This window comes from Sphingosinicella sp., assembly GCF_041916975.1.
Lineage (GTDB): Bacteria > Pseudomonadota > Alphaproteobacteria > Sphingomonadales > Sphingomonadaceae > Sphingosinicella.
Window position 1 is genome coordinate 1181936 of record NZ_JAYRYK010000001.1, and the last position, 55600, is coordinate 1237535.

The 55600-nt window shown below is 65.5% G+C and carries 54 protein-coding genes (2 of these 54 cut by a window edge); 26 read left to right on the forward strand and 28 right to left on the reverse strand.

Annotated features, from left to right (window positions below):
- Both thiD and glmM read right to left on the reverse strand, forming a co-directional pair.
- Positions 1-149, reverse strand: partial view of a bifunctional hydroxymethylpyrimidine kinase/phosphomethylpyrimidine kinase gene (thiD, locus tag ACE3TJ_RS05575; protein WP_374594681.1) — the 5' portion only. It extends 652 nt beyond the left edge of the window; only the first 149 of its 801 coding nucleotides appear in the window; it begins with the start codon at positions 147-149; its stop codon lies beyond the left edge, outside the window.
- Positions 146-1483, reverse strand: coding sequence for a phosphoglucosamine mutase (gene glmM, locus ACE3TJ_RS05580; protein ID WP_374594684.1), 1338 nt, complete (start codon positions 1481-1483; stop codon positions 146-148). Before glmM ends, thiD begins: the two co-directional genes overlap by 4 nt.
- Before the next feature lie 95 nt (positions 1484-1578).
- On the opposite strand from glmM, the gene ACE3TJ_RS05585 reads away from it, so the two are divergent.
- The gene (locus tag ACE3TJ_RS05585; protein WP_374594686.1) at positions 1579-3018 is read left to right on the forward strand and encodes an alanine/glycine:cation symporter family protein; all 1440 of its coding nucleotides are present in this window, start codon (positions 1579-1581) and stop codon (positions 3016-3018) included.
- A complete protein-coding gene (locus tag ACE3TJ_RS05590; RefSeq protein WP_374594688.1) occupies positions 2990-3988 on the forward strand; it encodes an aldo/keto reductase in 999 nt (332 codons plus the stop codon). Before ACE3TJ_RS05585 ends, ACE3TJ_RS05590 begins: the two co-directional genes overlap by 29 nt.
- Here the strand turns inward: ACE3TJ_RS05590 and ACE3TJ_RS05595 are convergent.
- The 5 genes from ACE3TJ_RS05595 to ACE3TJ_RS05615 are packed head-to-tail and all read right to left on the reverse strand — an operon-like array spanning position 3985 to position 9752.
- Positions 3985-4776: an SDR family oxidoreductase gene (locus ACE3TJ_RS05595; protein ID WP_374594690.1), complete on the reverse strand. Its 792-nt coding sequence runs from the start codon at positions 4774-4776 to the stop codon at positions 3985-3987. The two genes, ACE3TJ_RS05590 and ACE3TJ_RS05595, sit on opposite strands and share 4 nt — an antisense overlap.
- Complete coding sequence (locus tag ACE3TJ_RS05600) at positions 4767-5456, reverse strand: NnrU family protein (protein ID WP_374594692.1); 690 nt, start codon at positions 5454-5456, stop codon at positions 4767-4769. The genes ACE3TJ_RS05595 and ACE3TJ_RS05600 overlap by 10 nt, the downstream gene beginning before the upstream one ends.
- A 20-nt stretch (positions 5457-5476) precedes the next feature.
- Positions 5477-6775 carry an amidohydrolase family protein gene (locus tag ACE3TJ_RS05605; RefSeq protein WP_374594694.1) on the reverse strand — a complete coding sequence of 433 codons (1299 nt, stop codon included), beginning with the start codon at positions 6773-6775 and terminating at the stop codon, positions 5477-5479.
- On the reverse strand, positions 6772-8190 hold the full coding sequence (locus ACE3TJ_RS05610) for an amidohydrolase (protein WP_374594696.1): 1419 nt from the start codon (positions 8188-8190) through the stop codon (positions 6772-6774). Before ACE3TJ_RS05610 ends, ACE3TJ_RS05605 begins: the two co-directional genes overlap by 4 nt.
- Positions 8187-9752, reverse strand: a complete 1566-nt coding sequence (locus ACE3TJ_RS05615; RefSeq protein WP_374594698.1) for a peptide MFS transporter — start codon at positions 9750-9752, stop codon at positions 8187-8189. The genes ACE3TJ_RS05610 and ACE3TJ_RS05615 overlap by 4 nt, the downstream gene beginning before the upstream one ends.
- 304 nt (positions 9753-10056) lie before the next feature.
- On the opposite strand from ACE3TJ_RS05615, the gene ACE3TJ_RS05620 reads away from it, so the two are divergent.
- On the forward strand, positions 10057-10554 hold the full coding sequence (locus ACE3TJ_RS05620; RefSeq protein ID WP_374594700.1) for a DUF6265 family protein: 498 nt from the start codon (positions 10057-10059) through the stop codon (positions 10552-10554).
- Between the two features lie 35 nt (positions 10555-10589).
- On the opposite strand, the gene ACE3TJ_RS05625 is transcribed toward ACE3TJ_RS05620, so the two are convergent.
- On the reverse strand, positions 10590-12554 hold the full coding sequence (locus ACE3TJ_RS05625; protein WP_374594702.1) for a TonB-dependent receptor: 1965 nt from the start codon (positions 12552-12554) through the stop codon (positions 10590-10592).
- Between the two features lie 177 nt (positions 12555-12731).
- Between ACE3TJ_RS05625 and ACE3TJ_RS05630 the strand changes: the two genes are divergently transcribed.
- The 3 genes from ACE3TJ_RS05630 to cysQ are packed head-to-tail and all read left to right on the forward strand — an operon-like array spanning position 12732 to position 14492.
- The gene (locus ACE3TJ_RS05630; protein WP_374599323.1) at positions 12732-13313 is read left to right on the forward strand and encodes a nitroreductase family protein; all 582 of its coding nucleotides are present in this window, start codon (positions 12732-12734) and stop codon (positions 13311-13313) included.
- A gap of 49 nt (positions 13314-13362) precedes the next feature.
- Positions 13363-13710 (forward strand): GntR family transcriptional regulator, encoded by a 348-nt coding sequence (locus ACE3TJ_RS05635; protein WP_374594704.1) that lies wholly within the window; start codon positions 13363-13365, stop codon positions 13708-13710.
- The gene (cysQ, locus tag ACE3TJ_RS05640; protein WP_374594706.1) at positions 13707-14492 is read left to right on the forward strand and encodes a 3'(2'),5'-bisphosphate nucleotidase CysQ; all 786 of its coding nucleotides are present in this window, start codon (positions 13707-13709) and stop codon (positions 14490-14492) included. Before ACE3TJ_RS05635 ends, cysQ begins: the two co-directional genes overlap by 4 nt.
- Here cysQ and ACE3TJ_RS05645 read toward each other — a convergent pair.
- From ACE3TJ_RS05645 to dksA, 4 genes are all read right to left on the reverse strand, one after another.
- Positions 14462-16069, reverse strand: a complete 1608-nt coding sequence (locus tag ACE3TJ_RS05645) for a hypothetical protein (protein WP_374594708.1) — start codon at positions 16067-16069, stop codon at positions 14462-14464. The genes cysQ and ACE3TJ_RS05645 overlap by 31 nt on opposite strands.
- 4 nt (positions 16070-16073) lie before the next feature.
- Entirely contained in the window at positions 16074-17141 is a 1068-nt protein-coding gene (gene fliM / locus ACE3TJ_RS05650; protein WP_374594710.1) for a flagellar motor switch protein FliM, read from the reverse strand.
- Entirely contained in the window at positions 17138-17617 is a 480-nt protein-coding gene (locus ACE3TJ_RS05655; protein WP_374594712.1) for a flagellar basal body-associated FliL family protein, read from the reverse strand. Before ACE3TJ_RS05655 ends, fliM begins: the two co-directional genes overlap by 4 nt.
- Before the next feature lie 179 nt (positions 17618-17796).
- Entirely contained in the window at positions 17797-18261 is a 465-nt protein-coding gene (gene dksA, locus ACE3TJ_RS05660; protein ID WP_374599325.1) for an RNA polymerase-binding protein DksA, read from the reverse strand.
- A 387-nt stretch (positions 18262-18648) separates the two neighbouring features.
- Here dksA and ACE3TJ_RS05665 point away from each other — a divergent pair, with 387 nt between their 5' ends.
- The 6 genes from ACE3TJ_RS05665 to ACE3TJ_RS05690 all read left to right on the forward strand — a co-directional run bounded on the left by ACE3TJ_RS05665 (position 18649) and on the right by ACE3TJ_RS05690 (position 22959).
- Entirely contained in the window at positions 18649-18849 is a 201-nt protein-coding gene (locus ACE3TJ_RS05665; protein ID WP_374594714.1) for a zinc-finger domain-containing protein, read from the forward strand.
- A 24-nt stretch (positions 18850-18873) separates the two neighbouring features.
- On the forward strand, positions 18874-20292 hold the full coding sequence (gene tldD / locus ACE3TJ_RS05670) for a metalloprotease TldD (protein ID WP_374594716.1): 1419 nt from the start codon (positions 18874-18876) through the stop codon (positions 20290-20292).
- A gap of 19 nt (positions 20293-20311) precedes the next feature.
- Positions 20312-20878, forward strand: a complete 567-nt coding sequence (locus ACE3TJ_RS05675) for a pyridoxamine 5'-phosphate oxidase family protein (protein ID WP_374594718.1) — start codon at positions 20312-20314, stop codon at positions 20876-20878.
- Positions 20878-21084 carry a putative signal transducing protein gene (locus ACE3TJ_RS05680; protein ID WP_374594720.1) on the forward strand — a complete coding sequence of 69 codons (207 nt, stop codon included), beginning with the start codon at positions 20878-20880 and terminating at the stop codon, positions 21082-21084. Before ACE3TJ_RS05675 ends, ACE3TJ_RS05680 begins: the two co-directional genes overlap by 1 nt.
- Before the next feature lie 171 nt (positions 21085-21255).
- On the forward strand, positions 21256-21594 hold the full coding sequence (locus ACE3TJ_RS05685; protein WP_374594722.1) for a P-II family nitrogen regulator: 339 nt from the start codon (positions 21256-21258) through the stop codon (positions 21592-21594).
- Between the two features lie 15 nt (positions 21595-21609).
- Entirely contained in the window at positions 21610-22959 is a 1350-nt protein-coding gene (locus ACE3TJ_RS05690; RefSeq protein ID WP_374594724.1) for an ammonium transporter, read from the forward strand.
- Between the two features lie 67 nt (positions 22960-23026).
- Here ACE3TJ_RS05690 and arfB read toward each other — a convergent pair whose 3' ends face one another.
- Genes arfB through ACE3TJ_RS05710 form a run of 4 tightly spaced genes read right to left on the reverse strand, consistent with a single transcriptional unit; the run spans position 23027 to position 25169 of the window.
- Positions 23027-23446 (reverse strand): alternative ribosome rescue aminoacyl-tRNA hydrolase ArfB, encoded by a 420-nt coding sequence (gene arfB / locus ACE3TJ_RS05695; RefSeq protein ID WP_374594726.1) that lies wholly within the window; start codon positions 23444-23446, stop codon positions 23027-23029.
- Positions 23443-24348 (reverse strand): sterol desaturase family protein, encoded by a 906-nt coding sequence (locus tag ACE3TJ_RS05700; RefSeq protein ID WP_374594728.1) that lies wholly within the window; start codon positions 24346-24348, stop codon positions 23443-23445. Before ACE3TJ_RS05700 ends, arfB begins: the two co-directional genes overlap by 4 nt.
- Positions 24345-24746, reverse strand: coding sequence for a hypothetical protein (locus ACE3TJ_RS05705; protein WP_374594730.1), 402 nt, complete (start codon positions 24744-24746; stop codon positions 24345-24347). The genes ACE3TJ_RS05700 and ACE3TJ_RS05705 overlap by 4 nt, the downstream gene beginning before the upstream one ends.
- Before the next feature lie 3 nt (positions 24747-24749).
- The gene (locus tag ACE3TJ_RS05710; protein ID WP_374594731.1) at positions 24750-25169 is read right to left on the reverse strand and encodes a TIGR01244 family sulfur transferase; all 420 of its coding nucleotides are present in this window, start codon (positions 25167-25169) and stop codon (positions 24750-24752) included.
- A gap of 113 nt (positions 25170-25282) precedes the next feature.
- Here ACE3TJ_RS05710 and ACE3TJ_RS05715 point away from each other — a divergent pair, with 113 nt between their 5' ends.
- Positions 25283-25807, forward strand: a complete 525-nt coding sequence (locus ACE3TJ_RS05715) for a CDP-alcohol phosphatidyltransferase family protein (RefSeq protein ID WP_374599327.1) — start codon at positions 25283-25285, stop codon at positions 25805-25807.
- A 115-nt stretch (positions 25808-25922) separates the two neighbouring features.
- On the forward strand, positions 25923-27041 hold the full coding sequence (locus ACE3TJ_RS05720) for a right-handed parallel beta-helix repeat-containing protein (RefSeq protein ID WP_374594733.1): 1119 nt from the start codon (positions 25923-25925) through the stop codon (positions 27039-27041).
- Between the two features lie 37 nt (positions 27042-27078).
- Here ACE3TJ_RS05720 and ACE3TJ_RS05725 read toward each other — a convergent pair whose 3' ends face one another.
- The 4 genes from ACE3TJ_RS05725 to chrA form a co-directional block, all read right to left on the reverse strand.
- Positions 27079-27519, reverse strand: coding sequence for a hypothetical protein (locus ACE3TJ_RS05725; protein WP_374594735.1), 441 nt, complete (start codon positions 27517-27519; stop codon positions 27079-27081).
- A gap of 83 nt (positions 27520-27602) precedes the next feature.
- Positions 27603-29759 (reverse strand): methylmalonyl-CoA mutase, encoded by a 2157-nt coding sequence (gene scpA / locus ACE3TJ_RS05730; protein ID WP_374594737.1) that lies wholly within the window; start codon positions 29757-29759, stop codon positions 27603-27605.
- 24 nt (positions 29760-29783) lie between these two features.
- The gene (locus ACE3TJ_RS05735; protein ID WP_374594739.1) at positions 29784-30482 is read right to left on the reverse strand and encodes a hypothetical protein; all 699 of its coding nucleotides are present in this window, start codon (positions 30480-30482) and stop codon (positions 29784-29786) included.
- A gap of 39 nt (positions 30483-30521) precedes the next feature.
- Positions 30522-31856 carry a chromate efflux transporter gene (chrA, locus tag ACE3TJ_RS05740; RefSeq protein ID WP_374594741.1) on the reverse strand — a complete coding sequence of 445 codons (1335 nt, stop codon included), beginning with the start codon at positions 31854-31856 and terminating at the stop codon, positions 30522-30524.
- 29 nt (positions 31857-31885) lie between these two features.
- On the opposite strand from chrA, the gene ACE3TJ_RS05745 reads away from it, so the two are divergent.
- The gene (locus tag ACE3TJ_RS05745) at positions 31886-32956 is read left to right on the forward strand and encodes a beta-N-acetylglucosaminidase domain-containing protein (protein WP_374594743.1); all 1071 of its coding nucleotides are present in this window, start codon (positions 31886-31888) and stop codon (positions 32954-32956) included.
- Here the strand turns inward: ACE3TJ_RS05745 and ACE3TJ_RS05750 are convergent.
- On the reverse strand, positions 32928-33893 hold the full coding sequence (locus tag ACE3TJ_RS05750) for a GlxA family transcriptional regulator (RefSeq protein ID WP_374594745.1): 966 nt from the start codon (positions 33891-33893) through the stop codon (positions 32928-32930). The two genes, ACE3TJ_RS05745 and ACE3TJ_RS05750, sit on opposite strands and share 29 nt — an antisense overlap.
- Before the next feature lie 80 nt (positions 33894-33973).
- Between ACE3TJ_RS05750 and ACE3TJ_RS05755 the strand changes: the two genes are divergently transcribed.
- Positions 33974-34657, forward strand: coding sequence for a DJ-1/PfpI family protein (locus tag ACE3TJ_RS05755; RefSeq protein ID WP_374594747.1), 684 nt, complete (start codon positions 33974-33976; stop codon positions 34655-34657).
- Positions 34658-34711: 54 nt separating this feature from the next.
- On the opposite strand, the gene ACE3TJ_RS05760 is transcribed toward ACE3TJ_RS05755, so the two are convergent.
- On the reverse strand, positions 34712-35539 hold the full coding sequence (locus ACE3TJ_RS05760; RefSeq protein WP_374594749.1) for an alpha/beta fold hydrolase: 828 nt from the start codon (positions 35537-35539) through the stop codon (positions 34712-34714).
- A 113-nt stretch (positions 35540-35652) separates the two neighbouring features.
- Between ACE3TJ_RS05760 and ACE3TJ_RS05765 the strand changes: the two genes are divergently transcribed.
- Positions 35653-36624 carry a GlxA family transcriptional regulator gene (locus ACE3TJ_RS05765; protein WP_374594751.1) on the forward strand — a complete coding sequence of 324 codons (972 nt, stop codon included), beginning with the start codon at positions 35653-35655 and terminating at the stop codon, positions 36622-36624.
- On the opposite strand, the gene ACE3TJ_RS05770 is transcribed toward ACE3TJ_RS05765, so the two are convergent.
- Positions 36621-37958, reverse strand: coding sequence for a peptide MFS transporter (locus tag ACE3TJ_RS05770; RefSeq protein ID WP_374594753.1), 1338 nt, complete (start codon positions 37956-37958; stop codon positions 36621-36623). The genes ACE3TJ_RS05765 and ACE3TJ_RS05770 overlap by 4 nt on opposite strands.
- A gap of 63 nt (positions 37959-38021) precedes the next feature.
- Between ACE3TJ_RS05770 and ACE3TJ_RS05775 the strand changes: the two genes are divergently transcribed.
- Positions 38022-39779 carry a DUF885 family protein gene (locus ACE3TJ_RS05775; RefSeq protein ID WP_374594755.1) on the forward strand — a complete coding sequence of 586 codons (1758 nt, stop codon included), beginning with the start codon at positions 38022-38024 and terminating at the stop codon, positions 39777-39779.
- Between the two features lie 57 nt (positions 39780-39836).
- On the opposite strand, the gene ACE3TJ_RS05780 is transcribed toward ACE3TJ_RS05775, so the two are convergent.
- Positions 39837-41459, reverse strand: a complete 1623-nt coding sequence (locus ACE3TJ_RS05780; protein ID WP_374594757.1) for a hypothetical protein — start codon at positions 41457-41459, stop codon at positions 39837-39839.
- Positions 41460-41918: 459 nt separating this feature from the next.
- Between ACE3TJ_RS05780 and ACE3TJ_RS05785 the strand changes: the two genes are divergently transcribed.
- Positions 41919-42206 (forward strand): PilZ domain-containing protein, encoded by a 288-nt coding sequence (locus ACE3TJ_RS05785; RefSeq protein ID WP_374594759.1) that lies wholly within the window; start codon positions 41919-41921, stop codon positions 42204-42206.
- A gap of 28 nt (positions 42207-42234) precedes the next feature.
- Here the strand turns inward: ACE3TJ_RS05785 and ACE3TJ_RS05790 are convergent, their stop codons facing one another.
- On the reverse strand, positions 42235-43338 hold the full coding sequence (locus ACE3TJ_RS05790) for a TrkA family potassium uptake protein (protein ID WP_374594761.1): 1104 nt from the start codon (positions 43336-43338) through the stop codon (positions 42235-42237).
- On the reverse strand, positions 43335-44486 hold the full coding sequence (locus tag ACE3TJ_RS05795; RefSeq protein WP_374594763.1) for a glycosyltransferase family 4 protein: 1152 nt from the start codon (positions 44484-44486) through the stop codon (positions 43335-43337). The genes ACE3TJ_RS05790 and ACE3TJ_RS05795 overlap by 4 nt, the downstream gene beginning before the upstream one ends.
- A 109-nt stretch (positions 44487-44595) precedes the next feature.
- On the opposite strand from ACE3TJ_RS05795, the gene ACE3TJ_RS05800 reads away from it, so the two are divergent.
- From ACE3TJ_RS05800 to ACE3TJ_RS05830, 7 genes are all read left to right on the forward strand, one after another.
- Positions 44596-46338 carry a hypothetical protein gene (locus ACE3TJ_RS05800; protein ID WP_374594765.1) on the forward strand — a complete coding sequence of 581 codons (1743 nt, stop codon included), beginning with the start codon at positions 44596-44598 and terminating at the stop codon, positions 46336-46338.
- Between the two features lie 71 nt (positions 46339-46409).
- Complete coding sequence (locus ACE3TJ_RS05805; protein ID WP_374594767.1) at positions 46410-47063, forward strand: TetR/AcrR family transcriptional regulator; 654 nt, start codon at positions 46410-46412, stop codon at positions 47061-47063.
- Complete coding sequence (locus ACE3TJ_RS05810; protein ID WP_374594769.1) at positions 47060-48436, forward strand: protein adenylyltransferase SelO family protein; 1377 nt, start codon at positions 47060-47062, stop codon at positions 48434-48436. Before ACE3TJ_RS05805 ends, ACE3TJ_RS05810 begins: the two co-directional genes overlap by 4 nt.
- Positions 48437-48563: 127 nt before the next feature.
- On the forward strand, positions 48564-48977 hold the full coding sequence (locus ACE3TJ_RS05815) for an HIRAN domain-containing protein (RefSeq protein ID WP_374594771.1): 414 nt from the start codon (positions 48564-48566) through the stop codon (positions 48975-48977).
- 14 nt (positions 48978-48991) lie between these two features.
- Complete coding sequence (locus ACE3TJ_RS05820) at positions 48992-49903, forward strand: IS1595 family transposase (RefSeq protein WP_374599329.1); 912 nt, start codon at positions 48992-48994, stop codon at positions 49901-49903.
- Entirely contained in the window at positions 49903-52326 is a 2424-nt protein-coding gene (locus tag ACE3TJ_RS05825; protein ID WP_374594773.1) for an N-6 DNA methylase, read from the forward strand. Before ACE3TJ_RS05820 ends, ACE3TJ_RS05825 begins: the two co-directional genes overlap by 1 nt.
- A 13-nt stretch (positions 52327-52339) precedes the next feature.
- A complete protein-coding gene (locus tag ACE3TJ_RS05830) occupies positions 52340-52765 on the forward strand; it encodes a type II toxin-antitoxin system RelE/ParE family toxin (RefSeq protein WP_374594775.1) in 426 nt (141 codons plus the stop codon).
- A 369-nt stretch (positions 52766-53134) separates the two neighbouring features.
- Here the strand turns inward: ACE3TJ_RS05830 and ACE3TJ_RS05835 are convergent, their stop codons facing one another.
- Positions 53135-54409, reverse strand: a complete 1275-nt coding sequence (locus tag ACE3TJ_RS05835) for an N-succinylarginine dihydrolase (protein ID WP_374594777.1) — start codon at positions 54407-54409, stop codon at positions 53135-53137.
- Positions 54406-55600 carry the 3' portion of a succinylglutamate-semialdehyde dehydrogenase gene (gene astD / locus ACE3TJ_RS05840; protein WP_374594779.1) on the reverse strand. 239 nt of this gene lie beyond the right edge of the window, so 1195 of the gene's 1434 nt are visible here — the last part of the coding sequence; the start codon falls outside the window, past its right edge; it ends in the stop codon at positions 54406-54408. Before astD ends, ACE3TJ_RS05835 begins: the two co-directional genes overlap by 4 nt.

Consider the following 55600-nt stretch of genomic DNA (forward strand, 5'->3'; position numbering starts at 1 on the left):
TTCGTGTCCTGCACCGTGATGGCCGTGATCGCGGTCGCGGCATAGCCGCCGAGCATCGCAATCGTCTTGATATCGGCCTGAATACCGGCGCCGCCTCCGGAATCAGACCCCGCGATGACGAGGACGCGTGCCGGCTGGGGCCTGGTCATGCCGCCTTCGCCACCGCTTCGCAGATTTCATCGACGACGCTTTCGACGAGGCCCATGTCTTCGCCCTCGGCCATCACCCGGATGAGCGGCTCCGTCCCCGACTTGCGGATGACGAGCCGACCCGTGCCGCTGAGACGCGCCTCGGCGGCGGCGATGACGCCCTTCACACTCTCGGTGTCGAGCGGCTGGCCGCCGTTGAAGCGCACGTTCTTCAGCAGCTGCGGCAACGGATCGAACAGCGTGAGCACTTCGGACGCGGGCCGGCCATCTTCCACCAGCACAGCAAGCACCTGCAACGCCGCTACGAGGCCGTCGCCGGTCGTCGAATAGTCCGAAAGGATGATATGGCCCGATTGCTCGCCGCCGACGTTGAAGCCCTTGGCGCGCATCGCTTCGAGCACGTAGCGGTCGCCGACCTTGGCGCGCTCCAGAGCGAGGCCGAGACCGCCGAGATAGCGTTCGAGGCCAAGGTTCGACATCACCGTTGCAACGAGCCCGCCGCCCTTCAGGCGCCCCGCCGCGTGCCAGCTGCGCGTGACGAGCGCCATCAGCTGGTCGCCGTCGACGATCTGGCCGCGCTCATCGACGATGATAAGCCGGTCGGCGTCGCCATCGAGCGCGATGCCGATGTGTGCACCCGTCTCGACGACCTTCTTCTGGAGTGCCGCGGGCTTCGTCGAGCCGACATCGTCGTTGATGTTGAAGCCGTTCGGATTGACGCCGATCACCTCGACATCCGCGCCGAGCTCCCAGAGCGCGCTCGGCGCGACATTGTAAGCGGCGCCGTTCGCGCAATCGACGACGAGCTTCAGCCCATCAAGGCGCAGGTGATCCGGGAAGGTCGACTTCGCGAAATGGATGTAGCGCCCGCGCGCGTCCTCGATCTTCTTGGCGCGGCCGATCTGCGCGGGGTCCGCGAGTTTCGGCTCGGCCTCGAGCAACGCCTCGATCTCAAGCTCGTCCGCATCCGACAGCTTGTAGCCATCCGGGCCGAACAGCTTGATGCCATTGTCCTGATACGCGTTGTGGCTCGCCGAGATCATGACGCCAAGATCGGCGCGCATCGAGCGCGTGAGCATGGCGACCGCCGGCGTCGGCACCGGACCCACCATCACCACGTCCATACCGACGCTGGTGAAACCCGCGATCAGCGCCGATTCCATCATGTAGCCCGAAAGCCGCGTGTCCTTGCCGATGACGACGCGGTGCTTGTGGTCGCCGCGCAGGAACTTCGCACCCGCTGCCTGACCGACACGCATCGCGATCTCCGGCGTCATCGGTACGGTGTTGGTGAGCCCCCTGATTCCATCGGTGCCGAAATAGCGCCGGCCCATAATCGTCCTCTCCAGCCCCCGCGTATCTTGCACACGCGTTCATAACAGGCTCTTTATGCCTCAAAATCGTTAAAATGAAGGGCGGGCTGCACGGAATGATCGAAGCAATGGGTCGTTTTATCGACCAGCTCTCCGCCTTCGTCTTCATGAAGGTGCCGTTTTTCGGCGTGCAGATCGAACTGGTCGTGCTGGCGCTCGGTTCCGCGATGATCTTCTTCACGCTGTGGCTGGGCGTTCCGCAGCTGCGCGGCGTCGGCATCGGCCTTCAGCTCATCCGCGGCCGCCATGCCGACGACAGTGCGCCGGGAACGGTAAGCCAGTTTCAGGCGCTGTCGACCGCGCTTTCCGGCACGATCGGGCTCGGCAACATCGGCGGTGTCGCCATCGCCATTGCGCTAGGCGGGCCGGGCGCGGCGTTCTGGATGTTCGTGATCGGCTTTTTCGCGATGGCGCTGAAGGCGGCCGAAGTGACGCTCGGGCTCATGTACCGTGAGTTCAGCGCGGCGGGCGAAGTGCGCGGCGGGCCGATGTATACGCTGAAAAACGGGCTCGCAAGGATCGGTCTGCCGAACACTGGCCGGAAGCTCGGCGGGCTATACGCCTTCTTCGCGCTTGGCGGCGCGTTGCCGCTGATCCAGGTCAACCAGAGCTTCAGCCAGCTGACGGTGATTACCGGCATTGAGGGCACGCCGGGCAACGGGCTTGTCTACGGTCTCATCCTCACGATTGCCGTTGGCGTCGTGATCATCGGCGGGGTGCGGTCGATCGCAACTGTCGCGGCGCGGCTCGTCCCCGTCATGTGCTTCGTCTATCTGGGCGGCGGCGCGGTCATTCTCGCTGCAAACGCAGGCGCGGTTCCCGGTGCGCTCGCAACGATCGTGAGCGCTGCGTTTTCGCCCGATGCCGTTGCGGGCGGCATACTCGGCAGCTTCGTCGTCGGAATGCGCCGCGCCGTCTTCTCGTGCGAGGCCGGCGTCGGCACAGCCGTCATCGCCCATAGCGCCGCGAAAACACATCACCCGGCATCGGAAGGCATGGTGGCGCTGATCGAACCGCTGCTCGACACCATGATCGTCTGCACGATGACCGCGCTCATCATCGTCGTCACGGGCGTTTACAACGACGGCTACACGGACATCGCCATGACTTCGGCTGCGTTCGGCACCGTAACGGCATGGTTCCCGTATGTGCTCTCGGTTGCCGTTCTACTCTTCGCGTTCTCCACGCTGATTTCGTGGGGATATTACGGCCTTCAGGCATGGGGCTACCTGTTCGGCCACAGCCGTGCGAGCGAACTCGCCTTCAAGCTTTTCTATTGCCTGCTGCAACCGTTGGGTGCCGTCCTTTCTCCGGGAAAGGTGGTGGACCTTATCGACAGCCTGTTCTTCCTGATGGTTCTTCCCAACCTCATCGGGCTTGCCCTGCTGGCCATGCCCGTGAGACGCGAGGTGAGCGGCTTCCTTGCCGGCGTGAAAGCCGGAACGATCTATGGAAAGGGTATCGACGATGAAACGGCGCAACCTCGGCACGACTGACGTTTCCGCCGTCGGGCTCGGCTGCATGGGCATCGCCGGGGTTTCCGGCATGGCGGCGATGTACGGCGAGGTGGACAGGGACGAAGCCGTCCGGACCATCCACCGCGCGCTCGAAATCGGCATCGATTTCCTCGATACCGCCGAAGTCTATGGCCCGTATGCGAACGAGGAATTCCTTGGGGAGGCGCTGAAGGGCAAGCGCGACAAGGCATTCATCGCGACCAAGTTCGGTTTCAAGATCGTCGATGGACGCTCAAAGGGAACCGACAGCCGTCCCGAAAACATCCGCGCCGTTTGCGAGGCGAGTCTCAAGCGCCTGCAGACCGACGTGATCGATCTGTTCTACCAGCACCGCGTCGATCCCGACGTGCCGATCGAGGATGTCGTCGGCACGATGGCGGACCTCCAGGCGCAGGGCAAAATCCGATTCATCGGCCTTTCCGAAGCCGGTGTCGGCACGCTGGAACGCGCTTCCGCGACGCACCACATCGACGCGCTGCAATCCGAATATTCGCTGTGGGAACGGGAGGTGGAAAACGACATTCTGCCCGCCTGCCGCAAACACGGCATCACGCTTGTGCCCTACTCGCCGCTTGGGCGCGGGTTCCTGACCGGCGACGTGAAGCGGGCGGAGGATTATCCCGAAACCGACTATCGCCGGAACGACCCGCGCTATCAGGGCGCGAACTTCGATGCGAACATGGAGCTCGTCGCCACGGTGAAGCGCATCGCGGATGCACGCAGCGCGACGCCCGCGCAGGTCGCGCTTGCATGGCTGCTGGCGCAGGGGCCGGACATCATCCCGATCCCCGGCACCAAGAAGGTGAAACGGCTGGAGGAAAACGCGGGTGCCACCAACCTCGCCCTCACCGCCGCAGACGTTACCGCGCTGGCCGCCGCCGCGCCTGTGGGCGGCACTGCAGGCGAACGCTATGATACGCCGGCCAAGCTCGCAATGCTGCGAATCTAGCGTTTGGGCGCCATCTTCGCGACACGGCTGAACACATAGCGCGGCGCCAGACGCTTCAGCCAGAGGGCGTGCATTTCGAGACCTCTGCCCACGGGCACCTCCGGCTTTCCGGCGCGGAGGCCGGCGAGGATTTCGGCCGCGGCCTCGGCCGAGCTGATGCCGTGACCGACCGGGTCTTCCTTAGGGCCGTAGCGTTTGCCGTGACCGTCGAGCGCGTTCTCGGCGATGTTCGTCTGCACGAAGCCGGGCGTGACCACGGTGACGCCGATGCCGTGCTGGGCGACTTCGGCACGGAGCGCATCCGAAAAACCGACGAGTGCGTGCTTCGCGGCGCAGTAGCCGGTACGCATCGGCACACCGATCTTGCCCGCGACACTCGCGATCTGGATGACATGGCCCTGCCCCCGCGCCACCATCTTGGGCAGCACGAACTGCGTGAGCCGGAGCGGCGCGAAGAAATCGACCTCCATGATCTGCCGGTACACGTCGAAATCCGTGTCGAGTGCGATCGAGCGCTGCGAGATGCCCGCGTTGTTGACGAGGATGTCGATCGCGCCGCGCCACGCCCAAGCCCGGTCGACGATGCCCGGCAGTGCGGCATAGTCGGTCGCCTCGAACGGCAGGACGAACCGATCGCCTTGCAGCCGCCGGGCTATGTCCGCAAGCGCTGTCTCGCGCCGCCCCGAGAGGATGATTTGCGCGCCTGCCTTCCCGAACGCCTCCGCGAGCGCAGCGCCGATCCCCGACGACGCGCCGGTGATCCAGACGGTCTTGCCCGTCAGTTCCACAGCATCGCCCCCGTCGATTTCCCGATCACGAGCGGATGCGCCATGACGAGGATGACGTAGAGCGCAACGCCCATCACGATCGGCAGAATGCCCGGCCAGACCCGCGACCAGCCGAGCCGTCCGGAAAGCTGTGCGCCGAGCGGCCAGTAGCTGGTGTGCGCGGCGTAGGCCGCCCATCCCGCACCGAGTTGCGCAGCTTTCTTGCCATCCTGCAGCCATGCGCCGACGAGCGCCAATATGCCGATGCCGCCCGCGAGGATCAGCGTTTCGAGCCGACCGGTCGAAGCGACATGCACGACAGCCCAAAGCCCGAACGCCCACATCATCGGATGCCGGGTGATGCCCATCACGCCCTTGGGTGCGGTACCCTTGGATAAGAGCTTGCCCGCCTCCACCATCGCTGGATTGGGAGCGAGGAACGATCCGACGAAGAGGATGCAGGCGACGAGCATCAGGAGCCAGCCGACATGCACCACCCAGAGCGGAGGCATCCAAAGCTGCTCGATAGGCGCGGCGCGATAGGCGAGCACCGCCCAGATCAACGTTGCGAAGGCAACGAGCGAATAGAGGCCAAGAAAGCCTCTCTCGCCGAGCTTCGCCACGAGCGGCGCGCGGAGCGGGTGGGACAGGATGAAATGGGTAAGCACAAACGACGCAACGGCGATTGCAAGCTCGGCCATTTCCCGGCCCTCCCCTTCTCCTAGCGGCTGTACTGTTTGGGCAGCGTATCCTGTTTCAGCGGATTGTAACGATCGCGCAGCTTCGTCTGCCGCGATTCGAGCGGCGTGGCACGGCCGTCGATGAACAGCGCGGTGGGTGCCGAGGCAAGCTCGATGGGGTCGCCCGACCAGACGACGACGTCAGCGCGCTTGCCGGGTTCGAGCGTGCCGAGCTCGCCGCCGAGGCCGAAGATTTCGGCGGGGTTCCTCGTCAGCGCCGCGAGCGCCTCGGCGTGGCTCACCTGAACGCCGCCGGGAATGCGGCCCTGCGCCACGAGGTTGCCTGCCTGCTGCGGAATGAGGCGCACCTGATGGTTGAGATCGCGGCCGATCGGCACGATCGCGACCTTCACGCCCGCGCGGATCAGGCGCCCGACGTTCGACTGCGTCGCGGCAAGCACCTCGAAGCTTTCGGGCAGATTGGGCGCAACGGAGGCGAGCACCGGAACGCCCGCTGCGGCGATCTTGTCTGCCACCGTCCAGCCTTCCGCCGCACCGGCGAGGATGAGGCGCAGGCGCGGGTAGGTCTTTTTGAGCGCGAGCACGTTCACGATGTCGCTGGCACGGTTGACGCTGACGACTGCCGGAACCTCGCCGCTGATGACCTTCGCAAGCGCGGCCGCATCAGCCTTTTTGAGCAACGATCCGCGATCGCGGCCGTAGCCGTATCCGGCAGGGTTGCGCGCGTATGCCACCGCCTCGGCAAAGGCATCGGCGAGGCGTGCGAACAGGGCGCCGCGTGAACCGCCGGCGAGCCGCGCCCCGCCCTCGCCCATCACGATGTACTGGAAGGCCTGCTGCCGGATGATGGGCGTACCATCCCCGAGCGACATGACGAGACCCTGCCCGCCGAATATGTCGTTTGCAGCATCGGGCATAACGGCAGCGCGCGTTACGCCTTCGATGCGGGTGACGGCGATCGCTGTAGTGAGCGGGTTCACCGCGGGCGCGATGTCGATCGCTGCGGCATAGGGTGCGGCGCTTGCCTTGATATCGTTGGTGCCCGAGACCGCGTCGACCTCGACGATGCCGACGCGCGAGTAGCCGGCGAAGAGGCCGGGCGTCACCCAACCGCCGGCGGCATCGACGACGCGGGCGTCCGCCGGGACGGCCACGTTCGAACCGACCGAGACGATGCGTCCGTCGCGTATGAGGACAGTGCCGTTCTCGATGGGTTCGGCGCGGGCGATGGTGGCGACCTTGCCGTTTACAATGGCGATGGTTTCCGCGGACGCAGGCGTCGCGATTGCGAGGGCGAGGAGCGAAAGCAGGCGCTTCATTTCGGATCTCCTTCACCGGGCTGGCCAAGCTCGAAATCGCTGACCGGCCGCATCCGCGACAGCGCATCGAACATCAGCGCGCCATCGATCCAGACTTTCTCCGCCTTGGCATAAACCGAGAGCGGATCACCGTTCCAGAGCACGACGTCGGCGCGCTTGCCGGGCGCGAGGCTGCCGATCTCCTTGTCGAGACCGAGCGCCTTCGCGGCGTTGATACCGATCCACGTCCACGCGTCCTCGGGCTTGATGTCGAGCCCGGCGCGGTTGCCGTCCGCGAGGGCCTTCGCGGTTTCCTGATTGAGCCGCTGGATGCCGAGATCATCGTCCGAGTGCGTGATCGCGCAGCCGCCCGCCGCGTGGACGAAGGGCAGGTTCTCGCGAATGCCATCGTAGGATTCCATCTTGAAGCCCCACCAATCCGCCCACATCGCCGCGCAGGTGCCGTTCGCCTTCAGAAGATCGGCGATCTTGTAGGCTTCGACCGCGTGGTGAAAGGTGGTGACCTTGTAGCCGAACTCCTTGGCCATATCGAGCACGAGTGCCATCTCGTCGGCGCGGTAGCAGTGGTTCTGCACGAGGATTTCCCCGTCGAGCACGCCGCGCAGCGTATCCATCGCAATGTCGCGCGCGGGTACATCCTTGAGCGCGGCGGTGCCCGCCTTCACCTTGCCTTCGTATTCATCCCACTTGCGATCATATTCCTGCGCCTTCGCCCACGTCGCGCGGTCGACCGCGATGTTGCCCATGCGGCTGCCCGGCTTCTGGTTGCGGTTGCCGTAGACGCGCTTGGGGTTTTCGCCGCACGCCATCTTGAGCGTGTAGGGTGCGCCCGGAAACTTCATTTCTTGAACCGTGCGGCCCGGCACGTTGCGCAGCGAAACGCCGCGCCCGCCGAACAAATTCGCCGAGCCCGGAAGAATGTGGAGCGTGGTGATGCCGCCCGCGAGCGCACGCGTGAAGCCGGGGTCCTGCGGCCAGACGCCATGCTCGGCCCACACGTCCGCCGTGTTGGCGCCGGTCACTTCATTGCCGTCCTGATGCGCATCTACCGACGGCGTCGCATAGTTGCCGAGGTGGCTGTGCACATCGATGACGCCGGGCGTTACCCACTTGCCGGCGCCGTCAATCACGGTGACGCCTTCGGGTGCTGTGACGCTCTGACCGATGGCGGCAACCTTGCCGTCCACCAGCAGCACCTCGCCGCCAATGATCTTGCCGCCCGCCCCATCATAGATGTTGACGCCGCGGATCAGCGTCGGCTGCGACGCATAGGGCTTGTAGGTCGACGGGAACGGATTCTTGTCGATCATCGGCAGATCGCCGGGCTTGCTGGCGGGGGTTTTCGGCCCTTCCTGCTGACCTGCGCAGGCGGAAAGAAGCGCCGCCGATGCAAGCGCGAAAACCAGACTCTTCATGAACGCGTCTCCGCTGCCGTATTGATCCCTGCCGCCTGCGGCTCCCCGATTTCCCCAGCGCCCGCCAGTGCGCCATCATCCTTCAACGTATCGAGATGCATCAGACGGCGGATGAGCGGCGAAATCACCAGGAAACCGATGCCCACCGCGATCGCCACCCAGCCCACGTTCGAATAGACGCCGAGCACAACCTCCTTCGCCGCGCCCTCGCCACCGCCGTGATCCGCACCGGTTGCCGCCGCGATCAGACCGGCGGCGAAGTTGCCCGCTGCGGACGCGAAAAACCACGTTCCCATGATGAGGCTCGCCATGTGCGTCGGCGCAAGCCTGTTCATGGCGCTGAGCCCGACGGGCGAGAGGCAAAGCTCTCCGGTGGTGTGCAACAGGTAGATGAGGAAGATGTAGATGACCGGCGTCGGCACGCCGAGGCCCGCCGCCTCCGCGCCTGCCACCAGAACGAAGAAGCCAACGCCGAGCTGGATCAGCCCCAGCCCGAACTTCGCCCCGGCGGACGGCTCCAGCCCACGCCGGCCGAGCGCGATCCACAGCCCGGCGAACAGCGGCGCAAGCAGCACAATGTAGATGGCATTCAGGGACTGGAAAATCGCCGCCTTGATCTCGATTCCGAAAATCTCGCGGTTCACGTGGCGGTCGGTAAACAGGTTCAGCGACGACCCCGCCTGTTCGAAGAGCGACCAGAACAGAATCGAACCGAAGATGAGGACCATCACGGCAAAGATGCGGTCACGATCTTCGCGGGAGAGTTTCGCCACCGCCGTGTAGAGCACGTAGCCGACAAGAAGGGCGCCTGAGATACCCAGAAGCGTGCCGACGAGTTCCTGAAACTGGATCATCAGCCACACGAGGCCAACCGCCAGGAAAGAAAGCGCATAGAGCAGCCATTCGAACGAAATGCCGCCAACCCGCTGCGTCAACTTTTCAGGTGCCGGCGACTCGCCGCGGCCGAGGAGGTAGGGCTTGCCCCATACGAACACGAAAAGGCCGAGCAGCATTCCGATGCCCGCCGCGCCGAAGCCGTAGCTCCAGCCATAGGTCTGGCCGAGATAGCCTGCGATGATCGCGCCGAGCGCGGCACCCAGATTGATGCCCATGTAGAAGATCGTATAGGCGCCGTCGCGCCGCACGTCGGTACGTGGATAGAGCTGCCCGACGATGACCGAGATATTGGCCTTGAGGAAACCCGAACCGACGATGATGAAGGCAAGCGCCAGCCAGAAGATGCTGATCGCCGCGCCATCCTGACCACCATCGCCCTCCACGGCCATCAGCAGGTGCCCGAAGCTGAGCAGCACCGCGCCGAACAGGACCGCCTTGCGCTGCCCGAGCCAGCGATCCGCGAGATAGCCGCCGATCACAGGCGTGATGTAAACGAGCGCGCCATACGCACCGTAAATCATCGACGCCGCTTGATCCGAAAACATCCAGTGCTGGACGAGGTAGAAGATGAGCAGCGCGCGCATCCCGTAGTAGGAGAAGCGCTCCCACATTTCGGCGAAGAACAGCACGAACAGCCCCTTGGGGTGCCCGAGGATGGTGCCCATGGAATCGCTTGCTGGAAGGGCGCCGCCGGCAGCCCCCGTCGGTTGAGTCATTGGTCTTGGACCCTCTTCCCTTTTTGGAGCGGCATGGTTCAGGCCGAGCCACTCTCCCATGACGCGAGACTAGCTGTGCGTCCGGCGCATTGAAAGAATGTTTCGGCGGCCTGGCATTGGTTCGTATTCGATCGGCTTTCTTCGCAGAAACAAGCCCAAACTATCGTGGCACCGTGATTCTCCGGGCGTCGGAAACGGATGGACCCCGCATTTGGAACCGCTATTCTGCGCGCAACCACCCGAGGCATACGCCATGATACGCGCTCTGATCGCCGTCACTCTTGCTCTCGCCACCCCCGCCGCCGCGCAGAATACGCGCTCGCTGGATGGAGGGATTTCGCCGCCGGCGTACATCGATCAACTTTCCTGGCTGGTCGGAAGCTGGGCCGGCACGGGAATGGGCGCCGAGGTGGCGGAGACCTATTCCGCTGCGTTCGGCGGCCGAATTACGGGCCACTTCACGATGGCTGACGGCAAGGGCGGCATCAGGTTTACCGAGATCGTCGACTATGTCCCGGTCGGTCAGTCGCTGGCCTTTCGTGTTCGCCACTTCAATCCGGACATGAGCGGTTGGGAAGATCAGACAGGCAAACCCGTGGTGTTCCCGCTGGTTGCCATTGAGAAGGACCGCTGGTTCTTCGACGGCATGACAATAGAACGCACCGGACCGGATACCCTCACCACATGGGTGAGGATCAGCCAGAAGGGCGTTGAAAAAGAGGTGCCCTTCCAGTTGTTCCGCAGGCGCTGACGCCCTCCCCCGAAGGCGATGAGCTTTAAGGACATTCAGCGTCCTGGACGCCAGCGGATGCCGACCCAGAATGTGCGGGGCTGCCCACGATCGACGATGCCGTCGCTGGTGCGTCCGGCTTGAATGTTCGCATCGGCGAGATTTTCGGCGGCGAGGCGCAGCGACACGCCTCTCCCGAGCGGCGCTTCGGCGAAGGCGTCGAGCGCCAGGGCTTCGTCCAGACGGAGCATCTGCAGATCGTCTTCGTAGCGAACGCCGTCGTAGCGCACGGTGACACCCGCGCTCCAGCCGCCCGAGCGCCAGCTTGCGGATGCACTCGCCTGATGCTTCGGGGTCTGCGCGGGGCGCATCCCGTCGAGCGCCGCGGACATGCCGCTCGCCTCGACGGTCGCATCTGTGAACGCGTAGGAGAGCCCGAGCGACCAGCGGCCGAGATCGAGGCCTGCGTTCGCTTCCAGCCCCCACGCCTCGATCGCATCGAGATTGAGGCGCTGGCGATAGGCGCCCGCGACGAAGCCGACGCCGGGGAACGTGCCCGGCCCCTGCGCGAGCGTGACGTTGCCGATAGCGTTCTTCGCGCGGTTGTAGAAGACCGTGGCCGAGAGATGCGCCGTGCTGAGCGGGCGGTAATCGAACCCCGCCTCGATGCCGCGCAGCCGCTCCGGCTTCAACCCGGCGTTGGCGGCGGTCGCGTCCGCACCGACACGGAACGGGCGGTAGAGCTCATTGAGCGTCGGCACGCGGAAGCCGAGATAGCCGGCGGTGCGCAGCGTGAGCGCCGGGGTGGCGGCGAGCGCGAGGCCGAGCCGGGCGCTCGGCTCCGTGCCCGACCGCTTCGCAAAATCGGTGTCGGTGAGCACCGCACCCGTCAACTGGCGCTCGTTGAGATGCCCGTTCGTGAGCGACCAGCGATCAACGCGGACGCCGCCCGTCAGCAGCAGCGCGTCCGTCAGCTGCCAGTCGTCCTCGATGAAAACGCCGTAGACATTGCTGTCGCCGCCCGCCTCGCGCATCCGCGTGTAGACGCCGGCGACCGGCGTATAGAACTCCTTCGTCTCGCCGGTGGCGCCGCGCCAGTCGGCACCGAGGCGCAAGGCGTGGGCGCCGAGCGTGGGGCGCACCTCCACCTTCGCACCGTAGCCGGTAGCGGGGACGGCATATTGATCGAGCGTGGGGAAGGCGGCGCCGCGACCCGCCTCGATGCGGGCGAAGCGCGAGGAGAAGTCGCGTGTCTGCAGATAGGCGATGGCCTCCCACGGCAGCGCGCCGCGCGATACCAGCCGCACGCTCGCATCGGCGCCGCTGTTCGAAGAATCGACAATGTCGATGCCGCGCACGCGGTCGTCCGCGAAGGCTGCGCCGCGCACCTGGAGTTCGGTTTCGTCGCCAACCGGAACGACGAAGCGCACTGAGCCGCCATATTGTTCGTAGGACGCGGGGATATCGACCGCGCCGCGCTGCGAACGCCGGATCAGATGGAAGCCGTCGCCGCGATCATATCCCGCGTCGAGCGCGATGAAGCCGCCGCCGAGCGGCACAGTAACGCCCGCCGACGCTGCGACCGAATCGCGGCTGCCATAATCGATGCCGATAATGGGCGTGCGGTCCCGCCCCGCGCTCGACAGCTCGATGACACCGGTGAGCGCGCCCGCGCCGAACGCCCCTGCCCCGCCGCCCGTGGTGATACGGACCGAGGAGAGGTTTTCCGGGCGGATCGCGGGCCACGGGATCCATCCGGCGAACGGATCGGCGACGGGAACGCCGTCCAGCAGCACCAGCGCGCGGCTGGACGCATTGCCGCCGATGCCGCGAAGCTGCGCGCCCTGACTCGTCGGGTTCGCCGAGCGGCTGTCCGTGCGGCGGAACATCTGGAAGCCGGAGGCAGCCTCCAGCGCCGTCTCCAGCCCGCCCGGCACGTCCTGCAGCGCCGCGCCGTCGATCAGCTGCACGGCGTAGGCCTGCGCGCCGAGCGGCTGTTCAAGCGCATGGCCGGTGACCACGATCGTGTCATCAGCAGCCGCAGGATGCGCAAGGACTGCGCAGGTGAGCAAAAGGCAAAATTGATACCGCACCGTTGCGACCTGACTTTCTTTTCCGCAGGCGCTTCTGCTAGCGAGCGCACTCCCGCCGGGCAACGGCCTATCGGCGAACGGCAAGAAGGCAAACCATTCGTGACCGTGTTCAACGACCGCACCACCCCCATGTCCCTGCTTCTCACGCGCCGTTCCGGCAAGGCGCGCGATATGATCGCACCCGGCCCGGACGAGGCGCAGCTGCGGCGCATCCTGACCGCGGCGGCGCGCGTGCCGGATCATGGCAAGCTCGCACCGTGGCGCTTCGTGGTGGTGCCAGAGAGCGAACGCGGCGCGCTCGCCGAGGCGCTGGAAGCGATCTACGTGACCGAGAAGCCCGAAGCCGGACGCATCGAACGCGAGGCGATCCGCGATTTCGCGCGGCAGGCCCCCACGCTGGTCGTCACGCTCTTTCGCCCCAAACCCGAATCGCACATCCCGCTCGCCGAACAGGCGGCATCAGCCGCCGCCGCGACGATGACGCTTGCGCACGCTGCGCACGCGGAGGGCTTCACGTCCTGCTGGCTGACCGGCTGGGCGGCCTATTCGGAGAGCGTGACGCGGCTCTTCGGCGAGCCCGGTGACAGCATCGTCGGCTTCATGTTCCTCGGCACCCCGGGGAAGCCGCTGGAAGAGCGCCCGCGCCCGGACCTCGACGATGTTGTGAGCGTGTGGCGCGAGGCCTAGCCGCGTCCTGCGGCTTGACCGTGCTACTGTCTTATGGTCTTATGACACCATGTGGCAGACGACGCGCCCGATCTATGTGCAGATTCGCGACCTGATCGCGGCTGCGATCATTGACGGCCAATATGGCGTCGGGGATTCGCTGCCCTCGGTGCGGGCGCTTGCGGCCGAGCAGCAGGTCAATCCGCTGACCGTTTCCAAGGCTTATCAGGAGCTGCAGACCGCCGGGCTCGTCTCGGCGCGGCGCGGGCTCGGGCTGTTCGTGGAGCCGGGCGCGCGCGAAAAGCTGGTGGCCGAGGAGCGGAAGCAGTTCCTGACGCGCGAGTGGCCGGGCATCCGCCGCCACATCGATCGGCTCGGCTTGAAACCCGCGGAACTCTTCGATACCGCGGATGCGTGACACGCCCCTTTCTTGACGCGCTGCTCCCGGTGATCCGGGACGCGGCAACCCTCATCGAACAGATCCGCGAAACCGGCGCCGCAACGCGCACCAAGGCCGATCGCTCGCCCGTAACCGAAGCGGACGAACGCGCCGAGGCGCTGATCGTCGCCGCGCTCAGGCGGATCGATCCCGAAACACAGATCGTTGGCGAGGAGGCCTGCGAGGCGGACGGGAAGCCCGCGGTTGCCGAGCGCTTCTGGCTGATCGACCCGCTCGACGGCACCAAGAGCTTCCTCGATGGCGGCGCAGACTATTCGGTGAACATCGGCCTTATCGACAATGGCGCCCCGGTGTTCGGTCTGGTGATGGCACCGCGCACGCGCACGATCTGGGCGGGCATCGTCGGCGACGGCGCGTGGCGGTTCGATGGGGATGCGAAGGCGGCAATCCGGTGCCGGGCGCTGCCGGCGCGGCCCGTGGTCGTGACCAGCCGCTCGCACAACGACGACCGGACGATGGCCTATGTGGCGCGCATTCCCGGCGCCGAGGTTAAGCCGAGCGGCTCGTCGCTCAAGTTCTGCATGATCGCCGAGGGTGAGGCGGACGTCTATCCGCGCTTTGGGCCGACGTCGGAGTGGGACACCGCCGCCGCACATGCGGTGCTGCTCGCGGCGGGGGGCGCTATGGTCGATGCGGCGGGCGCACCGTTCCGTTATGGCAAGGCCGACTATCTCAATGGGCCGTTCCTCGCGTGGGGCGACCCTACCGCCTACGCCGGGCTGCCGTCGATCAGCGAATAGTCTGACACCCTTTCCGTGACGGCGGCGAGCACGCGCGGGTCGCGCGGGGCGTTCACAAGGGCCTCGAGCGCGCGGGCGGGTTGACCGCGCATCGTGCGGTAACGCTTCTCCAGACTGCGAAGCCGGTCGCGGTCGTCCTGCCGGGCGGCGGCGACGGCGACGCGCAGGATCAGACCTGCGTCCTGTGCAGACGCCGCGCTTTCCGGCAGCAGGGGTTCGAGCCCGGCGATCACGGCCGGCCAGTCCCCCAGAGTCCACGCGGCTTCGGCGCGCAGGAGGTCGGCGTGGCGGCCATCGATTCCGGTGAGGAGCGTGCGGGCCCTGGCTGCATCGCCGGTGCGGATGCGCGCGGTGGCTTCCGCTTGACGGCGGCGCAGATCGAGATCGGCGGGGAGCGCGGCGCGGGTTTCCGCGAGGATGGTCAGCGCCCGCTGCGGATTGCCGCTCGCCACGAGGAGTTCGGCGAGCCGCACGGCGACGCTCGCCCGCGCCGTGCCTTCGAGGCGGTGTGCGACCTGATGATCGAGAAGGCGCGCGGCCTCGGCGATGCGGCCCGCGCTGGCGAGGCGTTCGGCGAGGCGGCGGATCATGGCATCGGCATCGGCGCCTTGCGGGGCATAATCGGGATACGCGCCGAGCAGCGCGACGGCCTGATCAGGCGGCACGTCTGCGACGGCGGCCTTGAACCGCTTCGGGAGGTCCGGGAAACCGCCCGCCACCGCGCTCCACGCCGCAAAAGCGCCGGAGGCATCGCCGGACTTATCCCGGAGACTGCCGAGCGCCACCAGCAGATCGCGTTCGGCAGCGCCGCCGCGCCAGACATCGTCGAGACTTTCGAGACGGGCGAGCGCGGCTTTCGGGGTGAGGCGACCGGCCGCGACCTCGATTTCGGTGGCGGCAACCTCGGCGCGCAGCGCGGCGATCGGGTTCGGGCTCGCTACGGCACGGCGGAAATGCGCGAGCGCCGCGGGTGCATTGCCGCGGAGCGTGACGCCCCTCCAATAGTCGGCCTCGCCCTGCTGGACCGGGGACAGCCCATCCATCCGGCGCAGCACGGCCGCGGCCGCATCCATGTCGCCCGCCTCCGCATAGGTGCGAACGGCGGCCATCAGATAGGACGCCCGCGCCGTGGCGGGCAGCGCTGCAAGCGCAGGCGCGGCGCAGCGGTGCGCGGCGGCAACCCCCGCGCGATCGCGCAGCCGCGCGGACGCGGCGAGGCGCTGAAGACAGGCGGCGGGGACTTCGGCAAGCGCGGGCGTATCGAGCTCTGCCAACGCCTTCTCAGGCGCACTCAGCGCGGTGAAGACTTCGGCACGCAGCAGGCGGAATTCAGCCGTTTCCGCGCGGCGCGGCGAATCGGCGGCAAGCACGCCGAGCACGCCGTCCGCCTCCGCATGAAGACCGGCGGCGGCATAGTCCTGCGCCAGCCGCCAGCGCCGTTCGGGACGCTCGGCATCGGGCGCGACGCTGAGCACCTGCAGCGCAGCGCGCATGTTCGGCGCGTCTCCCGAAACGGGCGCGGGGACCGCGAGCGCAAGCGCGGCGATGAGCAGCAGGCGTTGGGATGCGCGGCGCACGGGCTTAATCCTCGCCGCGCAGGCGGAACGTCTTTCCCGGCTGGGGTTCGGTTTCCCGGTCGGTGAGGCGCACAGCGACCTGACCGCCCGTGCGGCCCATGCGGCCATGCCCGATGGTGCGACCGCCGCAGCGCAGCGCGATCGGATGTTCTTCGCGCGTGCCGAAAAGCAGCGTCTGGCCGGGCCTGAACCCCATCACCTCGGCGAGCGTCATCTGCCGCTCGCCGAGCACGGCCTCCACCTCGACGCGGGCGCGCTGAAGTTCCGACGCCAGATGCCGTTCCCAGATCCGGTCGCGGCCGAACGTCTCGCCCGTGAAACGCTGGAGGAGCAGCGCGCGCACCGGCTCCAGCGTCGCATGGGGGATCACGAGATCGAGGAGCCCGCCGCGTTCATCGACCTCGATGCGGAAGCGGGCGTTGACGGCGACGCTGGTGGGACGCGCGATTCCGGCGAAGCGCGGATTGGTCTCGATCCGGTCGCGCGCGAAGCCGACCGAGGCCAGCGGCGCGAAGGCGGCGCCGAGGTCGCAGAGCACGACATCGATGAGGCGCGTAACGAGTTTGGTTTCGATCGCCGTGAAACCCCGCCCGCCGATGCGCGCCGGGGGCACGCCGCGCCGCCCGCCGAGCATCACGTCGACGATCGCGAAGGCGAGGTCGGGGCGGACGATGAGCAGTGCCGAATTGTCCCACGCGCGCGCCTGCGCGACGCCTATCAGCGACGGCCGCGGCAGATCGTTGAGGAATGCGCCGAAACGCACCGGGGCAACCGTTTCGATGGAAACAGCGACCGTATCGGAGGTGAGACTGCGCAGGCTCGCCGTCATCAGCCGGACGAGACGATCGAAGACCACATCGAGCATCGGCAGCCGCTCGGTGGAGACGAGCCCGGCGTTGATGATGGCGTCGATACCCGCCTGATCGGAGGCCGGTATCCCGCGCGGCGTTTCGCGTGGCCGCAGCCCCTGCGGCGCGGCGCGCTGCATCTGGTCGCGTGTCAGCGCCCATTCCGCCTCGATATCGTCGCGAAGCCAGGCTTCGGGATCGAATTTCATGCTGCGGCTGGTCATTGCTGGATCAGCTCCTGCACCAGCACATCGCTCGCCCGCCCCGGCCCGGCGCGGTTGATCCGCACCATCAGCTCTTCCTTGATGCGATACGTGCCCGAAGCGCCGCCAAGATCCTGCGGGTGCAGCGCGCGCAGGTAGGACTGGAAGCCATCGATCACCGCCGGAAGCCGGGCCTTGATCGCGTCGGCGTCCTCGCGGCTCGCGGCCTCGATGACCACATGCACCTTGAGGTAGCGGCGTTCGCCGCCCTTCGTGCGGAGGTTCACGGTCATCGCCGGAACCTCGACATAGTGGGGAATCGCGGGCGTGAGCACGCCCGGCGCAGTCGCCCACTGAAGACCGTAAAGCGCGACGACGAGGGCCGCAGCGATCAGCGCAGCCGTGACGATGCGCTTGCCGCTCCACCACTTGCGCGGCAAGGCAGCCTCCAGCGCGGCCAGTTCCTCCGGCCGTATGGCATCATCGATCGGCGTCATCGGCCCCGACAGTTTGCAACCCAACAGGTGCAAACTAGCCGCTGCGTAGTTAACGAGGCGTTGCGGATGCCGGGCGGCTGATGGACGGATGAACGCGCGCAATCCCGCAGGCAGGCGCGGATTTCCATGACTTTTGCGTAACGATCTGCCCAGAAGACCTGCCTACGGGCAGGACCGCGCTATTCGTCGCGTGTGATCTTCTCGTTGCGCTCGTGGCGTTCCTGCGCCTCGACCGTCATCGTGGCGATCGGGCGCGCATCGAGGCGTTTCAGCGAAATCGGCTCGCCGGTGACCTCGCAGTAGCCGTATTCGCCCGCATCGATGCGGCGGAGCGCCGCGTCGATCTTGTTGATCAGTTTGCGCTGCCGATCCCGCGCGCGCAGCTCGATCGACCAGTCGGTCTCGCTCGATGCGCGGTCGGTGGCGTCGGCTTCCTGCAGCGGCTCCTTCTGGAGCTGGGCGAGCGTTTCCTTCGCTTCGCGATGGATATCGTCTTTCCAGTCGAGAAGCTTCTTGCGGAAATACGCCAGCTGCAGCGGATTCATGAAAGGCTCGTCCTCTGTGGGGACATAGCCTTGTGGCAATTCGATGCCGTTCGCGGCAGCCGATTTCTGATTATCGTCGTCGTCGGCCAGGACGGACATTCCTTCAACCGTATCGATCATTCAACGCAACTCCTGCCCCGACCGTTCGGCCCGCGAGCTGGTGAGGCGCGCGCGAAACGACCGCTCCCGGCGCGGGCTATACCGTCCGCACCTGCACGCGGCAAGCGGCTAGATGAGTGCCGCGCAAATTCATACGCCGAACCGTTGCAGGGCCGTTGATGTTAAGACTTTACTAACCTTTTCCGCGTCATCGTCCGGCCATGTTCATGGCTCCCATCTCCCGCCGCCGCGTGCTGGTGTTCAACGCGCTCAAGACCGCCTTCATCGCGGCGGTCGCGCTTGGCCCTGTGATCGCGCCATTGATCGCTCCGCACTTTATCTGAGCAGGCTTGAGGCCGCGAAAAACCGGTGCTAAGCGCAGCCTCCATGAACGCTACCGCCCCGAAAGACGAGTTCGTCCCCGAAATCCGCTACGCCGAAAGCACACGCGTGTCGTGCGACGGCGATGAGGGACCGCTCGGCCATCCCCGCGTTTTCCTGGAGATGGAGCACGGATTCGTCGACTGCGGCTATTGCGACCGGCGCTTCATCCTTTCGGGCGGACCCGCCGACACACGTGACAAATAAGGGCGCAGCGCCCATATCGGGCGTATGACCGACCCGACCCGCCTGTTTTATTCGCAGCTCGACCCGGCCCGCGCCGAGCGTGTCGTCGCCGACGTTCTCGCCGGCACCGACGACGGCGAGCTTTACATGCAGCACACCGTCGCCGAGAGCTTCAGCTTCGACGACGGACGCATGAAATCCGCGAGCTTCGACACGACGCAGGGCTTCGGCCTGCGCGGCGTTTCGGGCGAAACCACCGCCTTTGCGCACGCCAACGAGATTAGCGAGGCGGCGATCCGGCGCGCGGGCGAAACCGTGGCGCTGGTGCGCGGCGGGCATGGCGGCACGATCGCCGCGCCGCCCGCACGGACCAACCGCAAGCTCTATGTGGACGACGACCCGATCAGCGCGATCCCCTTCGCGCGCAAGGTCGCGCTGCTGGAGCGAATCGACGCCGCAGCGCGGGCGCGCGATCCGCGCGTGGTGCAGGTCTCCGCCTCGCTTACCGCGAGCTGGTCCGCGATCGAGATTCTGCGCGGGGACGGCTTCCGCGCCTCCGACATCCGGCCGCTGGTGCGGATCAACGTGCAGATCGTCGCCGAGAAGGACGGGCGCCGGGAGGCCGGCTACCACGGCATCGGCGGCCGCTATCTTTACGACCAGCTGTTCGAGGACGCGACGTGGGAGCGTGCGATCGATGTGGCGCTCGCGCAGGCGCTGGTGAACCTCGACGCGGTCGCGGCCCCTGCGGGCGAGATGACCGTGGTGCTGGGGCCGGGCTGGCCGGGCGTGCTGCTGCACGAGGCGGTTGGGCATGGTCTTGAGGGCGATTTCAACCGCAAGGGGGCTTCGACCTTCTCGGGACGGCTAGGCGAGCGCGTGGCTTCACCGGGTGTCACGATCGTCGACGACGGCAGCCTCGAGCACCGGCGCGGGTCGCTGACCATTGACGACGAAGGCACGCCGACGGGCCGCACCGTGCTGATCGAGGACGGCATCCTGAAGGGCTACATGCAGGACCGGCTGAACGCCCGCCTGATGGGCGTGGCGCCTACCGGCAACGGCCGCCGCGAGAGCTTCGCGCACGCGCCGATGCCGCGCATGACGAACACGTTCATGCTCGCGGGCAAGGATGATCCGGGCGAGATTCTCTCCCGCGCCAAATCCGGTATCTACGCCAAGAGCTTCGGCGGCGGGCAGGTCGACATCACCAACGGCAAGTTCGTGTTTTCCTGCACGGAGGCCTACCGGATCGAGAACGGCAAACTCGGCGCCCCGATCAAGGGCGCGACGCTGATCGGATCGGGACCGGAGGCGATGCAGAAGGTCGTCGCGATCGGCAACGACCTGGAGCTGGACGAGGGCGTCGGCATCTGCGGCAAGGGTGGGCAATCGGTGCCCGCGGGCGTCGGGCAGCCCACGCTGATGCTGGAAGGGTTGACGGTGGGCGGCACCGCCGCCTGAGACGAAAGGAGAGCGGCGCGTGGCGGACTTCTTCGATCACCTTACCGAAGAGCACATCGCCTTCATCACCCGCCAGCCCGTGTTCTTCGTGGCGACCGCCGCGGCGGACGCGCGCATCAACCTCAGCCCCAAGGGCTATGATTGCTTTCGCGTGCTCTCGCCGACGCGCGTCGCCTATCTTGACCTCGGCGGCTCCGGCAACGAGACGCACGCGCACCTCGCCGCGGACGGGCGCATCACGCTGATGTTCTGTGCGTTCGACAATCCGGCGCTCATCTTCCGCATTTACGGGCACGGCCGGGCGGTATTGCCGCAGGACGCGGATTGGGATGCGCTCGCGGCGCATTTCGCGATCCTGCCCGGCACGCGGCAGATCTTCGACATTACGGTCGAGAGCACGCAGACGAGCTGCGGCTGGGGCGTGCCGCACATGACGCTGGAGCGCGAACGGCCGACGCTGGTGAAATACCATCGGCAGGCGGGCACGGATCCATCGGCTTGGGTGAAGCGCCGCGCCGACCGTACGCGGAGCATCGACGGCCTGCCGATCCGCGTGACCGACCGCTACGTGAGCGAGGACGCCTGATGCCGCTCGCGATGGTCCGCGAATATTCCGACAGGATTGAGGCGGACGTCGCCCGCCTCGGGCTCGAAGCGGAGGGAATTCCGGCGGTGCTCTTCGACGCGGGCGTATCAAGCCTGAGGCTCGGGCCGATCGCTTCGGCGCGGCTGATGGTCGATGAAAGCGACCTTGCCGAGGCAAAAGCGATTTTGGACCGCGCCGACGCTTAAACTTTCGTCAACTTCCTCGCCTAGAATCTAGGCGCATCCCCTCCATCGCCTAATTTTTAATCATAATCCAGCCCCAGCGGGGTTGGAGTCGCCTGTTTTGCTGCGCTGCAGCAGTTGGCACGCATCATGCACAATGCCTCCCCGGCACAACCACACAGGAGGGGGCAAGGCATGAAGCTGATCATTGCTATCATCAAGCCATTCAAGCTCGACCCCGTGCGGGAAGCCCTGAGCGACATCGGCGTGCAGGGACTGACCGTGACGGAGGTGAAGGGTTACGGGCGCCAGAAGGGGCACACGGAAGTGTACCGCGGCGCTGAGTACAGTGTGAACATGGTTCCGAAGCTGAAGCTCGAGATCGTCGCCGCCGACGACCTTGCTCCGCGCGTGGTTGAAACCATCTCCGCCGCCGCCGCGACCGGAAGCATCGGCGACGGCAAGATCTTCACGCTCGATGTCGGCGGCGCCGTGCGCATCCGCACCGGCGAGACCGATGAAACCGCTCTTTAGGACTGGGGGTAAGGAATGAAACCAACTCTTGGATGGGCAGGACGCGCGCTGGCTTTCGGCGCCCCCCTGCTGTTTTCACTGCCTGCCTTCGCGCAGGAAGCCGCCGCGGCCGTGCCGGTTCCCGACAAGGGCGACACCGCCTGGATGATCGTGGCGACCGTGCTCGTCATGGCCATGATCGTCCCCGGCCTCGCGCTGTTCTACGGCGGCCTCGTCCGCACCAAGAACATGCTCTCGGTTCTCACCCAGATCATCGCGGTGGCGAGCCTCGCCATGATCCTCTGGGTCATGTTCGGCTACGGCCTCTCGTTCGGCGGCGACGCGAACCAGTTCATCTCGACGGGCAAGTTCTTCCTTGCAGGCGTGACGGCCGACTCGACGGTCGCGACCTTCACGGACGGCGTGGTCATCCCGGAATTCGTGTTCATCGCCTTCCAGATGACATTCTCGGCGATCACCGTCGCGCTCGTCGTCGGCGGCCTTGTCGAGCGCATGAAGTTCTCGGGCCTGATGGTCTTCGCGATCGTCTGGCTGTTCATCGTCTACTACCCGATCGCGCACATGGTCTGGTATCTCGGCGGCACGGATGAGGCGACCGGCCTGATCTTCGGCTGGGGTGCGCTGGACTTCGCCGGCGGTACGGTCGTCCACATCAACGCTGGCGTCTCGGCGCTGGTCGGTGCGATCCTCCTCGGCAAGCGTCTCGGCTACCAGAAGGAAGTCATGGCGCCGCACTCGCTGACCATGACGCTGATCGGCACGGGTCTGCTGTGGGTGGGCTGGTTCGGCTTCAACGCCGGCTCGGCTCTCGAGGCGAACGGTTCGGCGGGCCTCGCGCTCATCAACACCTTCGTCGCCACGGCTGCGGCGGTGCTGTTCTGGATGCTCACCGAGCGCGTGCTCGGTCACAAGAGCTCGCTGCTCGGTGCCTGCTCGGGCGCCATCGCGGGCCTCGTGGCGATCACGCCGGCGGCGGGCAACTCCGGTCCGTTCGGCGCTATCCTGCTCGGTGCGATCGCAGCCATCGCCTGCTGCATCTTCGTCATGAAGATCAAGGCGAAGCTCGGCTTCGACGACTCGCTCGACGCGTTCGGCATCCACGGCGTAGGCGGCATCATCGGTTCCATCGGCACGGCGGTCACCATGCTGCCGGCGCTCGGCGGCCCGGGTGCAGAGGACTATGCCATGGGCGCCCAGCTCATCATCCAGATCCAGGCGGTCGTGGTCGCCATCATCTGGGCAGCGGTGGGCTCGGCGATCGCCTTCACGGTGGCCAAGGTCATCACCGGCCTGCGTGTCTCCGAAGAGGTGGAGCGCGAAGGTCTCGACCTCGGCGAACACGGCGAACGCGCCTACAACTACTGAGTTCGAGTTTAGTACTGCGTACAAATTCCCGGGGCGGCGTGGGCAACCACGCCGCCCCTCTCCTTTTCTAAACGTCCGAAGGTTTGCGGCGCAGCGCCTTCACCTTGCCGCGCCCGGTTTTGGCATCGGTGCGGCGGGCCTTCGCGGCCTTGCTCGGTTTGGTCTTGACGCGCGGCGTCGGCGGCACGGCGGCTTCGGAGAGCAGCGCGACGAGCCGCGCCTCGGCATCCTCCCGGTTCATCTCCTGTGTGCGGAAGCGCTCGGCGCGGAGCACGATGACCCCGTCCAGCGTCAGCCGCCGTCCGGCGAGCCGCGCAGCGCGGCGTTTGACGGCCTCCGGCAGCGACGGCGAACGCGCGAGATCGAAGCGAAGCTCCACCGCCGTCGATACCTTGTTGACGTTCTGTCCGCCGGGGCCGCTCGCGCGGATGAAACTGAGCGTGATCTCATCAGGATCGATGGCGAGCCCTCGCCCGATCGGAATCATTCGGCGGGCTCTGCCGCGAGCCGCGCCTGCCGCTCCGCCCAGCGCGCCTTGATCGTCTCCGAGGTGTCGCGGCTGCCGTCGTGGCTCCAACCCGGCGGCTTCACCATGTAGTTCCAGCGCGCGGCCCACGTGGGCGCGTGCCACACGTCCTTCGCGATGCCGATCCACTCGTGGAACGCCGTCCACAGCACATTGAAGCTGCCGAGGTTCTTGACGATGCCGTAGCGGCACGGCTCGTCGTCGCGCTCCGGCTCGAACGTGCCGAACATCCTGTCCCAGATGATGAACATGCCTGCGTAGTTCTTGTCGAGATAACGCGGGTTCGTCGCGTGGTGGACGCGGTGGTGTGAGGGCGTGTTCATGACCGCCTCGAACCAGCGCGGCATCCGGCCGACGACCTCTGTGTGAATCCAGAACTGGTAGACGAGGTTGATCGCCGAGGCGAAGAGCACCATCGCCGGATCGAACACCAGGAACAGCGGCATCCGGAAGATGAACGCGAGCGCGATGAACCCCGTCCACGTCTGCCGGAGCGCCGTGGAGAGATTATAGTGCTGGCTGGAATGATGGATGACGTGCGCCGCCCAGAACCAGCGCACGCGGTGCGCGCTGCGGTGGAACACGTAATACGCGAGATCGTCAGCAAGGATGCAGAGCGCGAACACCCACCAGTGCCAGCCGAGATCGACAATCGCGAACTGATGCAGCCAGTACGCCGAGGCGATAACCGCGCCGCCGGTGATGAGGCTGGCAATCGTGCTGCCGAAGCCCATGACGAGCGAGGTGGCGGTATCGCGCCATTCATATTCGCCGCGTCCGCCGAAACGGACCCAGAGCACCTCCGCCACCATCAGCAGGATGAACGCCGGAATGGCGAGAGCGACGGGATCGGGCAGCTTCATTGGTGTCCAGCCTGTGCCCGCAGCCGTGCGGCAAGCGTTTCCGCCGCTTCCGCGCCGATCCGCAGGCGAACCGAGCCGAACATGGGATCGCCGCTGTCCACGATCAAGTCAGCGTTTTCGACAGTGACGGCCACCGGCGCCGCGAGCCCCCGCACGGCCCAGTGCGATCCGTGCGGCTTGATGAGGGCGAAGTGCCCGCCCTGCCCCGAAACCATCGCGCCGCCGCCATCGGCGCCAAGCGCGACGTCGTTCGCCACGAACCCCGCGAGGGTGAACTCGGCAAGATCGGCCGCAGCCTTCGTATCGAGGCCCGCTGCCGGACGCCGGACGCCGAGCCAGCGCGCCAGCAAAACCACAAGCGCGATGCCGCCGACCGAGATCAGCGTCTGCGCAAGCATCTTCTAGCGGGCTGCCATCTGCTGCATGACGCCGTAGATCGGCGACAGGTCGTATCCGGCACCGCGCGCCGCCTCGGCAAGCTCTTCGGGATTCTTCCCGGCAGAGGCTTCGGCAAGGCCCCACAGCATCGTGGAGCGCGTGCCCGAGCGGCAGAACATCAATGTGGTCTGGCCTTCCAGCGCCTGGCGCACGGCTTCGATCATGGCGGGCGTGATGCCGCCCTGCGACATCGGGATATAGGCATAAGCGAGCCCTTCCGCCGCTGCCGCCGCCGCGATCGTCTCGCTCGGCGGTTGATCGGGCGCTTCGCCATCCGGGCGGTTGTTGATGATCGCGGTGAAGCCCGCCGTCTTCGCGGCACCGATGTCGGCAGCCGTGATCTGCGGCGCCACCGAAACGGTTTCGCTGAGCTTCAGGAACATGGTTTCCTCCAAAAGACCGGGCACGGGCGTGCATGACATTCATGCCTCGTCTATCCTGTGCAGACGATACTGGCGACTAAAACAGTGGGAGGCGCCCTATCAACATTCCCAATCTGCTCACCGTCTTCCGGCTGCTGCTCGTGGTGCCGATGGCGCTGTACCTGATTTCGGGCGATCTGGCGCGCGCGGGCATCCTGTTCGCCATCGCCGCCATCACCGACGCCGTGGACGGCTGGATCGCGCGGCGTTGGGACATCATCACGACGTTCGGGCGGCTGATGGACCCCGTTGCCGACAAGCTGCTCGTCGGCACCGCCGTGGCGCTTTTGTGGTGGACCGGGTTGCTGCCGGGCTGGTTCGCGCTCGTCGTGGCGGTGCGCGAGGGCTTCGTGCTCGCCGCGAGCGTCTGGGCCCGGGCGCGCGGGCACGCCGACGAACTCCACCCCGGCCGCTTCGGCAAGGCGGGAAACGCTGTGCAGATGCTGCTCGTGGCGCTGATCCTGCTGCCGCTGCCGCCCGTGCTCAAAACGCCGCTTCTGTTGCAAGCTCTGATGATTGCAGCAACTTTCCTAACGATCGTATCGGCCGTCCGTTACGCACAGCGCTGGAAACGCGCTCGGAACGAAACGGCTTCGTAATGTCGCGTCTGCTACGCACTCCACCCGGCTTTCGAGGGGCACGCGATTGAAACCGTCATCATTTGCAGGGCATGAGCGGCCCGCGCGGTCGGGGACCTCGCGCAGCATGGCGGCAATGACGAGGTCGGCGGACATGACACTGAGACTCGCTCTGGCAGCGGCCCTCTCTACCGGCTCGGCCGGCGCATCGGCGGCAACGCTCGCGGTCGGCGGCAACGGTGCCTATGCGACGCTGGCCGAAGCCGCGCGCGATACCGAGGCCGGCGATACGATCGTCCTTGCCCCCGGCCTCTACGAAGGCGCGCGCTTCCACGCCGACAACCTGACCATCCGCGCCGCAGCGGACGCCGTACCGGGCAGCGTCGTGGTGGGCGGCGACACCGTGGCCGGCAAGGGACTGTTCGTGATCGCCGGGGATGACGTGACGATCACGGGGATCACATTCGAAGGCGCCCGCGCGCCTGACGGCAACGGCGCCGGAATTCGTGCCGAAGGCCGCAACCTCACGGTGGCCGACGCGCGCTTCTCCGGGAACGAGATGGGCATCCTTGCAAACAGCGTGGACGGCAGCGTGCTGACCGTGCGCCGTTCGCGCTTTACGGGGACGGCCAGCCGCGCAGCTGACCACGTGGGCCATGCGATTTATGCGAACGGCATCGCGCGCCTGATGGTGACGGGATCGACATTCGAGCGCGGCACGCGCGGCCACTACATCAAATCCCGTGCGCTCGACACGCGCATCACGGGCAACCGGATCGACGATACGAACGGCTCAGCTTCCTACCTCATCGACCTGCCAGAGGGCGGCGGCGCGACGATCAGCGACAACCTGCTGGTGAAGGGCCCCGACCCCGACAATTGCTGCACGGCCATCGCCTATGGCTTCGAGATGCGAAAGGGCGGCAGCTACGTGAACCCGCAGGGCCCCGTACGCGTGAGCGGCAACCGCTTCGTGAACCGTGCGCCTGGAACCGTGACATTCTTCGCCAACCGCTCGGCACCCGCCAACGCCGCGATACTCGCCGACAACGAGATGGTCGCGGAGCAGGGCCGCATCGTCGCGGCCTCGGGGAATGCGACGGTGAACGGCAAGACGGGTGCGGCGCGCTATTTTTCGAACGCCGCGGCCTTCGCGGAGGAAGCCCTGAAACCGCCGATGTCCGGCATATTCGCACTGCTCGGCTTCGGGCTTGCGGGCATCATCGTCGGGCGCCGGAAACCCGCCACCCGCTGAACGCGGAAGGGGCGCGAGGCCCCTTCCCTTACGCCCGCTACTTTTTCGGCAGGTGCCGGTGCGCGATGGACCGCTTGCGATTCGCGATGAGGCCGTTCCACTCTTCGAGCAGCTTGTCGGAGGCTTCCTTGCTGCCGGTCAGCTTGTGGAGTTCCGCGAACCAGGCGACGTCGTCTGGCGAATACTGCCACTCGATCTCCGCCCCGCCCTTCATCGGCCAGACGAGCACGTCGTCCCAATCGCCGAACTGGACGTGATACTCTTCGGGAAGCGGTGTCTTCGACGCCACGGACGCGGGATCGAAATACTTCGTGACGATCTCCCAGGCGCGCTCGCCCTTGCCTTCCTTGTACTTCACGAACTCCAGGACATGATACGAGACGTTCTCGCGCTTTTTCGCCGTGTCCTGCGCGGCGACGGGTGAGGCAACGACAAACGCGGACGCAACGCAAAGCGAGACAAATTTCCGGTAAGTCATGACGTGTCTCCCCTGTTTGGAGGCGGCGAGACATATCACGGTTTCGGCACCGGTCCGAATCGGACCGGTACAGCGCTGGGTGCTTACTCCGCCGCTTCGGCAAGCCCTGCAGGCGGCATGTTGTGGCCGAGCAGGCGCAGCACGTCCGCCGCGCATTCGACCACGTTGGTGCCGGGGCCATAGATGCCCTGAACGCCCGCATCGCGCAGGAAATCATAGTCCTGCGGCGGGATGACGCCGCCCGCGATCACCTTGATGTCGCTGCGGCCCTGCTCGCGCAGGCCGCGGATGAGCTCGGGGATCAGCGTCTTGTGACCGGCGGCGAGCGACGAGGCGCCGACGACGTCGACGCCGGTTTCGAGCGCGAGCACGACGGTTTCCTCAGGCGTCTGGAACAGTGGCCCGGAGACCACGTCGAAACCCATGTCGCCGAAGGCCGACGCGATGACGTTGGCGCCGCGGTCGTGGCCATCCTGGCCCATTTTGGCGACGAGCAATTTCGGTTTGCGGCCGAGGCGGCGTTCGACGGCCTTGACACCGTCCACCACCTGCTCCCATCGCGGATCGCCCTGGTACGGCGCCGCGTAGACGCCTTTCACCGGCGTGGGCACGGTGCCGTAGCGCTGGAAGCTTTCCTCCATCGCCGAGGAAATCTCGCCGAGCGTGGCGCGCGCGCGCGCGGCCTCGACGGCGAGCGCGAGCAGGTTGTTCTCGATGCTGGAAGGCTTGGCCGCGCCCGCGCGCAGCGCATCGAGTGCGGCGCGGCAGGCGGCCTCGTCGCGCGCCGCCTTCACGGCGTTGATGCGCGCGATCTGGCCTTGCCGAACCTTGTCGTTATCGACTTCGAGTGTCTCCAGCAGATCCTCGTTCACAAGGCGGTACTTGTTGACGCCCACGATCACGTCGTCGGCCCGGTCCACGCGCGCCTGACGCGCTGCGGCGGCCTCCTCGATCATCGCCTTGGGCCAGCCCGCCGCGACGGCTTTCGCCATGCCGCCTTCGGCTTCGACGCGCTCGATGATCTCCCAGGCCTTGTCGACGAGTTCCTGCGTCAGCGCCTCCACGTAGTAGGAGCCGCCCAAGGGATCGACGACCTTGGTCATCCCGGTCTCTTCCTGGATGACGATCTGCGTGTTGCGCGCGATGCGGGCGGAGAAATCGGTGGGGAGTGCAATCGCTTCGTCGAGCGCGTTGGTGTGCAGCGACTGGGTGCCGCCCAGCATCGCGGCCATCGCCTCGATCGTGGTGCGGATGACGTTGTTGTACGGGTCCTGCTCGGTGAGCGACACGCCCGAGGTCTGGCAGTGCGTGCGCAGCATCTTGGAGCGCTCGTCCTTGGCGCCGAGGTTCGTCATCACGCGGTGCCAGAGCACACGCGCGGCGCGGAGCTTCGCAACTTCCATGAAGAAGTTCATGCCGATGGCGAAGAAGAACGACAGGCGGCCCGCGAACTTGTCGATGTCGAGGCCCGAGGCGACACCGTAGCGCACGTATTCGGCACCGTCCGCGATGGTGAAGGCGAGTTCCTGCACCTGCGTCGCGCCGGCTTCCTGCATGTGGTAGCCGGAGATCGAGATCGAGTTGAACTTCGGCATCTCCCGCGAGGTGTAGCCGAAGATGTCGGAGATGATCCGCATCGAAGGCTCGGGCGGGTAGATGTAGGTGTTGCGGACCATGAACTCCTTCAGAATGTCGTTCTGGATGGTCCCGTCGAGCAATTTGCGGTCAACGCCCTGCTCCTCGCCCGCGACGATGAAGAACGACAGGATCGGGATCACCGCGCCGTTCATCGTCATCGACACGGACATCTGATCGAGCGGGATGCCGTCGAACAGGATCTTCATGTCCTCGACCGAGTCGATCGCGACGCCCGCCTTGCCGACGTCGCCGACGACGCGCGGGTGATCCGAATCGTAGCCGCGGTGCGTGGCGAGGTCGAACGCGACCGAGAGACCCTTCTGCCCGGCGGCGAGGTTGCGGCGGTAAAAAGCGTTCGATTCCTCGGCGGTAGAGAAGCCCGCGTACTGACGGATCGTCCACGGACGGCCCGCGTACATCGATGCGCGCACGCCGCGCGTGAACGGCGCGAAACCGGGAAGACCGGGATCGGTGGCAACGTCCTCGGCCGTGTAGAGCGGCTTCACGGTGATGCCCTCGGGCGTCTGCCAGTCGAGGCTCTTGCCCTTCACTTCCTTGTCGGCAAGCGCCTTCCATTCGCCCAGCGTCGGCTTGTCGGTCATCGAACTCTCCGTTTTCCCCTGCCGTCAGGACAAGGTGACATCCGTCACCCGCGCCGAAGCGCCGCCCTTGCCATCGGCTTCAAATCGGACTGTCACGGTCGCGCGGCGACCGCAAGCCACAAAGTCCCACGCCTCGCTCCAGCCGCCCGCGAAGCGCGTGCCGAACTGCATGGGCGAAAGATCGCCGTCCGTCGCGGCGATCCGCGTCTGGCGCATCCCGACGCTCGTCACCTCGCACGACGGCTGCTGCTGCTTCGCGCTGTCGTACGCGGCCTTGGCGGCGAGCTTGCTCGTCTCGCGCATCTGGCTTGGCGTCGAGATCGCCTCGCCGCGATTGACGACGAGGAGAAGGTTCCGCCCGTCGCTTTCGGCGATGTAGAGGTAGCGGAGCAGCGGCGTTTCGGTGCAGTCGGTGCGCGCGTAGAAGGTCCACGCGCCAACGAACGCGCCCGCCTTCAGCCCTTCGCTCACCAGCCGATCGGCAGTGGCGGGCTGGAGACCGTAGGGCTCTGTACGGGTCAGCGTCTTGCAGGCCTGCGTCGTCGTCGACCAGCGGGCGCGGTCGAGAACATCCTTGCCAAGCGCATCGAGATCAGGCGCGCGTGCCGCGGCGGCGCTTTCCTTCGCGGCGAACCATTCGGCGGGGACGCCGGGCACTTCCGCCGCCTGCTGCGCGGCTGCGGGCGCGGCCAGTAGCAGGATGAAAGGGATCAAGCTGCGCATGTCCCGCGCTATATCGCCGCCGAATGGCGGGGTCGATTCCTAAAGCACGGCCTGAACGGCAAGCCCGAGGCCGATGCCGATCAGCAACAGCCAGCCGATGCCGATCTTCCAGCGCCACGCGATGACGCCGAGCAGCACGGTGAGCGCCAGCGCCGCGACATCGAGGCTCGCCCAATCCGGCAGCGCCGCATCGAACGGCCCGGCATCGAGCCGCACGGTGCGCGCGAAGAGGAAATGCACGGCGAACCAGACGCCGAGGTTTGCGATGACGCCGACCACCGCCGCCGTGATCGCCGCGAGCGCGCTGGCGAGCGCACGATTGCCGCGCAGGCGTTCGACATAGGGCGCGCCCGCGAAGATCCATAGGAAGCACGGCGCGAACGTCACCCATGTCGTCAGCAGCGCGCCGAGAATGCCTGCGCCGATCGAACCGCCACCCTCGCGCCACGCCGCGATGAAGCCGACGAACTGCGTAACGAGAATGAGCGGGCCGGGCGTGGTTTCGGCAAGGCCTAGCGCATCCATCATCTCGCCGGGGCGCATCCAGCCGAAACTGCCGACGACCACGTCGGTCATATACGAAAGTACCGCGTAGGCGCCGCCGAAGGTGATGACCGCAAGCCACGAAAAGAAGCGCGCGATCTCCGCATAAATGCTGCCCGGGAGCAGCAGCCACAGGAGACCGAGCGGCGCGAGCCAGAGGACGGCAAGGCTGAGGATCGCAAACGGCGAACTGCGGCGCGGGGTTTCATCGAGCGCGGCATCGCCCGGCACGCGCGCAAACAGCGTCGAGCCGCGACGCCCGGCCACATAGCCGACGAGCCCCGCCGCCAGCACGACTACCGGAAACGGCACACCGAACAGGAACAGCGCCGCGAAGGCGAGCACGGCGAGCAGCCGCGCAACCCCCGAACCGAGTGCGCGGCGACCGACACGCTCCAACGCCTCTGCGACGATGACCAGTACCGCCGCTTTCAGGCCGAAGAGCAGCCCTTCAACCGCAGGCACCTGCCCAAGCGTGACATAGAGCACCGACAGGCCGAGCATGACGAGCATACCTGGCAGGATGAAGAGCAGCCCCGCGACGAGCCCGCCGCGCACGCCGTGCAGCAGCCAGCCCACATAAGTCGCGAGCTGCTGCGCTTCCGGCCCCGGCAGCAACATGCAGAAGTTGAGCGCGTGCAGGAACTGCGCCTCGCCCACCCATTTCTTCTCATCAACCAGCATCCGGTGCATCAGCGCGATCTGCGCCGCCGGGCCACCGAACGAAAGGACGCCGATCCGCGCCCAGACCCGCGCGGCATCAACAAACGGAACGGAGGAGGCAGGCGTGATCACGGCGCTTCTGTCGCACGCTCCCCTTGCCTTTTCCATCCCCCTGAAAGCCGCTAAACGGTCCCGCCATGACCGGAACGACACCGCCGCTCGGCCTCATCGAAGGCTATTTCGGAGAGCCCTGGACATGGGCGGAGCGGGAACACGTGATGCGAACCCTCGCGCCGCACGGCTTCTCGTTCTTCATCTACGCCCCGAAGGCGGACGCCTATCTTCGCCGCCAGTGGCAGGAGAACCACCCTGCCGAGACGATGGACGCGCTAGCGCGCTTCGCGGATGCCTGCCGCGATGCAGGCGTGGCGTTCGGCATTGGGCTCACGCCTTACGAACTGCACAGCGATTGGAACGGAGAAGGCAAGGCAGCGCTCACAGCGCGACTGACGGCGCTGGGTACACTCCGCCCGGATATCATCGCGATCCTGTTCGACGATATGCACGGCGACATTCCGGGCCTTGCCAAAACGCAGTCGGAAATCGTGCACCACGCCGCGAGCACCCTGCCCGCACGCATTCAGATGTGCCCGAGCTATTACAGCGACGACCCCGTGCTCGACCGCGTCTTCGGTGCGCGGCCCGCGCATTATCTCGAAGACCTCGGGCGCCTGCTCGATCCTGCGGTGGACGTGTTCTGGACCGGCGAGGAAGTCTGCAGCCGCGAGTTCACGCGCGGGCACCTCGACCGTGTCGCCGAAGCGCTCCGCCGCAAGCCCGTGCTCTGGGACAATTACCCCGTCAACGACGGCCCGCGCATGTCGCGCTTCCTGCACCTGCGCGCCTTCACGGGGCGGCACGGCATCGCGGGAAGCGTGGCAGGCCATGCGATCAACCCCGCGCTGCAACCGTGGCTGACCCTCGCCCCCGCGATGACGCTGGCGATGAGCTATGCCGAGGGCGACGCCTATCGCTATGCCGCCGCGTTCCTTGAAGCTGCGAAGCAATGCTACGGCGGCGACGTTGCCGCCGCGCTGGAGACCGATCTCCTCACGCTCAGCGACAGCGGCCTTGACCGCATACCGGGCGAGCGCTGCACGTCACTGCGCGCGAAATACAAGGCGTTCGGCCATCCGGCGGCGGACGAGGTCGCCAGATTCCTCGAAGGCGGCTACATGATCACCGGCGAGGCGGTGCAGACGCAGTAGCGTTCAGCGACCGCCACGCGGCGGGTGAAAGGCCGAAGGCGCCCGAAAAGCTCTTCGTGAAATGCTCCGGCGAAGAAAAGCCGCACGCGGCGGCCGCCGTTTTCACCGGCGCGCCTTCGCCGAGCAGCGCGCGGGCACGGTCCAGCCTTGCGGCGGTGACGAACGCGGCGGGCGTTTTCCCCGTCGCTTCGCGGAAGTTGCGGTGGAAGCTGCGCGGCGTTTCACGGACGCGTGCGGCGAGCGCTTCCACATCGAGCTTCCGGTCGAGGTTTGCGGCGATATAGCCGACGAGATCGGTGTAGCGCCCCGCCGCCTTCGCCTGCGCGCGGAGCAGCGGCGAATATTGGGACTGGTTGCCGGGGCGGCGCACCGACAGCACCAGCCGCCGGGCGATACCGTTTGCCAGCCTCGGCCCGTGGTCGCGCTCCACCATGGCGAGCGCCATGTCGATCCCCGCCGTCACGCCTGCCGAGGTCCAGAGCGCGCCGTCTTCCACGAACATGGATTCGGCATCGACCGCCGTGTCCGGGAACCCTTGGGAGAGGCGCTCAGCGCTGTTCCAGTGCGTGGCGACACGCTTTCCGGCGGTCAGCCCCCAGGCGGCAAGCGCAAACGCGCCCGTGCAGATCGAGCCGTGGCGACGGGCCTTGTCTGCCATGGAGCGAAACCAGTCTCCCGCCTGCCGGTCCTCCATCAGCGCGCTAAGGCCGGGGCTGTCTCCGCCGACGACGAGCAGTGTGTCGGCGGGATCGACCGCAGGCAGCGGCAGCGTGGCGACAGCGATGCCGCAACTCGAAACGACCGCCCCGCCCCGGCTCGAGACCGCGACCACGGCGGAGCCGCGCCCGAGCCCTTCGGCCGCCGCGCCGAACACGGCGGCAGGTCCCGAAAGATCGAGAAGCTGGAACCCCGGAAAGACAAGGAGAATCGTTCGCATGGCAGAATTATACAGATCAATGTCATTTCCGCCACAACTTGGTGTGGGTAGGACTGTCAGACCAACACGCGGAGAGACTTATGACAGAGACATTCGACATCGGGTTCCTGCTGTTCCCCGAGCTGACCCAGCTCGACATGACCGGCCCGGCGCAGGTTCTGGCGCGAATGCCCGGCGCAAAGCTGCACTTCATCTGGAAATCCATGGACCCCATCAAGGACGATTGCGGGCTCACATTCCTGCCGACGACAACCTTCGCTGAGTGTCCTCAGCTCGACATGATCTGCGTGCCCGGCGGATACGGCACCTCGGCGGTGATGCGCGATCAGGTCGCGCTCTCGTGGCTGCGTGAACAGGCGGAGGGCGCGCAGTTCATCACCAGCGTCTGCACGGGATCGCTGATCCTTGCCGCAGCCGGGTTGATGACCGGCTACAAGGCGGCGTGTCACTGGGCGTGGCGCGATCTACTGCCGAAATTCGGCGTAATCCCAGTCGCCGACCGCGTCGTTGAGGATCGCAACCGGATTTCCGGGGGCGGCGTCACCGCAGGCATCGATTTCGCATTCCACATCGCCGAGAAGCTCCACGGCCGCGACGTCGCGGAGATGCTTCAGCTCGTGCTTGAATATGATCCGGCACCGCTCAGCGGCGGAACGCCCGAGACGGCGCGCAAGCCCATCCTCGATATGACGCGCGCAGCGATGACGGCACGGGGCTTCGATCTTCGGCGCACGGAAATATCCTCCCTCGCTTCCGCGCGCTGAAAACAAAGGCGCCGGCGGACCCACCCGCCGGCGCCTGATCGTTTGTGCTTCGGTTCAGCGCCTGATGAAGGCGAGAACGTCGGCGTTGAAGCGATCGGCTTCCTGTTCCGAAATGCCGTGGCCGCTGCCTTCGTAGATCTTCAGCGTCGCCTTGGGCGCCAGTTTCGAAGAGAGCAGCGCCGAGGCGCCGATCGGCACGATTTGGTCGTCGTCGCCGTGAATGATGAGCGCGGGCACGTCGATCTTCTTCAGGTCCTCGGTGAAATCGCTCTCCGAGAAGGCCTTGATCGAGTCGAGCTGACCCTTGAGGCCGCCCATCATGCCCTGCCGCCAGAAGCTGTCGCGAATGCCTTCGGAAAGCACGGCACCCTCGCGGTTGTAGTTGTAGAAGGGTACGACGATGTCCTTGAAGAACTGCGAGCGGTTGGCGAACGTATTCTTGCGGATGTCGTCGAACACTTCGAGCGGCAGGCCGCCGGGGTTCGCCTCGGTCTTCAGCATCAGCGGCGGCACCGCGCCGAGCAGCACGACCTTGGCGACGCGCGCCGTGCCGTGGCGGCCAACGTAGCGGGTCACCTCGCCGCCGCCCGTCGAATGGCCGATGAGGACGACGTTCTTGAGGTCCAGCTGTTCGATCAGTTCGCCGAGATCATCGGCGTACTGGTCCATCGTGTTGTTCTGCCACACCTGATCTGAGCGGCCATGGCTGCGGCGATCGTGTGCGATGACGCGGTAGCCGGCGTTCGCGAAGAACACGAGCTGCGGATCCCACACGTCCGCCGAAAGCGGCCAGCCGTGCGAGAAGACGATGGGCTGCGCGTCCTTCGAACCCCAGTCCTTGTAGAAGATGCGGGTGCCGTCCTTGGTGGTGATCGTGCTCATGACTGTGTTCCTTCCTGAATGTCTGCCGCCACGTTGCGTCGGCTTCTGATGGACGTTCTACGCGGCGTGCGGCAGGATGCGGATTGGCGGAACCGACATTGTAGAGGCCAAAAGTGACAAACGATCGCGCAGTCGCCGAAATCGGCATCGTGACCTATCCCGGTGCCCAACTGGGCATGATCCACGGCCTTAGTGATCTTTTTCGGATCGCGAGCGAGCTTTCGGAAGCGCACGGCGGCGAGTGTCTGCGAGTGAGCCATTGGGAGCGATCCGATGACGGCTTCCGCCGCAGTTTCGATACGATGCCCAGCGCCGGTTCGTGCCCCGCCGTGCTCGTCGTGCCGGGCGCGCTGTCGAAGGTGCCGACGCCGCAGGAAACAGAGCCCTATGCGCGCTGGTTGCTTGACCGGCACGCGCAGGGCGCGACGCTCGGCTCCGTCTGCGGCGGCGCGTTCATCCTTGCCGCGACCGGCCTCCTCGCCGGCCGCCCGGCGACGACGCACTGGATGTTCGGCGAACCCTTCCAGCGCCGCTTCCCCGATGTGAAGCTCGATACCGACAAGATGATCGTGGAGGACGGCGACATCATCACCGCAGGCGGCCTGATGGCGTGGACCGATCTTGGCCTCCGCCTTGTCGACCGCTTCCTCGGGCCTTCGGTGATGCTGGAGACCGCGCAGTACCTGCTCGTCGACCCCGTGGGGCGCGAGCAGCGCCACTACAGCACGTTCGCGCCGCAGCTGACGCACGGCGACGAGTCCATCCTGAAGGTACAGCACTGGCTCCAGGCGAAAGGCGGCCGCGACGTGAGCGTGACGGCGATGGCCGAGCAGGCCGGGATGGAGGAGCGCACCTTCCTACGCCGCTTCCGCGCGGCAACAGGTATGAAGCCCACCGAATATTGCCAGCAGCTCCGCGTCGGCAAGGCGCGCGAATTGCTGGAGTTCTCGAAGCGCCCCGTCGATCGGATCGCGTGGGAGGTCGGTTACGAGGACGCGGGCGCCTTCCGCAAGGTGTTCCAGAAGCGCGTCGGCCTCACCCCCGGCGACTACCGCCGCCGCTTCGGCACCGCGACCGCTGCCTAAGCCGCGATGCGGCGGCCCATGAACAGTTTGAAGAGCACGAATACAACGCCCGCGCCCGCCGCGAGCCCGGCGTGGAGCAGCCAGAATTCAGTCGTCCGCATCGTTTCGTAGAAGCCGCCGATCCAGCCGACGAGCGCGTTCGCGGTGAAGAAGGCGAGGTAGTAGAGGCCGATCACCGTGGCGTTGATCGCCTTCGGCGCCAGCTTCGCGAAGAGTGCGAGGCTGACCGGCAGCATGTGGGCAAAACCGATGCTGTTGATGACATGGAAAGCGACCGGCCAGGCGAGGCCGATCTTCTGCCCGGCGCCCTGCGTTTCCGCCGCCATGTAGAGACAGAGCATTCCGCCGATGGAGAACGCCGAACCGATGATGATCTTGGTGATCTCGTCGGGCTCCTTCCAGCGCGCGCCGTACCAGCGGTAGAAGAGCGCAACGAGCGCGAGGAAGCTGACGCTGACGATGGCGTCGAGCGTCACGAGCCAGGTCGTCGGCAGTTTCTCACCCATGAACATCAGGTCGAATTGCTGGTCGCCCCAGATGAGGTATGCGTTGAAGATCTGGTTGTTGGGGACGATCGCGACGGCGAGCACCGGGATCAGCAGCACGAGCGCGATCACGGCGGGCCAGTCCCCCGCCTCCAGCTTCGGCGCGGCCACCGCCGTCTTTCCCTGCGGCTCGAAATGCTCGCGCGGCAGGTGCTTTTGCCCGGCCACGTAGATGGCGAGGCCGATCAACATGCCGACGCCCGCCGCGCCGAAGCCCCAGTGCCAGCCGACCGTTTCGCCGAGCGTGCCGACGATGAGCGGCGAGGCGATGACGCCCGCGTTGATGCCGAGGTAGAAGATCTGGAAGGCGTCGGCGCGGCGGAGATCTCCGGGGCCGTAGAGCGCGCCGACCTGGCTTGCGATGTTGCCCTTGAACATGCCGCTGCCGAGGACGAGGCAGAGGAGCGCGAAGAGGAATGCCGCTTCGAACGCCATCAGGAAATGGCCGACCGCCATCGTGACCGCGCCGAGCAAGACGGTGCGTCTCTTGCCGAGGACGCGGTCGGCGAGGAAGCCGCCCAGGATGGGGGTGAGGTAGACGCTTGCGGCATAGGTGCCGAAGATCGCGGAGGCGAGCGCCTGGCCTTCGATGCCGCCGAAAAGCGCGCTGAACGGCTTGAAGAGCGCGACGTTTTCGACATGGCCGGGAAGCAGCAGTTCCTTCGTCATGTAGAGCACGAGCAGCGCCTGCATCCCGTAGAAGGAAAAGCGTTCCCAAGCCTCCGTGAAGGCGAGATAGCCGAGGCCAATGGGGTGGCCGAGGAAACGGCGGTCTTCCGATATCGTCATCTTGCGCTCCCCAGCAGCCGCCCTATCGTGCGACCGTATAACAATATCCTCAGGGAGACCCACATGAAACTCGGCCTTACGGCAATCGCCCTGTCGCTTGGTACAACCGGCGCGTGGGCAGCGCCCGCCGACGACTTCGCGGCGCTGCGCGACGACATCTGGAAAATGGCGCTTGCCGAAAACCCGCGCCTTGCCAGCAGCATCGGCGACCGGCGCGGCGACGGCAAGCTCGACGACATTTCGCTCGCGGGATACGAACGCCGGCTCGCGGCGGACAAGACGTTCCTGAAGCGGCTCGATGCAATTTCCATCGACGCGCTGCAGAAGGCCGACCGCATCGATTACCGCATCCTGAAGCGAAGCCTGGAAAGCGGTATCGCGGGCGCCGCTTTCGGCCAGGACGCGACTGTGCTGTTTACGAACCGCTACGGCTGGCACATGGAATTCGCGGCGCTTGCCGACGACTCCCCGTTCTTCAACAGGGCGGATTACGAAAGCTACGTCGCCCGCCTCGAAGCCTACGGCAAGCAGAACGCCGACGGCATCGCCGTCACGCGCCGCGCCATCGCCGATGGCTTCACGCAGCCGTGCGTGCCGATGGCGGGCTTCGAGAAAACGATCGAGGGCCGCATCGCACCAAGCACTGCGACAAGCAGCTTCATGTATCCGTTCCGTGCGAAACCCACGACGATTTCCGACAGCGACTGGGCGGCGTTGAAAACGCGCGCAGCAAAGGCGGTGGACACCGTGGTGACGCCCGCTTACCGCGATTTCCTGAAATTCTACACGGCCGAATACGCACCCAAATGTCGCAAGAGCGTGGGCATTTCCGAGACAAAGAACGGCGCGGCCTATTACGCCTACCGCATCAACCAGCAGACGACCACGGACAAGACCGCCGAGGAAATCCACCAGCTCGGCCTCAGCGAGGTCGCACGTATCCGCGCGGAGATGGATGCGGTCGTGCAGAAATCCGGATTCAAGGGCGACCGCAAGGCTTATATCGCCACGCTGCGCACCGACCCGAAATATTACGCGAAGACCGGCGAGGAATTGATGCTGCGCGCGGGCGCGCTCGCCAAGACGATCGACGGCCACCTCCCCAAGCTGTTCGGCAAGCTGCCGCGCCTTCCCTATACGGTGCTGCCAATCCCGGACGACCAGGCGGCGGGCAACACCACCGCCTATTACGAGCCCGGCGCGATCGCCGCGGGCCGCGCCGGCATCTACCGCGTCAACCTCACCGAACTCGACCAACGCCCGTTGTTCGAACTTCCCGCGCTCGGCGTGCACGAGGCGGTGCCCGGCCACCATCTGCAGATCGCGCTGCAGCAGGAACTCGAGCTCCACGATTTCCGCAAGCACGGCGCGTTCTTCACCGCGTTCGTCGAAGGCTGGGGCCTGTATTCCGAACGGCTCGGCATCGAGATGGGGCTTTACGATACGCCCGAGAAGGACATGGGCCGCCTTTCCTACGAGATGTGGCGCGCGTGCCGCCTCGTCGTTGACACCGGCATCCACGCGAAGGGCTGGACGAAGCAGCAGGCGGTCGATTTCATGCTGGAGAACACGGCACTTTCCGCCGCGAATGTCGATGCCGAGGTGAACCGCTACATCACCTGGCCGGGACAGGCGCTCGCCTACAAGATCGGCGAACTCAAGTTCCGCGAACTGCGCAGCCGCGCGGAACGGGAACTCGGCGACGCATTCGACGTCCGCGCCTTCCACGACACGGTTCTGGAAAACGGCGCCGTGCCGCTTGATGTGCTGGAGGCGTATTTCAACGAATGGCTCGCCGCACAAAAGGCGGTCCGCCCGTAGAGGTTTGAATAGATCAGCCCCCCAACCCCTCGCTCGCAGAGAGGGGTTGGGGGGCTGCTATGCGTTCGTGACCAGCCGCAGCCAGGCGACGCTTCGTTCGCGTACGCCCGGTGCGAGCGGCAGCGGATCGAATATGCTCACCGGATCGTCGGAAAATTGCCGATCCGTCTCCACCACCTGCGCCCACTCGCCGCGCGCTTCCGCCATGCGCCCGGTGCGGGCAAGCGCCATCGCCATCATCGCATGTTGCAGCGGTGGCCCCCCGGGTGACTGGAAATCCTCGGCCGCCACGAGTGCCGCTGGCCCATCGTCCCGCGCGACAGCGGCGAAGAACAAGCCCGACTGCACCCATTGCGGCGGGTTGGCGTGGAGAGACAGCGCCTTGCGCAGAACAGCCTCGCCATCCGCATCCCCCATCATGATCTTGAACATGGCAACCCCGGACATGAATTCGGGGTTGTTGCCGTTGAAGAAGATCACCCGGTCCGCAGCCGCGCGGGCCTGCCGTTCGAGGCCGAGATAAAGCGCGGTTCGCATCAGCGAATATTGCGCGCCCGGATCGTTCGGCTGAAGATCCACCGCCCTTCGTGCCTCTTGATGAGCCTCTGCTAGGAGGCCGTCCCGCGCCTTGCCTTTCAGCTTAAGCGCGTCCTGCGCCATGAACCACGACCGGGCGCCGTGCGCCATCGCCGATTTCGGATTTTCCGCCGCCCAGGTCATAGTGCAGCTTCGAACCGCAGGCTCATCCTCCGGCGGCATCATCCGCCAGTAAGATCGCAGCGCCAGCCAGCATCCGTAGGGCGTGTTGATGTCGATGTTTCGCTGATCCCCCTCGCCGTGGATGACACCGGCAGGCTGCGCGAGCCGCGCGCTCAGGGTCGCTGCAACCTCATCGACATCGAATACGCGCCCCTCGACCGCCTCGCGCAAGCCTGAACGCGACCATACCACGCGGCCGGTATCGAGCTGTGTGAGCGTAACGTTGATGCGCGTTCCGCCGGGGACAGCACGCAGTGTCGTATCGAGCCGATAATCGGCTGCGGGTGAAGGCTCGTTGATGACATCGATGGCCGTGAACCGATCGAGCCCATCGCGGAGGCCTGCTGTCAAATCGACAGCCGCATCGCGCTGCGCCTGCACGGCATCGAGCGCCGTGACAGGCGCCAGATATATCGCCGGGAAATTACGAATGCGCCAGACATTCTCTTCGGCACGCCAAAAGAAAAACGCAGCCAACAAAACCGCAATTGCCGCGCCGCCGATTACGACGTAGTGCATCATTCCGGTTTTCGATTTGACAATTTTCAGCGCAACCGGCGCAGGTGTCTCGCCAACGAACTCCACAGCATAGCCGCCGCTTGGAACACGAATCTGCACGTCCCCGACGGGCACCGCGTGCGCGTAGTGAGCATCGAGCAATTTTCTGAGACGCGCGACCTGAACGCGGGGATAGGAATCAGTCTGCGGGTCGAAACTGGCCTCGCGCCCGAGCGCTTCGACCGCGATCGCGTAAGACTTCAGCGTTTCGCCCCGCCCCGCAAGCGTTTCGGTCACGAGGAACCGCAAGAGACGACGCATGACGGGTGATCGTTGAAAAGCCGGATCAGCCTCGATCGCATCGAGTTCTGCATCCACTTTGCGCCGGAGCTGCCCCTCCGGCTTGATGGGGTCGTGGTGCATCTAGAAGACCTCCCTCCCCCTAGGTTCTATTTTGTTTTCCCGATCGTTACGAACCAGAAACGTATTAACTTTCAGTTAAAAGCGCATGAGCCTGATTTTACTAGAAAGTTGGGCTTTTCCAAAAGGCGAGATGTAACGGTTACAAGCGGTCCACATCGCGATGAACGAAAGCGTTCTCAAAAGCCCGGCGCACAGCCAAATCTATAACAAGTTGCTAGTCTGGCAACCGGTTTTTACTCCCCATGCTTCCGTTCATCCGATTTCCTGCCGGAACGAACACCAACACTCTTGGCCGTGATCCTGTTCCTCTCAACCGATCACGGTCACACCCCGGCGGCGGCGACTGCGTCCTCCGAAGTCGCCGCCGCAAACCGGCCGGGGCCGTGAGACGGGGTCCGTGTTGTAATGATGATAAACAACAGGTTGCATCAAAGTTGCATCACATGGGGGAGAGCTGGAATGATTGACGACAGCAAAGGCGATGCGCGCGGACGGGTTTCCACCCGTATGTCCGGGGCTATCACGGTTGGCCGGAGGCGCAGCACGGTTGCTGTCCGCAACATTTCCATGGGCGGCGCGATGATCGAGCTGCCCTCACCGCCCGACGAAGGCACAAGCATCCGGTTCGAAACCGAAACCACCGGCAAGATCGATGCCCGCGTCGTCTGGGTGATCGGCAATCGCTGCGGCCTGGTTTTCGAGCGCACTGCCGCAAATCCGGCCCGCAAGACCGCCGCAATCGCCTGAAGAGAGACCGCGATCGTTTCAGGCTTGTTCAGCCTGAAACATGCGTCAGGCTCTCGGCGGTCAGCGGAACAATTTCGAGGATGATATCGCCGGGGGCAATGCTTGCCGCACCCGGCTCCCAGAAACCGATCGCCTGATCGCCGCGAATGATGCGCACCGCGAGACCGCCCTTGCATGAGGCGAGCGGCTTTCCGATTTCATCGGCGTGCGCCGGCCGCTCGACGAGTTGAACGCGCCCGGCCGCCGTTACGAGATCGGTGATGTAGTCGACGACATGGCTGCCGCCCGCCGCGCGTGCGAGCAGATGGCCGCCGAGCGTGACCGGGTTGATAACGGTGTCGGCACCCGCCTTCCTGACGAGATCTTCATTGTCCTCCGACTTGATGATCGCGCTGATCCGCACGTTCGGATTGAGCTGGCGTGCGGTGAGCACGAGCAGCGCGCTCGTATCGTCGCGGCCGCCGCAGGCGATGAAGCTCTCCGCCGCCTCTATGCGCGCGAGCGATTGGGTTTCGTTGCGCGTGGCATCCCCTTCGAGGCCCATGACACCCACGGCAAGCGCCGCTTCCACGCGCGCGGGCGAGGGATCAATCACCACTACCCGCTGCGGATCGACACCGTTCGCGATGAGTTCCTCGACCGCGGCGGTCCCCGTGGTGCCGTAGCCGGCAACGACATAGTGCTGCGTCAGGCGCGCGCTGATGCTTTTCATGCGCCACTTCTCCCACATGTGCTGGACGAGGAATTGATACGCGGTGCCGAGGAACAGCAGCCACACGAACAGGCGGATGGGCGTGACCACCATCGCATCGAACAGGCGCGCCCGGTCCGTAACGGGAACGATATCGCCGAAGCCCGTGGTCGTTACGGTGACGGCGGTGAAATACACGGCATCGACGAAACTGATCTCGTTTTCGGGATCGTTTGCGTCGCGGTAGCCGCCGCGATCAAACCAGTGCCCGGCAAGCGCGATGCCGAGCAGCGCGAGGACGATGCCGACACGCACCGCGAGGCTGCCGAGCGGCGAGAGCCTGGGCGGGCGCCGCAGCCGACCGCCGTCTTCGCGGGTGCGCGCCAGCAGGCTCGGCAGCGTCGGCCGCATCACGCGGCGCAGGCGGTCTTCGATCTTCACTCGCCGCCCATCGCGCGGGAATAGATTTCGCGGTAGCGCGCCACCATCACGGCCTCATCATATTCCGCAACCACGCGCGCGCGGTTCGCGGCGCCGAGCTCGGCGCGCAGCAGCGGGTCACCGATCATGCGCGCGAGCAATCTCCCAAACACCATGTCATCATCAACGCGTGCGATCATCGGCCGGTTGCGTTCGGAGACGATGGCGCGGACGTCACCCACATCCGTTGACACCGCCGGAAGCCCCGCCGCCATCGCCTCGACGAGGCTCAAGGGGAACTGCTCGCTGTCCGACGACAGAGCGAAGATATCGAAATGGCCGACGCAGGTTTCGGGCTTGCCGAGGAAGCCGGGCATGAGCAGGCGGTCTGCAACGCCCGCGTCAGTGGCGGCGGCGAGGATCGCCTCGCGCTCCGGCCCCTCGCCGACGATGACGAGGCGCGCGGGGACGGAAACGATGCGCGTCGCGGCGGCGAAGGCGCGGACGAGGCGCGGCAGGTTCTTCACCTTGCGGAGGCCTGCGAGCGTGCCGACGATGACCTCGCCCTCGCGGCGCTCGAAGCCCGGAATGCTGCCCGTGGGCGGCGGGGCGGCGAAAAGCGCGCTGTCGATGCCGTTCGGAATGCGGATCACGCGGCCGCGCGGCTGCTTCCATGGGCCGAGCGCGATCCGTTCGAGCACCTGCGACGGTACAACGAGCGCGGACGCCGACGGCAGCGCAAGGCGGCGGTAGAGCACGCGCGCGGGTTTCTGCCGGAGGGCCTCGTCGTCGTTGAACCCGTCCTCATGGTGGACGAGCGGGCGGCGGGCGAACAGGCGGTTCGCCATCAGCCCATCGAGCGCGCCCCAGTTGTAGGTCAGCACGAGGTCATAATTGCCGCGAGCGATAGCGGCGCCGATCGCTTTCAGCTTCGCAGGCGTGAGCCGTCCGGCGAGCGGGGGGAAATCCTGAAGCACGCGCGCATCGACGTGCGGCGCGATCTGGCGGGCGGCGCCGACGGCCGTCGGCACGGCGCTCACGATGTCGTGCGTGTAGGCATCGCCGAACGCATTCATCAGGCGCACGGCGCGGGCTTCCTTGCCGCCGAGGTCGAAGGTCGAGTGCAGGTGCAGCAGGCGCGGCCGGCTGGAAGGCGGCGTGACGGACATGTTTCGGCTTATAGCAGTGTTGATACGCCGATAAAGGCGTGACAAAGCGCGAGAAATTAACGATCACGCGGCATTCGTTGAACGTACACGAACAGGAAAACGGGGCGGCATGGGCGGCTTTTATCTGTGCCGAGTGACGGGAGACGCCGACGAGGCGCGCATCGCCGCCGCCGAGGCGCAGTTTCGCCTGCACGGCTTCACCCGGTTCACGCCGATCCGCAGCGCCGCCCACGCCGGCTTTCACGCCGCGCCCATCCACGGCAGCCATGTCTGCGTGCACCGCGACGGGGAGGATTTCATCGCCGTCGCGGGGACGCTGATCCACGGCGGCAAGTTCGGCGAGGCCGCCCTCCGCGCGCTGCTTGGCGACTTCCGGTTCCCGTTCGAGGACTGGTCGAACACGACGGGGCAGTTCGCCGCCATCGTCCACAAGGGCGGACGGACCTTCGCGTTCACCGATTTCTTCGGCGCCTTCCAGCTCTTCCACGACGCGGACTGGGATGTCATTTCGACGAGCTTCCTTTCCGCCGCGAAGAGCCTCGACCGCGTGACCTTCGATCCGCAGGGCGTTTACGAGTTCGCGTTCAACGTGTTTCCCACGGGCGACGACACGGTTGTGAGCGAACTGAAGCGGCTGGGGCCGGACGCGCAGATGGAGCTGGGCGCAAGCACGGTGCGGGTGCCCGTCTCGAAGCCGCTGCCCGAGCGCATCTCCTCGACGCCGATGGAAAAGCGCATCGCTACGCAGGCCGAACGGCTGCGCGGCGCGGCGCGCATCTATGCAGAAGCGTTCGGCGACAAGATGCAGTGCCCGCTCTCCGGCGGGCTCGACAGCCGCCTCGCGCTCGCGCTGCTGCGTGACGCCGGGGTCAGCCCGCAGGTGTATGTCTACGGCAGCGCCGGCGACGGCGATGTTGAGGTGGCGCGGCATATTGCGGATCACGAACACTTCCGCTTCGAGCCGTTCGAGAAGTCTTCGTTCGCGAGCATCACGCCCGACGACTTCCCGGCCATTGTCGCGCGCAATTTCCACGAGACGGACGCGCTCGTCACCGACGGTGGTCTGTTCGACAACGGCGGCAATGCCTTCGCGCGCCACCAGCGGCAGGAAGGCGGCCAGCTTGCCGTTTCGGGCGGATGCGGCGAGGTGTTCCGCAATTTCTTCTACCTGCCCGACCGCGCGCTGACCGCCCGGCAGGTGATGGGCGCATTCTTCGCGCGCTATACGCTGAACGACGTGACGGACACGTTCGACCCCGAAGGCTTCATCGACCGCCTGGAGGCGAAGGCGCTGCAGGCGATCGAGAAGCCCGGCGCGACGGGCAAGCTGCGCCGCACGCTGATCGAGCAGCTCTACCCGCGGATGCGCTGCCGCGCCTTCTTCGGCCGCGAGATCAGCCTTGTCGGGCGGCAGGGCGCCTATTTCATGCCGTTCTTCGACCACGAGGTCGTCGCCGGCGCGCTGCAACTGCCGATCGCGTGGAAGAACGCGGGCCGCTTCGAAGCCGCGCTGCTGACGCACATCGACCCCGTGCTTGCGGCCTACCCTTCGGACTACGGTTACAGCTTCGACCGGCCGCCGACGCTGTCGCACCGCATGAACGAGCTTGGCACGCGCGTGCGCCCGCCGTGGCTGCGCCAGCGCAGCTATGCCGTGCGGCGGCGGCTCGGGCCGATCCGCGACGAGCACGGCGGACTGCTGACGCCCGCGTTCCTCGGCCGCGTGCTCGACCTGCATTTTCCGCACATGCAGCAGTTTTTCAAAATGAAAGCGATCAGCGACAGCGGGCTTTATCGCCGCATCGCGACGCTCGAATATCTGGCGCAGCACCTTGAGCGCCAGATCGCCTGAAGGAATCTTTTGACTCTCACTCAAAAGTTCCCATATCATCCATCCCGACTGTGGAAAGACACCGAGGGTTTATGGCGACGCGCTTAGCGGAAAGCCGTTCGCGGCGATACGATCCGGCGGAAACGCGCCAGCGTGTGCTGGAAGCGGCGAACCACCTGTTTTCAACGCAGGGCTTCGCGAAAACCGGCACCGCCGACATTGCCCGCGCCGCGGACGTTTCGGAAGGCTCAATCTTCTATCACTTCGGCTCGAAGCGCAGCCTTCTGGAAGAGCTGGGCCGCATGTACGGCGAGCGCATGTGCGCGGCGATGGAAGCGGGCGACCGGCTGGAAGACCTTGAGCCCGGCATCACCATCCAGCGCTGCTTCGATTACTGCACCACGCAGAAATCGTGGGAAAACATCGTGAACGCCAACTGCGCGGGCACGGCGAGCCACGGCAAGATGGGGCTGAAATCGAACCCCGACGCCGAGCCCTTCTACCGCGCCTCCCACGAGGTCGTCGCGGCATGGGTGGAAAACCAGTACCGCGCGATGGCGAAGAAGTTCGATCTCACCGACGTCGATACGAAGATCGCCGCGGAGCTGACCTATTCCGCTGTCGGCGCCGCGCTCGATATCGCCTTTGCGCCCGGCGCCGATGAGACGCTGAGAAAGCGCGTGGAAGCGGAAACCATCCGGTATGTGCGCTGCGCCTGCGGGCTGCCGCACCCGCGCGAGGCATGACGGGACGGTATCGTCCGGACCCCGCGATCCTCGAACTCGGCAGCGACTACTACGACCCCGTTCGGGCCGCGGACTTTCCGCAAACGATCCTGCGCTTCCGGAACCAGCGCCATGCCGAAACAGTAGGCCTCGGCGATCTTTCCGATGAGGACTGGCTCCGCCACTTCGGCCGCTTCGCGCCGCTGCCGGACAATCTGGAGCAGCCGCTGGCGCTGCGCTACCACGGCCACCAGTTCCGCACCTACAACCCCGAGATCGGTGACGGACGCGGCTTCCTGTTCGCGCAGATGCGCGACGGCGCGGACCGCTTGCTCGACCTTGGCACCAAGGGATCGGGCCAGACGCCCTACAGCCGCTTCGGCGACGGTCGGCTGACGCTGAAAGGCGGCGTGCGCGAGGTGCTGGCGACCGAGATGCTGGAGGCGCTCGGCGTCTACACCTCGAAGAGCTTTTCACTGATCGAGACCGGCGAGGCGCTGACGCGCGGCGACGAGCCCTCCCCCACACGTTCCTCCGTGCTCGTCCGCCTCGGCCACAGCCACATCCGCTACGGCACGTTCCAGCGGCTCGCCTATCTGAAGCAGCTGGAGGCCATTCCGCCGCTCGTTGATTACTGCCTGCGCCATTTCGTCGGCGGCACGCACGACGATCCCTATGCGGCGCTGATCGACCATGCCGTGGCGGGCGCGGCTCGGCTCGCGGCGAGCTGGCGCGCAGCCGGGTTCGTGCACGGCGTGCTCAACACGGACAACATCAACGTCACCGCCGAGAGCTTCGACTACGGCCCGTGGCGCTTCGTGCCGCGCTGGGACGACGGCTTCACCGCCGCCTATTTCGACCAGTTCGGCCTCTACAGCTTCGGACGGCAGGCGGAGGCGCTGCAATGGAATGTGCATCAGCTGGCGATGGCGCTGCGCACGGTTGCGCCCGCCGAAAGCCTGATCCCGGCGCTGAAGACCTATCCCGAACGCTATGAGGCGGCGCTTGCCGAACGCTATCTGTGGCGGCTCGGCGTGAAGCCCCGCGACGCGAAAGCGGATGAAGCGCTGGCGCTCTCCATCGAGGCGGCGCTCGGCGCGAGCGATATCGTGCCGGATCGATTCTGGTTCGACTGGCGCTGCGGAAAGCGGCGCGGGCCGAGTCCGGCGGATGCGGCGTACGAAAGCGATGCTTTCGCGGCGTTCCGCACGGCGGTTTCGGCGTACGAACCGGCTGCGGACACCGCGCATCCTTACTGGTCGGACGCCGCGCCCTGCACGATGCTGATCGACGAGGTTGAAGCGATCTGGGCGCCCATCGATGAGGGCGACGACTGGAGCGCCTTCAACGCCAAGATCGCCGTCATCCGCCGCATGGGTGAGGCTTACACATAACCGTCATCCCGATGCAGGCTGGCTAAGACTATTTGAAACTGCGAAGTATAGAAGCAAGTCGTTTTCCCGCCCGCGGATTTGTTTTACATATATTCTATGGCGCACTTGGACTGGGGGACGAGCCAACATGGCAAAGGCGCGTATATATGACATTGTTGGGGAAAGTCAGATCAATAAAGACGGTTCAGCCCGTCAAACTGTTCTCAGGCATTGCGAGCCCGGCGACCCAGTAAAACTGCTCCGGGAACCGAAAAATGCTCACGACCGGAATGCCATTTTCGTTACAACCCTAAACGGCCGAGGGGTTGGCTATATTAAACGGGATGAAGCGCCGGAGCTGGCTAGGCGTCTGGATGCACACGAGAAATGTTCAGCTCAAATCCAGAAGATCAAAGGTGGAATGGAAGATTATCCTTCATATGGCGTAATGGTGAGTGTTGCGTTCGTTGGAGAAACACACCCTAAACCTGATCCATTGGCGATTATGCACTTGACGACACCACTCGGCGGGTGTAATCAGGATGCATGTCTAGCGATCTGACTCTTTTGGAAATCATGCGGCGCTACTCCACCGAGGAAGCGGCGCGTGCCTATTTCGAGCGGATGCGTTGGCCGAACGGGCCGGTCTGCCCGCACTGCGGTAGCGCCGAAAAGAACTACGCGCTCACACCCAACAAGAAGGCTCGCATCCGCGAGGGGTTGTATAAGTGCGGCACTTGCGACGACCGTTTCAGCGTAACCGTGGGGACGGTCATGGAGTCCTCGCATATCCCGCTGCACAAGTGGCTGATCGCCTTCTACATGATGTGCGCCAGCAAGACGCAAATCTCGGCTTTGCAGCTTCAGCGCCAGCTTGAACTCGGCTCCTACCGGACGGCGCACTTCCTGTGCGCCCGCATTCGATATGCCCTCAAGGATGCTGGCCCCTCGGGCCTGCTCGGCGGTGAAGTCGAAGCGGACGAGACCTACATCGGCGGCAAGGCAAAGGGCAAAGGCCGGGGCTATACCGGGAATAAGGTCGCCGTCGTTTCGCTGGTCCAGCGCGGCGGCGACGTTCGCTCGACCGTCGCGGAGCGCGTGACGAGCAAGACCATCGATACCCTTCTGCGTCGGCACGTGACCGAAGAAGCGCACCTCAACACCGATGAGTCGCCGCTGTACACGAAGCCCGGCAAGCGTTTCGCCTCGCATGCGCGCGTGAACCATTCTGCCGAAGAATACGGCTATTTCGATTATCGCTCGGGTCGCACCGTCACCACCAACACGGTCGAGGGCTTCTTCGGGAACAGCAAGCGCAGCCTTGACGGCACGCACCATCAGGTGAGCCGCCAGCATCTGCACCTGTACACGGCGGAGCTGGACTTCAAATACAACACGCGGAAGTCGACGGACGGTGAGCGCACCGCCGAAGGCATCCGGCGCATCGAGGGGAAGCGCCTGATGTATCGTCAAAAGGCTAACACCTGATGGCACGGCCTCGTGTCTCCGAGGTGCGTTCCGAGCTGCTACTGACGGAATTGTTGAAGGCCCAAGGTTGGGATTGTCGGCGTCCGCCCAATGGCGAGATGCTGCGCCAGCACGAGTACAAGGATCACTCGCACCTTCGCGACGTGTTCCTGCACCGGAGCAAGGTGACGATGATCGGGCACGGCTTGCCCGAGGCCGTCGTCGTGGATCGCCAGTCGATGCAGCCGCTTTTGGTGATCGAGGCCAAAGCGTCCGTTGCCGATCTCGATAAGGCCGTACGTGAGGCGACGACGATTTACGGCGCGGCTTGCATCGAAGCTGGCTACTCCCCGCTTGCCGTGGCGATTGCCGGCACGAGCGAGGACGACTTCGCGGTTCGCGTCTTCAAGTGGGATGGTTCGGCGTGGCGGGTCATCACCTACGAGGGCAACCCGATTGGGTGGATTCCCAATCGTGCCGATGCCGATCGGCTGCGCGCCCCATCGACGACTTCGGAGCTTCGCCCGTCGGTGCCGAGCCCCGAAGTGCTGGCGACCTTTGCCGACGAGATAAACCGGCTCCTGCGCGAAGCGAATGTCAACGATCGCATGCGCCCGTCGGTTGTTGGTGCGTGCATGCTGGCGCTGTGGCGGTCCAAGGGGGCGATACGGAAGGACCCCGAGTACATCATCGGCGACATCAACGGCGCTTGCGAGAAAGCCTTTTGGGACGCCAAGAAGCCGATCCTAGCCAAGAGCCTCCATGTCGATGAAGCGAACGAAAAGCTGGCGGTAAAGGCGCGCCGGATCATCAACATTCTGGAACGCCTAAATGTGTCGGTCCTGACCGCCGAACACGACTATCTCGGCCAGCTTTACGAGACCTTCTTCCGGTACGCTGGCGGCAACACGATCGGCCAGTATTTCACCCCGCGCCACATCGCCAGCTTCTGCGCCGATTTGCTCGGTGTCTCGATAGACGACGTTGTGCTCGACCCGACGTGCGGCACGGGCGGTTTCCTGATTGCCGCGATGGAGCGGGTCGCTCGGGAGCACCAGATTTCACGCAACGAGATGGTCAAGCTGGTAAGCACGCGGCTGATCGGCTTCGATGATGAGCCAATCACCGCAGCGCTGTGCGTTGCCAACATGATTCTTCGTGGCGACGGCTCTTCAAGCGTTCATCGCGGCGATGCGTTCACAGCCCCCGAGTTTCCAATAGGGACCGCCAGCGTGGTTCTGATGAACCCGCCATACCCGCATAAGCAGACCGATACACCGACCGAGGCTTTCGTTGAGCGGGCACTGGAAGGCTTGTCGCAAGGCGCTCGGCTTGCTGCGATCATCCCGCTGTCACTGCTCGTGAAGAGCAACAAGTCGGGTTGGCGCAAATCCATTCTGAAGGGCAACACGCTCGAGGCGGCGATCAAGCTGCCGGACGAGTTGTTCCAGCCCTATGCGCAGCCCTACACGGTCATCGTTTATCTGCGGAAAGGCATTCCGCACCCGAAGGGCAAGCGCGCCTTCTTTGCCCGCGTCGAAAACGACGGATTCCGTATCCGCAAGGGAGTGCGGGTGGCTTGCGAGGGCTCCGAACTCCCTAAGATGCTCGATCATTTCCGAGCCGGGAAAAGCGAGCCAGGTGTGTCTGGTTGGGCGGAGCTGGACGAAGATGCGAGCTTCGGACCGGGAGCGTATATCCCCGCACGGGAAATGTCCGGCGAGGCGAGTGACGATGCCACACAGGAAGTCATCCGCGCCCGCACGTCGTTTGTCGCCTATCATGCCGCGGATTTGGTCCAGCTTAACACCGAGAACCCGCTCGATATCCGCGCGATGCGGAAGAAGGCTTGGCAGTTCGAGACGGTGAAACCGGGCACCGTCGCCGACTACTTCGACATTTTCTACGGACAGAAGGAGTTGCACAGCAAGGACGGGCTGCTGCCCGGGCGGTCGCTGGTCATTTCGTCGTCCAAGTTCGACAACGGCTGTTACGGCCTTTTCGACTTCGAGCACATATTGAAGCCGCCTTTCGTGACGGTCCCCGGCAACGGCTCCATTGCGTATGCACACGTGCAGGAATGGCCTTGTGGCGTGTCCGACGACTGCATGCTCCTGCTTCCCAAGGAGGGCGTGCCTCATTCGATGATGTACGTCGCGGCGGCGGCGATCCGAAATGAACGGTGGCGCTTCAGCTATGGGCGCAAGGCCACGCCGGATCGGATTGCAGACTTCCCGCTACCGCATACCGACGAGCTTTTGGCGCGCGTTGACGAATATCTCGCGCGGGCTGCGCGGGTCGAAGATCGCATGATCGAGGATGCCGAAGATGCGCTCGACAGCCAAACGGCACGTATGAGGCTTGCGGATTTAGGAAGCGGAAGGGCGAGGGCAGTTTCGGGGGCGGAACTGGAGGTGCGGCTTGCGGCTATGATGGAGGACTAGGCGGGTGCCATACGTGGGCTTCGCCTTTACCTCCGCCGCGCTGGACTTCTTAGCCACGCTTCCGCCGAAAATTCGGAAGCAGGTCATCAAGAAGGCCAAGGCCCTGCATACCAATCCGCACCCGCAAGGGTCGAAGAAGCTGCACGACGTAGTGACCGATGACGGCGATCCGGTGTATCGTGAGCGTTCGGGCGACTACCGTATCCTCTATGTCGTGCGACCCGACGAGGTGATGATCCTCGATATTGATCATCGGAAGGACGTGTATCGTATGCCTAAGACCAAGGCAGAGCCGGCCGACGAAATGAAGATGAAAGAGGCCGACTTCGACGCGATCATGAGCAAGGCGCTGGGCGTCGCTGCTCCGAAGGACGAGGACGAAGAGCAGCCAGCTAAGCGGCTAAGCTCTTACCCGCCAAAGAAGCGCGGTACGTCCTAAGTCCGAAAACACGGCGTTTGCCGGATGGGGCGTTGTGCAGCCTTGGTGTTGCAAAGTACATAATCGCCGATCCATTGGATGATGAGCAATTGTTGTTTCGCGAGGAATACGAAGAACAAGATTCATATGAAGATCATAGCCATCCTACCAATCCCTTCGATCTGTCGTCGGCATTGAAGATCGCCGCGCTCATAATAGGCGCTATTTTTCTGTACAGCCTATATTGAAAACACGGGGCAGAGCCTCGAAGATTGACAGATTAACGTTCTGAAAATATTATAAATTTCTCTCGTTTCCATAGTGTGGGGATGGCAATTTATCATAGTGTAAGCGGAGTTGTGGATCCCGGCCTACGCCGGGATGACGGCATTAGAGTTCGAGCAATTTCAGCAGCGCCCGGCGGGCTTCCCACGCCGTTTCCCAGAGCGCGGGGTTGCCGAGATCGTCGGGTGCGATGCTTTCCGGCCAGTGCGTCTCGATCAGCCGTTCGAGCGCATCCGCCTTTGCATCATCGAGCAGGAAGCGCGGATCGATGGCGGCGAGTGCCGCCTCGCTGACCGCGACGCGGAGACGGAGGCAGGCGGGACCGCCGCCATTCTTCATGGATTCGCGTACGTCGATGAAATGACAGCCACGGATCGGGCCGTTGCCCGCGAGCATGGTGCCCAGCCACGCCTTCACGCGCGCGTTCTCCTCGCTCTCCTTCGGCAGCACGAGGATCATCTCGCCCGAAGGCAGCGTGACGAGCTGCGAGTTGAACAGGTAGGAGCCGATGGCGTCTTCAAGGCTGACAGCGCTTGTCGGAACCTCGACGATCTCGACCTCGGGCAGGCGGCGGCGGAGCTCCGCATAAAGCGCCTCCCTGTTCTCGAATGCCTGTTCGTGCGCGAAGAGCACGCGCTCGTTCGCAACCGCGACGACATCGTTGTGGAACGCGCCTGCCTGAATCGCCGCATCGGCCTGCGGCCAGGAGATTGCATCATTTACCGCGTTCAGTCGCGCGACCGCCTCTGAAGCGCGCCGGTCCTGCCGCGAGGGGAAACGGCCCTGCCGTTCTTCGCCGTAGATGAAGACTTCGATGCCCTTCTCTCCATGCGACGGGCAAAGGCGCATGAAGTTCGCCGCGCCTTCGTCTCCGAATTTGCCCGGCACGGCGGCGTGCACGGCGAAGTGGCGCGTGTCCGCGAAGGCGATGGCGAGCTGCCGATGCGTTTCGGTGTGTTCGATGCTGCGATGCGCCATCGTGGAGAGGTTTGCGGCGGTGAGGTGGACGCGCCCATCCGCCGTATCCGGCGCGGGCGACACCGTGGCGGCGTTTGCCGTCCACGTCGCCGAGGCCGACATGGCGTTGCGGAAAAGTACGGGATCCGCCGCGAATGCGGACGCGCAAACCTCTGCATCGCTGCCCGAGAAGCCGAGCGTGCGAAGCCACGGCGCGTTCGGGCGGTCGTGCGGCAGCAGGAAGCCCTGCGGCAGGCCGAGCGACATCAGGAAGCGCATCTTGCCGATGCTCTGCAGCGCGGCGGCGCGCGGCCGCGAGGTGCCGCCCGCGTTCTTCGCACTGGCGATGTTGCCGAAGCTGAGCCCGGCGTAATTGTGCGTCGGGCCGATCAGCCCGTCGAAATTCACCTCGACTGTTTTCATGCCTCGTCCGCCTTCAAACCCGTGAGAATCGCGCCGCGCACCTTGCTTTCCTCAAGGCTGGCGACGGGAAACGCGCAGTAGTCCGCCGCATAGTAAGCGCTCGGCCGGTGGTTGCCGCTGGCGCCGATACCGCCGAACGGGGCGTTCGACGCCGCGCCGGTCGTTGGCCGGTTCCAGTTGATGATGCCCGCGCGGGCGCCCGACCAGAAGCGGTCGTAAAGCGCCTGATCGCCGCCGATGAGCCCTGCGGACAGCCCGAAGCGCGTGTTGTTCGCCTCCATCATCGCGGCGGAGAAATCCGGCACGCGGACGAGTTGCAGCACGGGGCCGAACATTTCCTCGTCGGGGCGGTGCGGAACCTCCGTCACATCAAGGAGTGCGGGGGTGAGGAACGGCCGGTCCGGCACACTGCGGGTGAGCGGCCGGATGGCGACCGCGCCTGTAGCCTTCAGCGCCGCGACCTGATCCAGAAGACGGCCGGCTGCGCGATTATCGACCACCGGCCCCATGAACGGCGGCGGCTCGTCGAACGGGGCGCCGACGATCAGCTTGTCCATGAGCGCAGTGAGGTGTTCGATGAGCGCCTCGTGCTTCCCGTCCTCGACGATCAGGCGGCGCGCGCAGGTGCAGCGCTGCCCGGCCGAGAGAAACGCGGACTGGACGATGAGCGCCGCAGCGGCTGCAAGGTCTGCCTCGCGCACGTCCCACGCGATGAGCGGGTTGTTGCCGCCCATTTCGAGCGCGAGGATTTTGTGCGGCGTTTCGGCGAACTGGCGGGCGAGCGCGTGGCCGGTGTTGGCGCTGCCCGTGAACAGCAGCCCGTCGATGCCTTCATGCCCGGCGAGCGCGCGGCCGACATCGCCGCCGCCCTGCACGATTTCGAGCGCACCTTCGGGGAGCCCCGCCTGCATCCAGCATTCGCGCATCAGCGCCGCCGTGCCGGGGGTCAGCTCCGAGGGCTTCAGCACCACGGCATTGCCCGCGAGGAGCGCAGGCACGATGTGGCCGTTCGGCAGGTGCGCGGGAAAGTTATAGGGGCCGAGCACCGCGAGCACGCCGTGCGGGCGGTGGCGAAGCTGCTGCGTGAAGCCCTCGGCTTCCTTCTTCCGGTTCCCCGTGCGCTCCTGATAGGCGGTGAGCGAGATATCGACCTTGGCGATGACGCTCTGCACCTCGGTCTTCGTTTCCCAG

Excerpts from the sequence above, each read along its gene's own strand:
- glmM (WP_374594684.1), bottom strand. The coding sequence starts at position 1,483 with ATGGGCCGGCGCTATTTCGGCACCGATGGAATCAGGGGGCTCACCAAC.
- ACE3TJ_RS05585 (WP_374594686.1), top strand. The coding sequence starts at position 1,579 with ATGATCGAAGCAATGGGTCGTTTTATCGACCAGCTCTCCGCCTTCGTC.
- ACE3TJ_RS05590 (WP_374594688.1), top strand. The coding sequence starts at position 2,990 with ATGAAACGGCGCAACCTCGGCACGACTGACGTTTCCGCCGTCGGGCTC.
- ACE3TJ_RS05600 (WP_374594692.1), bottom strand. The coding sequence starts at position 5,456 with ATGGCCGAGCTTGCAATCGCCGTTGCGTCGTTTGTGCTTACCCATTTC.
- ACE3TJ_RS05605 (WP_374594694.1), bottom strand. The coding sequence starts at position 6,775 with ATGAAGCGCCTGCTTTCGCTCCTCGCCCTCGCAATCGCGACGCCTGCG.
- ACE3TJ_RS05610 (WP_374594696.1), bottom strand. The coding sequence starts at position 8,190 with ATGAAGAGTCTGGTTTTCGCGCTTGCATCGGCGGCGCTTCTTTCCGCC.
- ACE3TJ_RS05615 (WP_374594698.1), bottom strand. The coding sequence starts at position 9,752 with ATGGGCACCATCCTCGGGCACCCCAAGGGGCTGTTCGTGCTGTTCTTC.
- ACE3TJ_RS05620 (WP_374594700.1), top strand. The coding sequence starts at position 10,057 with ATGATACGCGCTCTGATCGCCGTCACTCTTGCTCTCGCCACCCCCGCC.
- ACE3TJ_RS05635 (WP_374594704.1), top strand. The coding sequence starts at position 13,363 with ATGTGGCAGACGACGCGCCCGATCTATGTGCAGATTCGCGACCTGATC.
- fliM (WP_374594710.1), bottom strand. The coding sequence starts at position 17,141 with ATGACCAGCCGCAGCATGAAATTCGATCCCGAAGCCTGGCTTCGCGAC.
- ACE3TJ_RS05655 (WP_374594712.1), bottom strand. The coding sequence starts at position 17,617 with ATGACGCCGATCGATGATGCCATACGGCCGGAGGAACTGGCCGCGCTG.
- dksA (WP_374599325.1), bottom strand. The coding sequence starts at position 18,261 with ATGTCCGTCCTGGCCGACGACGACGATAATCAGAAATCGGCTGCCGCG.
- ACE3TJ_RS05665 (WP_374594714.1), top strand. The coding sequence starts at position 18,649 with ATGAACGCTACCGCCCCGAAAGACGAGTTCGTCCCCGAAATCCGCTAC.
- tldD (WP_374594716.1), top strand. The coding sequence starts at position 18,874 with ATGACCGACCCGACCCGCCTGTTTTATTCGCAGCTCGACCCGGCCCGC.
- ACE3TJ_RS05680 (WP_374594720.1), top strand. The coding sequence starts at position 20,878 with ATGCCGCTCGCGATGGTCCGCGAATATTCCGACAGGATTGAGGCGGAC.
- ACE3TJ_RS05685 (WP_374594722.1), top strand. The coding sequence starts at position 21,256 with ATGAAGCTGATCATTGCTATCATCAAGCCATTCAAGCTCGACCCCGTG.
- ACE3TJ_RS05690 (WP_374594724.1), top strand. The coding sequence starts at position 21,610 with ATGAAACCAACTCTTGGATGGGCAGGACGCGCGCTGGCTTTCGGCGCC.
- arfB (WP_374594726.1), bottom strand. The coding sequence starts at position 23,446 with ATGATTCCGATCGGGCGAGGGCTCGCCATCGATCCTGATGAGATCACG.
- ACE3TJ_RS05700 (WP_374594728.1), bottom strand. The coding sequence starts at position 24,348 with ATGAAGCTGCCCGATCCCGTCGCTCTCGCCATTCCGGCGTTCATCCTG.
- ACE3TJ_RS05705 (WP_374594730.1), bottom strand. The coding sequence starts at position 24,746 with ATGCTTGCGCAGACGCTGATCTCGGTCGGCGGCATCGCGCTTGTGGTT.
- ACE3TJ_RS05710 (WP_374594731.1), bottom strand. The coding sequence starts at position 25,169 with ATGTTCCTGAAGCTCAGCGAAACCGTTTCGGTGGCGCCGCAGATCACG.
- ACE3TJ_RS05720 (WP_374594733.1), top strand. The coding sequence starts at position 25,923 with ATGACGAGGTCGGCGGACATGACACTGAGACTCGCTCTGGCAGCGGCC.
- ACE3TJ_RS05725 (WP_374594735.1), bottom strand. The coding sequence starts at position 27,519 with ATGACTTACCGGAAATTTGTCTCGCTTTGCGTTGCGTCCGCGTTTGTC.
- scpA (WP_374594737.1), bottom strand. The coding sequence starts at position 29,759 with ATGACCGACAAGCCGACGCTGGGCGAATGGAAGGCGCTTGCCGACAAG.
- ACE3TJ_RS05735 (WP_374594739.1), bottom strand. The coding sequence starts at position 30,482 with ATGCGCAGCTTGATCCCTTTCATCCTGCTACTGGCCGCGCCCGCAGCC.
- chrA (WP_374594741.1), bottom strand. The coding sequence starts at position 31,856 with ATGGAAAAGGCAAGGGGAGCGTGCGACAGAAGCGCCGTGATCACGCCT.
- ACE3TJ_RS05745 (WP_374594743.1), top strand. The coding sequence starts at position 31,886 with ATGACCGGAACGACACCGCCGCTCGGCCTCATCGAAGGCTATTTCGGA.
- ACE3TJ_RS05750 (WP_374594745.1), bottom strand. The coding sequence starts at position 33,893 with ATGCGAACGATTCTCCTTGTCTTTCCGGGGTTCCAGCTTCTCGATCTT.
- ACE3TJ_RS05755 (WP_374594747.1), top strand. The coding sequence starts at position 33,974 with ATGACAGAGACATTCGACATCGGGTTCCTGCTGTTCCCCGAGCTGACC.
- ACE3TJ_RS05760 (WP_374594749.1), bottom strand. The coding sequence starts at position 35,539 with ATGAGCACGATCACCACCAAGGACGGCACCCGCATCTTCTACAAGGAC.
- ACE3TJ_RS05770 (WP_374594753.1), bottom strand. The coding sequence starts at position 37,958 with ATGACGATATCGGAAGACCGCCGTTTCCTCGGCCACCCCATTGGCCTC.
- ACE3TJ_RS05775 (WP_374594755.1), top strand. The coding sequence starts at position 38,022 with ATGAAACTCGGCCTTACGGCAATCGCCCTGTCGCTTGGTACAACCGGC.
- ACE3TJ_RS05780 (WP_374594757.1), bottom strand. The coding sequence starts at position 41,459 with ATGCACCACGACCCCATCAAGCCGGAGGGGCAGCTCCGGCGCAAAGTG.
- ACE3TJ_RS05785 (WP_374594759.1), top strand. The coding sequence starts at position 41,919 with ATGATTGACGACAGCAAAGGCGATGCGCGCGGACGGGTTTCCACCCGT.
- ACE3TJ_RS05795 (WP_374594763.1), bottom strand. The coding sequence starts at position 44,486 with ATGTCCGTCACGCCGCCTTCCAGCCGGCCGCGCCTGCTGCACCTGCAC.
- ACE3TJ_RS05800 (WP_374594765.1), top strand. The coding sequence starts at position 44,596 with ATGGGCGGCTTTTATCTGTGCCGAGTGACGGGAGACGCCGACGAGGCG.
- ACE3TJ_RS05805 (WP_374594767.1), top strand. The coding sequence starts at position 46,410 with ATGGCGACGCGCTTAGCGGAAAGCCGTTCGCGGCGATACGATCCGGCG.
- ACE3TJ_RS05810 (WP_374594769.1), top strand. The coding sequence starts at position 47,060 with ATGACGGGACGGTATCGTCCGGACCCCGCGATCCTCGAACTCGGCAGC.
- ACE3TJ_RS05815 (WP_374594771.1), top strand. The coding sequence starts at position 48,564 with ATGGCAAAGGCGCGTATATATGACATTGTTGGGGAAAGTCAGATCAAT.
- ACE3TJ_RS05820 (WP_374599329.1), top strand. The coding sequence starts at position 48,992 with ATGCGGCGCTACTCCACCGAGGAAGCGGCGCGTGCCTATTTCGAGCGG.
- ACE3TJ_RS05825 (WP_374594773.1), top strand. The coding sequence starts at position 49,903 with ATGGCACGGCCTCGTGTCTCCGAGGTGCGTTCCGAGCTGCTACTGACG.
- ACE3TJ_RS05835 (WP_374594777.1), bottom strand. The coding sequence starts at position 54,409 with ATGAAAACAGTCGAGGTGAATTTCGACGGGCTGATCGGCCCGACGCAC.